The sequence below is a fragment of the Frondihabitans sp. VKM Ac-2883 genome (genome assembly GCF_015350875.1).
Taxonomy (GTDB): domain Bacteria; phylum Actinomycetota; class Actinomycetes; order Actinomycetales; family Microbacteriaceae; genus Frondihabitans.
Genome location: NZ_JADKSF010000001.1, coordinates 613,755 through 670,215 on the forward strand (window position 1 = coordinate 613,755; position 56,461 = coordinate 670,215).

The window sequence follows — 56,461 nt, forward strand, 5'->3', positions numbered from 1 at the left end:
GCATGGCGAGGACGGCGTTCGCCTGGAGCTCGTCGATGTCGAGCAGGTCGATGAGACCGGTGCGGGCCTCGTCGACAGTCGGCGAACGGCGGATCAGGGCGATGACCTCGTCGAGGGCATCGAGCGCCTTGATGTAGCCGCGGAGGATGTGCGCGTCGGCCTCGGCCTTGCGGAGTCGGAACGAGGTACGACGCACGATGACCTCGACCTGGTGGTCGACCCATGCCGAGATGAAGCCGTCGAGCGGAAGCGTGCGGGGCACGCCGTCGACGATGGCGAGCATGTTCGCGCCGAAGTTCTCTTGGAGGGAGGTGTGCTTGTAGAGGTTGTTCAGCACGACCTTCGCGACGGCGTCGCGCTTCAGCACGATCACCAGACGCTGACCGGTGCGACCGGAGGTCTCGTCGCGGATGTCGGCGATGCCGGCGACACGACCCTCGCGAACAAGGTCGGCGATCTTGATCGCGAGGTTGTCGGGGTTGACCTGGTACGGCAGCTCGGTGACGACGAGGCAGGTGCGACCCTGGATCTCTTCGACGCTGACGACCGCGCGCATGGTGATCGAACCGCGACCCGTGCGGTAGGCGTCGTGGATGCCGCGAACCCCGAGGATCTGCGCTCCGGTGGGGAAGTCGGGGCCCTTGATGCGCTGCATGAGCGCCTCGAGGAGCTCTTCGCGCGTGGCCTCGGGGTTGTCGAGGTACCACTGCGCTCCCGCGGCGACCTCGCGGAGGTTGTGCGGGGGGATGTTCGTCGCCATGCCGACGGCGATGCCGACCGAGCCGTTGACGAGGAGGTTCGGGAACCGCGCCGGGAGAATGGCGGGCTCTTGCGTGCGACCGTCGTAGTTGTCTTGGAAGTCGACGGTGTCTTCGTCGATGTCGCGGACCATCTCGAGCGCGAGCGGGGCCATGCGCGTCTCGGTGTATCGCGGAGCCGCGGCGCCGTCGTTTCCCGGCGAGCCGAAGTTGCCCTGGCCGTGGGCGAGCGGGTAGCGCAGGCTCCACGGCTGGACGAGACGCACCAGAGCGTCATAGATCGCCGAGTCACCGTGCGGGTGGAAGTTGCCCATCACGTCGCCGACGACGCGGGCGCACTTCGAGAAGGCGCGATCGGGGCGGTAGCCGCCGTCGAACATCGCGTAGATCACGCGGCGGTGAACCGGCTTGAGGCCGTCGCGCACCTCGGGGAGCGCTCGCCCCACGATCACGCTCATCGCGTAGTCGAGGTAGGAGCGCTGCATCTCGAGCTGGAGGTCGACCGCTTCGATGCTGTCGCGCTTCAGCTGCGCCGCGAACTGTGCCGGCTCGACACCCTCGGGGATGCCGCCGGTGGTGTCGTCTGTCTCGTCTGCCATCAGGTGTTTTCTTTCGGTAGCCGGCCCATCGGATCCTTCGATCGGCCTGAGCGCCCCGCTCGGGGTCGCGCGTCAGTCAGAGACGCGACCCCACTCGGGGAGCGAATCAGATATCGAGGAAGCGAACGTCTTTCGCGTTCTGCTGGATGAAGTTGCGTCGGAGCTCGACGTCTTCGCCCATGAGGGTGTTGAAGATGGTGTCGGCCGCGACGGCGTCGTCGAGAGTGACCTGGCGGAGGGTCCGGGTGTCGGGATCCATGGTGGTCTCCCACAGCTCTTTGTAGTCCATCTCGCCGAGGCCCTTGTAGCGCTGGATTCCGTTATCTTTCGGAATCCGCTTGCCCTCGGCCTTGCCGGCGACCAGAAGAGCATCGCGCTCGAGGTCGCTGTAGACGTACTCGTGCGGCGCGTTCGACCACTTGATCTTGAACAGGGGCGGCATGGCCAGGTAGACGTAGCCCAGGTCGATGAGCGGACGCATGTAGCGGAAGAGCAGCGTCAGCAGCAGCGTCGTGATGTGCTGACCGTCGACGTCGGCATCGGCCATCAGCACGATCTTGTGGTACCGGGCCTTCTCGGGATCGAAGTCATCGCCGATGTCGGCGCCGAACGCCTTGATCATCGCCTGGACCTCGTTGTTGCCGAGGGCCCGGTCGAGGCGCGCCTTCTCGACGTTCAGGATCTTGCCGCGGAGGGGCAGGATCGCCTGCGTCTCGGGGTTGCGGCCCTGAACGGCAGAGCCGCCAGCCGAGTCACCCTCGACGATGAAGATCTCGCTCAGTGCCGGGTCTTTCGACTGGCAGTCTTTGAGCTTGCCGGGCATGCCGTTCGACTCGAGCACGCCCTTGCGGCGGGTCGAATCGCGGGCCTTGCGAGCGGCCATCCGGGCCTGCTGCGCCTGGATGCCCTTCTTGATGATCTCTTTGGCCTGCACCGGGTTCTTGTCGAACCAGTCGTTCAGCTGGTCGTACGCGACCTTCTGCGTGAACGACTTCGCCTCGGTGTTGCCGAGCTTCGTCTTGGTCTGACCCTCGAACTGCGGCTCGCCGAGCTTGATCGAGATGACGGCGGTGAGGCCCTCGCGCACGTCGTCACCGGTGAGACGCGCCTCTTTGTCTTTCTCTTTGTCTTTGTCGTTCGTCTTGATGAGGCCCTTGGCGATGCCGTACGAGTTGACCACCGTCGTCAGCGCGGCGCGGAAGCCCTCTTCGTGCGTGCCGCCCTCGTGCGTGTTGATGGTGTTCGCGTAGGTGTGGACGCTCTCTTGGTACGAGTAGTTCCACTGCATCGCCACTTCGAGGGCGATCTTCTTCTCGGTGTCTTCGGATTCGAACGAGATGATGTCGGGGTGGACGACGTCGACCTTCTTCGACGCGTTGAGGTACTCGACGTAGTCTTCGAGCCCCTTCTCGTACATGAAGTCGTCGCTCTTGGCCTTGGTGCCGTCGGGGGCGTCGTCGGCGACTGGGCGCTCGTCGACGAGCGTGATTCGCAGGCCCTTGTTCAGGAAGGCCATCTGCTGGAAGCGCGCACGCAGGGTCTCGTAGTCGAACTCGACGATCTCGAAAATCTCGGCGTTCGGCCAGAAGGTGATCGTGGTGCCGGTATCGGAGGCGTCTTCACCCTGGGCGAGCGGGGCGACCGGAACACCGTTGGTGAAGCTCTGACGCCAGACCGACCCCTGACGGTGCACCTCGACGTCGAGCTCGGTCGACAGCGCGTTGACGACCGACGAGCCGACACCGTGAAGGCCACCGGAGACCGCGTAGCCGCCGCCACCGAACTTGCCACCGGCGTGCAGCACGGTGAGGACGACCTCGACGGTCGACTTCTTCTCGACGGGGTGGATGTCGACGGGAATGCCGCGGCCGTTGTCGACGACGCGGATGCCGCCGTCTTCTCGCATGGTGACGTGGATGGTGTCACAGTAGCCGGCGAGTGCCTCATCGACTGCGTTGTCGACGATCTCGTAGACCAGGTGGTGGAGGCCGCGGGGGCCCGTGGAGCCGATGTACATGCCGGGGCGCTTGCGAACGGCCTCGAGGCCCTCGAGTACCTGGATGTCGCTTGCTTCGTAAGAGTGGTCGGTACCGTCAGGCGAATTCGGTGACATGCTTTGTGGGGCTCCTGCCGTTTTTCTCGTGACGCCTCCGTCACCTGCGCGAAACAGGCCTCCGGACGACCTTCCGAGTCTACCGCAGGAGGCCCTCCTCCGGGGCGAAATCGGCCCTCAGAGCGATTTTCACGAGTGGGTTGACCGATTGAGCCCTGTCAACCGTAAGTATCGCGAGGACCGCGCCCTGGAACAGATCTGGGACCGCGTTTCCAGGTGGGGGCGTTCGGGCCAAGAAAACGCATCGATTGGATGCCCGCCTCGGGGTAGGTGCCCATGATCGACGTGGTGATCTGAGCGCGCATCAGACGCAGCTGCGTCGCCCACGCCGTCGAGTCGCACTGGACGGTCAGCGTGCCATCTTCGATACCGACCGGAACGGAGTGGTCGGCGAGCTCGACCCCCACCATGTCGGGCCAGGCCGTCATCAGGTCGGACTGCGCCAGGGTGCTGTTCCAGCCGAGCTCGGTGGTCACGCCCAGGATCACGTCGGCAATCCCCTTGGGATCGCGCCCCGACGAGAACGGCTGGCTCGGCGCACCCGCCCGCGCGATACGTCGACGGGCATCTCGCGACCGGGTCGACGGATCGCCGAAGACCTTGCGAAACCGCAGGTAGACGCGTTGCGCCTCGTTGTCGTCTTTCGGCCCGGTGGGCCGCGGGCTCACTGCGACACCTCGGGAACGACTTCAGGATCCGACCCGGTCACCTGGTCGACGATGGTGCCCTTCGAGATCCGCACGGTGTGTGCAGCGAGACGCTCGGGCACGTCCTCCTCGACCGCCGCCGTGATCAGCACCTGCTCGTAGTCGGCGACTGCATCGGCCAGACGTTCGCGCCTCGACCGATCGAGCTCGGCGAACACGTCGTCGAGCACGATCACCGGATCGCCCGTCGACGAGTCGCGGCGGAGGACGGCGGCGGATGCGAGCTTGAGCGCAAGCGCGAACGACCACGATTCGCCGTGACTGGCGTAGCCGCGGGCGGGAAGGCCGTTGAGCGCCAAGAAGAGATCGTCTCGGTGCGGACCGACGAGCGTCACCCCTCGATCGAGCTCCGATCGCCGGACACGGGCGAGCGCCTCCTGGAAGACCGGCTGGATCTCCGCGGCCGGAACGGCCGCGTCGGGCTGCTCCACCGGGTCGTCATCGTCGCGAACCGTGCCGCGAATGCTCAGGACGGAACCGAGGTCGGCCGCGTGGTCGTCGCCGGCGACGGCACGGTAGGCCGCGCGCACCTCCGGCCGCAGCAGCTCGACGAGGTGTTCTCGGGACGCGATGATCTCGGATCCTAGAGTCACCAGCCGTTCGTCCCAGATGTCGAGGGTCGAGAGCTTGTCGCCCTTGAGCCCGGAGGCCCGGGCCGACTTGAGCAGGGTATTGCGCTGGCGGAGCACCCGGTCGTAGTCGGAGAGGACTCCCGCGAGGCGAGGATTGCGCGCGACGAGAAGCTCGTCGAGGAACCGCCGCCGGCCGCCGGGATCGCCGCGCACCAGCGCGAGATCTTCGGGGGCGAACAGGATGCTCGAGAAATAGCGGGGCAGCTCGCGAGGCTTGATCGCCCCGCGGTTGATCTGGGCCCGGTTCGGTGACGACCGGTTGATCTGCACCTCGGCAAGAAGCTCACGGTCGCCGCTCTCGATGCGGGCACGCACGATGGCCGAGTCGCGGCCGGCCCGAATGAGTGCCGCATCGCTCGACACCCGATGGGAACCGAGGGTGGCCAGATAGCCGAGACTCTCGACCAGGTTGGTCTTGCCCTGGCCGTTGCGGCCGACAAAGAGATTGGGCCCACGCGCGAGGGTCACTTCAGCCGACTCGTAATTGCGGAAGTCGGTCAAACTGAGGTGGAGTACTCGCACGCGGGCCCATCCGGCGCAGCTGCGCCTGCTCGAAATCGAGCGGTGGCTAGTCGGCCTTCTTGACCGCGTGGCCGCCGAACTGGTTGCGGAGGGCTGCGACGGCCTTCATCGTCGGCGATCCGTCGCCCTGGCGGGAGACGAAGCGGGCGAAGATCGAGGCGGAAATGGTCGGCATCGGAACGGCGAGCTCGATGGCATCGGCCAGGGTCCAGCGGCCCTCGCCCGAGTCTTCGACGTAGCCCGAGATCTCGTCGAACTTCGGGTCGGCCTCGAGGCCGACGACCAGGAGCTCGAGGAGCCAGGAGCGCACGACGGTGCCGCGCTGCCAGGCCTTGAAGGTGCCGGGAACGTCTTTGACGAGGTCTTTCTTCGCCTCGAGCAGCTCGAAGCCCTCGCCGTACGCCTGCATGATGGCGTACTCGATGCCGTTGTGCACCATCTTCGTGTAGTGACCGGCACCGACGGGGCCGGCGTGCACGAAGCCTTCGGCCTTGGGGCCTTCGGGGCGGAGCGCGTCGAAGATCGGCATAGCCAGCTCGATGTTTTCGTCGGAACCGCCGACCATGAGGCCGTAGCCGTTCTTCAGTCCCCAGACGCCACCGGAGACACCGGCGTCGACGTACTTGATGCCCTTTTCGCCGAGCAGCTTCTCGTTGTCGAAGTCGCTGGTCCACTTCGAGTTGCCGCCGTCGATGACCATGTCGCCCTCGGAGAGGACTTCGGAGAGCTCTTTGACGACGCCTGCGGTGATGGCGCCCGACGGGACCATGGCCCAGACGATGCGGGGAGCGGGGAGTGCGGCGGCGAGCTCTTTGAGGCTGGCGACGTCGGAGACATCGGGGTTGTGGTCGTACCCGGTCACCTCGATGTCGTGCTCGCGCAGGCGGGTGCGCATGTTGTTGCCCATTTTGCCGAGACCGATGAGGCCGATGTGCATGAGAATCCTTCGTTGAGGTGACGCGCGGCCGGTGTTCGGGAGCGCGGCGGTGGAGTGCGCGGCTAGCGCAGCAGGAGATTGGGCTGGAGGAGGTACTTGTAGCTGTCCGCACCGGGCTGATCTTTCGAGGATTGGCTCGTGATCAGTACGGGCCCCGGTTTGTTGGGGTTCTCGGTCTTAGTGAACGAGATGCGGACGAACTCCGAGTGAACGGCTCCCAGTCCGTCCAGGAGAAACTGCGGTTTCAACGAAACCACGGTGTCTTCTCCGGTCAGGAGCGCGTCGATCGACTCTGACGCCTGCGCTTGCTCGCTACCGATCGCCTCGAGGGTGAGGCCATCAATCGTGAACGTGAATCTCAAAGCTGCTTCGCGCTCGAGGACGAGCGACACACGACGGGTCGCCTCCACGAGGTCGGCGGTGTTCATCACCGCGTAGTTCTCGACCGTCTCGGGGAACAGTCGCTTGACCGGGGGGAAGTTGCCCTTGATCAGGAGCGAGGTGACGATCTTGTTGTCGGCCTGGAAGGCAATCAGCTCACGGTCGTCGGAACCCGTGATCGCCACGGAGAGCGTGGACGCATTGCCGAAGGTCTTGCCGACCTCCTGCAGGGTGCGAGCCGGTACGAGTGCGGTGAGAGTCTGGGTCGAGGCGGCAGTGCCGGGATCCCAGTCGATGCCGCGGACGGCGACGCGGTAGCGGTCGGTGGCGACAAGCGACAGGGCGTTTTCGGTGACTTCGAGCTGCACGCCCGTGATGACCGGTGTCACGTCGTCGCGGCTCGCCGCGACGGCGACCTGCGCGATGGCAAGTGAGAAAGCATCGCCGGGAACGACGCCCGACTGCTCACCGGGTGCCGGCAACGTCGGGTATTCCTCGACGGGCATGCTCAGCAACGAGAAGTTGGCCGAGCCGCAGGAGACGCTGATGCGCGTGTCTTCGGTGGTGAACGTGACCGGTGCGTTCGGAAGGCGGTTGGCGATGTCGGCGAGGAGCCGGCCGGAGACGAGGATCGTGCCGGGTTCGTCGACCTCGGCCGCGATGCTCGTCTGAGACGAGACCTCGTAGTCGAACGACGAGAGCGTGAGGCCACCCTCGTGAGCCTCGATGAGCACACCACTGAGGATCGGCAGGGTGGTTCGCTGAGGCAGCAGCTTCACAGCGAACGAGACGGCGTCGCTGAAGACGTCGCGGTTGACCTGGAACTTCACGCGGTGACCCCTATTCGAAAACTGCAGTCGATACCCGACAGAGCATGGGCCCTGCGAGTGCAGGGCTCCGCCCGTGCAAACCGTGCCCGTGCAGAGCGCTGCCCGGCGGTTAATACTGGCACAGCAATTCTCCAGGTGGTTTCGGTGTCTCCCAGGCTGCTCCGGGGTGCCGACTCATCCACAAGGTTGCTTTCTCCCTCATTCATTTCTAAGTAGGAGTAACAGTCTTAACCGTTGTGCACAGTGTGGATAACTTGTTAATAACCGCCTGGCCACTGGGAACTACATCCGTGTGAGTTGTTGATGGATTGTGGGATCGAGGCCCCCGACCTGTGAGCGCGACCGACTGACAAATTCGTGTCATTCACACCCGAGGCGTCGGAGTGAACAATCCGTCCCCCGATTCTCCCCAAGTTTCCACAAGTTATCCACACTGGGGGAAACGCCCGAAACCATAGGGGCGCGTCAGTGGCGCGTGGAGGGGGCGTGGGGCCTCCAGGAGGAGGCGCTCAGGCAGGGGTTAACACTCGAGCGCGAGGCCGGGACGTCGGATCCTGGGGCTTCGACTCGAGCGTTTCAGTTCGGGGGCTTCGCCGAATTTGAAGGAGAAACTTCGGCCCGGCGACGGATTCATCGGGATCGGGCGGGGTCGAGGAACGGTTTTTCCTTCGAATTCGGGGCGGGGCGGGGCCGGGGCAGGGCTAGAGCGGGGCCGGGCTGGGCCAGGCGGCGCCGGGGCTAGGACGGGCTACTTGTAGCGGTGGTCCTGCTTGATGCGGCTGGTGAGCTCGGTGACCTGGTTGTAGATCGACCGGCGCTCCTTCATTAGCTCGGAGATCTTCTTGTTCGCGTACATGACCGTGGTGTGGTCGCGATTGCCGAACAGCTGCCCGATCTTGGGCAGAGAGAGGTTGGTGAGCTCACGGCAGAGGTACATGGCGATCTGTCGTGCGGTGGCGATCGCCTGAGAGCGCGACGACCCGTAGAGGTCGTCTACCGAGAGCTTGAAGTAGTCGGCCGTGTGATTGATGATGTCGACCGGCGCGATGACGTTGTCTTCGTCGAGGGTGATCAGGTCTTTGAGCACCGTCTGAACGAGAGCCATGTCGACGGCCGTGCGGTTGAGGCTGGCGAACGCGGTGACACGGATGAGGGTGCCCTCGAGCTCGCGGATGTTGCTCGACACCTTCGAGGCCATGTACTCGAGAATCTCGTCGCGCACCTGCAGCTTCTCGCTCTGCGCCTTCTTACGGAGGATCGCGATTCGAGTCTCGAGGTCGGGCGCCTGCACGTCGGTGATGAGACCCCACTCGAAGCGCGATCGCATTCGGTCTTCAAAGCCGGTGAGGTGCTTCGGTGGCAGGTCGGAGGTGATCACGAGCTGCTTGTCGTGGTCGTGCAGGGTGTTGAAGGTGTGGAAGAACGCTTCTTGCGTGGAGTCTTTGCCCTGCAAGAACTGGATGTCGTCGATCAGCAGGATGTCGATCTCGCGGTAGCGCTGTTGAAACTGGCTCGACCGGTTATTCGCGATCGAGTTGATGAAGTCGTTGGTGAACTCCTCGCTCGAGACGTACCGGACGCGGATGCCGGGGTACATGCTCTCGGCGTAGTGCCCGATGGCGTGGAGGAGGTGGGTCTTGCCGAGGCCGGATTCGCCGTAGATGAAGAGCGGGTTGTACGCCTTGGCCGGTGCCTCGCTGACCGCGACCGCGGCGGCATGGGCGAAACGGTTCGAGGCGCCAATCACGAAGTTGTCGAAGCTGTACTTCGGGTTCAGCCGCGAATCGGTGCGTTTGCCAGGGGAGGCCTTCTGGACCGGCGCCGGCACGAAGGGCGCTTCGACGTACTGGGCCGGCTCGGCGATCTCGTGCGGCTGGCTGAGCGTGTCGGGCGTGATGTCGGGGTTGACTGTGATGGCGAAGCTGGCGACCGGAGAGTCGTCGAGGGTCGCGATCGCGTCGAGGAGGGGCTCGCGAATCCGCTGCTCGAGCATTCCGCGCGTGAGTTCGTTTGGCACCTCGAGGTACAGGGTGTCGCCGAGCACGCCCTTCGGCTCGACCAGACTCATGAACCCGTGCAGCTGCGGTGTGATCCGGTCGTCGGTGGTCAGGCGCGCGAGAACCGTTCTCCAGAGGCCCTGAACCGGGTCGATGGTGCTGGTCACTGTGTTCTCGCTTCGTGTCTGGGGGTGACGGGGGCGTGGTCGCGCGGGTGGAGTTCTCCACAGGGTTTTCCACCGGTGGCAAAAAGACCCGAGGATCCGCGCCCACCGACTGCCACCCCTGATGTTCCGCGGCGGAATACGCATTTACAGAGCCCCCGCCGCTGCGGCTCCCCCACCTTAGTTCGACACGGCGGGCCGAACACAACCCAGGTTTTCCACACTGTGGATAATGAGTGTTTTGCTCGTCGTTTGACCACAGGGCCCCGCTCGCGTAGTTTTAACCAGTTGATTTCAGTCACTTTGGGCTGACAAGACTTCTCGGACTGCGGCACGTGTCTCCGGCGCGTTCAGCTCGGTCCCTTTCCTTCTGGAGACAAAACCATGAGCAAGCGCACCTTCCAGCCGAACAACCGTCGTCGTGCCAAGAAGCACGGCTTCCGTGCCCGCATGCGTACGCGTGCCGGTCGCGCCATCCTCGCCGCGCGTCGTGGCAAGGGCCGCACCGAGCTCAGCGCGTAGATCGACACGGTCAAATCGACCGGTCTAAGCCGGACGAGACCTCATGTTGGCTAAAGCCAATCGGATCGTCCGCGCTGACGACTACCGCAACACCGTGCGCCGTGGCCGCAAGTCGGCTACGGCGCACTGTGTCGTGTACCTGAGGGTGGCTTCCGCGGATCCTTCTCTTTCGGCGGCGTCGGCGCCTGGTCGCTTCGGCTTCATCGTCGCGAAGAACGTCGGCAACGCCGTGGTGCGCAACACCGTGCGGCGACGTCTTAAAGGAGTCGCCCACACGCTGCTCGGTGACGACGATTTCCCCCTCGAGCGAACGGACATCGTGATCCGCGCACTGCCAGGGTCGGATGCAGTTCAGTGGTCTACCCTGCTCGAAGAGATCACCGGAGCGGTGAACAAGGGTGTGAGAGCGTGAAGATCGTCCGATTCGTGGCACTTCTCCCGCGCAACGTGTGCGTGGCGCTTCTTCGTGCCTACCGCGCGGTCATCTCGCCGCTTTACGGCGATGTCTGCCGCTACTACCCCTCGTGCTCGACCTACACGCTCCAGGCGATCCAGAGTCACGGAGCCCTCAAGGGGATCGCCCTGGGTTCCTGGCGAATCGCGCGATGTAATCCGTGGGCGGCAGGCGGGATCGACGATGTTCCCGACCGTCACATGGCTCATGGGCACGAAATCGTCGTCTTGACCAGCGGTTTCGTTGTAGCTGCTGACAAAGAGTCGTCCTCTGGTGCGACCAGCCCGCTCCCCCTTAGTCCCCGGCTGCGCTTCGGCAGCGAAAGGCTGCACTTGCGCAGCGAACGGCTGCACCTCAGCAGCGACAGAAAGGCCTGACCCGCATGCTCGACTTCATAGGCACGATCCTCTGGCCGATCCGCTGGGTCGTCGAGGCGATCCTCGTCGGATGGCACTACGTGCTCACCTCCGTCGGCCTCGACGCCGACGCCGGCGTGACCTGGGTGCTGTCGATCGTGCTGCTCACGATCGTCGTACGCGTCTGCCTCATCCCCATCTTCGTGCGGCAGATCAAGAATCAGCGCCGAATGATGGAGGTAGCGCCCCAGCTCAAGAAGATCCAAGACAAGTACAAGGGCAAGAAAGACCAGTTCTCCCGCGAAGCCATGTCTCGCGAGACGATGGCTCTGTACAAGGAGACGGGCACCAACCCCCTCTCGTCATGCCTTCCGCTGCTGATTCAGATGCCCGTGTTCTTCAGCCTCTACACGGTGCTCCACAATGCTCAACTCGACAAGGTCGGCATCGGCCTCCTCAACCGCGATCTCAGCAACGCGTTCGCGACGTCCACCCTGTTCGGTGCTCCCCTCAAAGAGACCTTCACCAACTCCGACGTCATCTCGGTCAAGATCATCGCCGGCGCGATGATCGTGCTCATGACGGCCTCGCAGTTCTTCACGCAGCTGCAGCTCACGACGAAGAACATGTCGCCCGAGACCAAGGCGAGCCCCATGTACAAGCAGCAGAAGATGCTCCTGTACGTGCTCCCGCTGGTCTTCCTCTTCTCCGGTCTCTCGTTCCCGCTCGGCGTCATGTTCTACTGGCTGACCTCCAACTTCTGGACGATGGGCCAGCAGTACGTCGTCATCCGCAACAGCCCGACGCCTGGCTCCGACGCCGCTCTTGCGCGTGAGGCCCGGCTTGCCAAGAGGCAGCAGGACCGCGAGGCGCGGGGCAAGGGAAACCCCCTCAAGTCGCTCACCGAGATAACGGTGACTGAGATCGAGACCCCCAAGCGAGTGACCACCCAGCGCAGCCAGCCCGTAGGCAAGGCGCGCTCCAAGAAGCAGAACGGCCAAGCACGATGACTTCCGCTCCCCTCCCCGCTGACAAGTCCGCCGAAGACCGCCTCGCCGCGGCATCTCAGACCACCGACGAGGCGATTGCTTCGAATGGGGCGCTCGAAGCCTCGACTGTTGTGTCGGACTCCGCACGATCGACCGACGACGAGTCGGGTGCTTCCGAGGGCCAGAGTGACGTGCGCGACGACGATGGTGTCGACGCGGGTGACGATGCAGGGCCTGACGAGGGCGACATCGCTGCCGACTACATCGAAGAGCTGCTCGACATCCTTGATCTCGATGGCGACATCGACATCGAGACGCGGGGCGGACGCTCCTACATCTCTGTCGACTCATCGGGTGAGAACGACCTCCGCGTTCTGTCCAAGCCGGACACGGTCACAGCCCTTCAGGAGTTGACCCGTATTGCCGTCCAGGCGAAGACCGGCGAGTTCTCCCGCTTGATCCTCGACGTCGGCGGCTCTCGCGCGACACGTGAACAGGAGCTCGCCGCCCTTGTGGAGCGAGCTGCTGAACGCCTCGAAGAGGGAGCCACGTCGGCGTCCCTGCCTCCCATGTCGTCGTACGAGCGCAAGCTCGTCCACGACATCGTGGCCGCGCGTGGTTTCACCTCGGAGTCCGAGGGCGAAGGCCGCGACCGGCACACTGTCGTGACCCGCCCGTGATCGTAGCTTCCACGTTGGTGAGTGTCACCTCCGCTCGTATGTTCCACGTGAAACGATGACCGCCGTCCTTCCCGATCTTGAGCCCGAGCCGGCATTCGCGGCTGATCTCTTCGGCGACCGCATTGACGTCGTTCGGCAATTCACTGCAGATCTCGCTCAGTATGGCGAGGAGCTAGGGCTCATCGGGCCCCTGGAGCTCCCTCGGCTGTGGACTCGCCACGTGATCAACAGTGGACTCTTGGCGCCCCTTCTCGTCGCCGGGCGAGTGGGAGATATTGGCTCCGGGGCAGGCCTGCCGGGTCTCGTTTTGGCCGCGGCGCGACCTGAGTCGACCTTGATACTTATCGAACCGATGGAGCGCCGCACGGATTGGCTGCGCGCTGAAGCGGATCGCCTCGGGCTCACGAATGTTGAAGTTGTTCGTGCTCGCGCCGAAGAGGCGGAGATCTCTCCGTGGCTCGATCAGGCAACTGCCCGTGCCGTCAGTGCCCTTTCGAAGCTCATCCCGCTCACTGTTCCGCTAGTCAAGACGGGCGGTCAGTTGCTCTTCCTCAAGGGGGCTCGAGTGGCTGACGAAGTGACAGCAGCGCGCAAAGTAATCGCCAAGAACCACCTCAGTGACGTCGAGGTACTGGAGCTTGGGGTCGGTGTACTCGACGAAACCACGAGAGTCTTTCGGGCTACAGTTGACTGACTTGCGGTAACGAGCTGGCCGTTTTCACGCCACTCTCAATGACCGTTTCACGTGAAACACAGCGATTCGGAGACGCATCCGGTGACTACTGCCTCCACCCCTTCTGAGCCCCAAGGGCCGGTCGCTTTTGACGCCACCACTCCCCTGGCTCGTGAGTTGGCCGACTTGTCGCGACGCCGTGAGGCCCTTCGGGCGGATCACCTCCCCCGGCCTGAGCGTACGCGTGTGGTGACGATCTCGAATCAAAAGGGTGGCGTCGGTAAGACGACATCAACCGTGAACTTGGCTGCGGGTCTCGCGCGAGGAGGAGCTCGAGTCCTTGTGATCGACCTTGATCCGCAGGGCAACGCTTCCACTGCGCTGGGCGTAGAGCATCGCGCTGAGACCGCGAGCGTCTACGACGTCGTGGTCGGTGAATCCGCCATCGCCGATGTGATTCAAAAGAGCCCCGAGTTCGATCTTCTTTTCTGTGTGCCCTCCACGATTCACCTCGCCGGAGCGGAGATCGAACTTGTTTCACTCGTGGCCCGTGAGCAGCGACTTCGCACGGCTCTGGATGCCTTTCTGACGGCCACCGAGGAGGCCGGGGAACGTTTCGACTACGTGTTCATCGACTGCCCGCCGTCCCTTGGTCTCTTGACGATCAACGCCTTTGTTGCCGCTCAAGAAGTTCTGATCCCCATCCAGTGCGAGTACTACGCCCTCGAGGGCTTGAGCCAACTGCTCCGCAACATCCAGCTCATCGAGAAGCACCTGAACCCGGCGCTCACAGTCTCGAGCATCCTGCTGACCATGTACGACGGTCGGACTAATCTGTCGCAGCAGGTCGCTGCCGATGTGCGCGAGCACTTCCCGAAGGAGGTGTTGAAGACCATGATTCCGAGGTCTGTACGCATCTCTGAGGCACCGGGATACGGCCAGACAGTGATCAGCTACGACACCAACTCCCCCGGCTCGCTCTCGTATCTCGAAGCCGCCGCTGAAATCGCACACCGAGGAGCACCCGCCTGATGGCAACAAAGAGAACTGGGCTCGGCCGCGGAATCGGCGCCCTCATTCCCGTTACCGACGAGACTCAGGGTCGCCCCGTCGATGTGTTCTTTCCGACGCGCGAGCAGACGGCGGAAGAGCTGGTGGCTGTTCCCGGGGCCCGTCTTGCCAACCTCAACCCGCTCGACATCGTGCCGAACGCGCAGCAGCCCCGGACTGAGTTTCGCGACGAAGAACTGCGCGAACTCGTGGCGTCGATCCGCGAAGTCGGCGTTCTCCAGCCAATCGTGGTTCGAGCCATCAAGGATCCGACACAGGGTTCTGCCCCCTATGAGCTCGTTATGGGTGAGCGGCGCCTGCGGGCCACCAAGGAGCTCGGCCTTGCGACGATTCCGGCGATCGTCAAAGACACGGCCGACGACGCGATGCTCCGTGATGCACTTCTGGAGAACCTGCACCGTGCACAGCTGAACCCCCTGGAAGAAGCTTCCGCGTACCAGCAACTTCTGGCTGACTTCGGGATCACCCAGGAGGAACTGGCTGGCCGCATCGGCCGAAGTCGACCGCAGATCACCAACACCATTCGCTTGCTTCGACTCCCCTCCCCCGTGCAGCGCCGGGTGGCGTCGGGTGTTCTCTCGGCCGGTCACGCTCGCGCAATCCTCTCAGTCGGTGATGCTGCCGGCATGGAGCGGCTGGCCGACAAGATCGTCAACGAAGATCTCTCCGTTCGAGCGGCAGAGGCGGCCGCAGCCGGAATCTCGACGAAGCCGAAGAAGGCAAGTTCGACGTCGGGGGCAACGCAGGGTCATCTGAATGAGGTCGCCGATCGACTCGGCGACCGACTCGACACAAGAGTGAAGGTGACTCTCGGTGCTCGAAAGGGTTCGATCACGATCGACTTCGCTTCGGTGGGAGATCTTAACCGGATTCTGAGTGAAATCGGGCAAGACCCCTTTGGTGTGGTTTAGTCAAGGTGTCGTTGATCAGGGGATTTACCGGCATCGTAGCCCTGCGTCGATCTGAGGGTCGATGACTCAGACCGAGACCGTGCTTTTCGGCTCCTGCCGGCACGACGAGCTCGTCGAAAGCGGCTTTCTGCCCGTGGGCGAGTCATGGGGTGCGCGACTCGAGGTGAGCCCGTCGGTCTTGTCGCTTTGCAGACAGATTGTGTTTGGAGCCGAGGCCAGCGGCTTCGAGTGTGGAGAGCTCGGGCGGTCTGATCTCAGGGATGTAGTTCATCTCGAGTCACTCGTTGCGGGCGACTACCCGAGTACTCCCGCAACAGTTCACGAGGTACCGAGTCTGCGAGAACTGGAGGCGCTGAGCGATCGGGGTGTGCGATCCTTCGGACTTCGCCACGAGGGATCCTTGGTGGCCGTCACACTGGTCGGCTTGGCTGCAGATCGAGCGGAGACCGAATTCACGTCGGTGCACCCCGAGTACCGGCGGCAAGGTCTATCCAAGGCCGTGAAGGCGTCGTCGATCTTGGCCTTGGCGCTCGAGGGTGTGGCGCTCTTTGGAACCGGGGGCGCAGCGGTGAACGAGGCCAGCATCCGGATGAACGAGTCCTTGGGCTACTGCATCACGGAGCCTTGGGTGAGCCTCGAGCGCTAGGCGCGGCAGTGTTTCACGTGAAACAACTGCAGGGCAGTGAGGCAGGCGGGCGGCGGTGCCAGCGTCAAACATCGACACCGGCCCGGACCCTCGGTAGCGGCAGAGACCCGCTAGATCGGCAGAGACCCGCTCGATCGGCGCAGACCCGCAACGTCGGCGCAGACCCGCAAAGGCGGCATAAACGCCGAGCCTAGGGCAGGTGTTTAGGCCGATCGTGTGGGTTTGAGCCGAGTGAGCGGGTTCAGGCCAGACGCGCGCGTTCAGATCGGAGGCGCGAACCCAACGTCGACACAGAAGGCTGGGCCGCTACCGGCACCAGCACCAGGACCAGCACCAGCCACAACGCCGAGCCTCAGGCGCTGTGGTCGGCGATCGCCTTCTGCGCGAGCTCGGCGTAGACCCACCCGAGGTCGTAGCCGGCCGCCTCGAGGGCCTGCGGCACCAGCGACGTCTCGGTGAGCCCGGGCAGCACGTTGACCTCGAGGAACCACGGCGTGCCGGCCGCGTCGACGATGATGTCGACGCGTGACAGGTGGCGAAGCCCGAGGGCCTCGTGTGCGGCCACCGCAGCAGCTGCGGCAGCCTCGGCAACCGGCGACGACAGGCGGGCGGGCGTGAAGAAGCGGGTCTCTCCCGCGTTGTACCGCGCCTCAAAGCCGTAGAACCCCGACGTCGGCACGATCTCGACGGCCGGCAGGGCTACGGGGCCATCGCCCGTGTCGATCACTCCGATGGCGATCTCGGTGCCGACGATCTTCTGCTCGACGATGACGTCTTCGCAGTACGTGTAGGCATCGACCATGGCGCGGGGTAGACCAGCGGCGGTGTCGACGACCGTGACGCCCTGCGCGGATCCGCCGCGGGCTGGCTTCACGACGACGGGAACAGGGTGTTCCTCGGCGATCGCCTCGAGCACACCGGCGGCGCCGAGCTCGCGGAACGAGTCGTGCGACAGGGTGATACTACGGGGCGTGTGAATGCCGGCGCGGGCGACGAGGGCCTTGGCTGTCGGCTTGTCCCAGGCCAGGCGAGCTGCGGTCGCGCGAGACCCGACGAACGGGATGTCGACCGCATCAAGCAGGCCGCGCAGTGCACCGTCTTCACCACTCGCCCCGTGGAGGACCGGCCACACCACGTCAGGGCGGGTCGTCCGGAGGTGCTCGAGCAACGAGGCATCGGGGTCACGCAGCTCGACCTTCACCCCGTGCGACACCAGGCTGTCGGCAACACGCCGACCGGAGCGGAGCGAGACGTCGCGTTCGTGGCTGATTCCGCCCGCCAGGACGGTCACGGTGCGGAGTGAGGCGGGGACGAGGGGCGTGGTCATGAGAGTGGCGCCTTCATTTCGGTGCGTGGGGCTGGATCCTGCTTTTTTGCTGGTCAGAGGGTGTTCGGCGGCGGGTTGCCGACGCTCTGACGCGTAGGAGTCTGCGTGGTCATCGACGCACCCGAGAAAGTGCGCAGCAAGTCGAGCTCGCCGTTGATGACGGTGGCGAGTCGAGAGACTCCGAGGCGGATCGACTCGGGCGTCGGGTAGCAGAACGAGAGACGGATGTTGTTGCGACCCTGACCATCGGAGAAGAACGCCGTGCCGGGCGTGTACGCGACCAGCTCTTTCACCGCGCGCGGCAGCATGGCCTTCGCGTCGAGCTCATGGGGCAGGGTGACCCAGACGAAGAAGCCGCCGTCGGGCTTGGTCCACGAGAGGCTGGGCAGGTACTCCCCCAGCGCCGAGAGCATCGCGTCGCGCCGCTCGGCGTAGATGCCGCGGAAGGTGTCGATCTGGCCCTTCCAGTCGGTCTGGTCGAGATACTCGGTGATGACGAACTGACCGAACGACGACGGCGAGAGCGTGGCCGACTCGTTGGCGAGAATCAGCTTCTCGCGGATGGCGTGGGGGGCGAGCGCCCAGCCGACCCGAAAACCCGGCGCGAGCGTCTTCGAGAACGAGCCGAGGTAAATGACTCCCTCGTCGTCGACCGAGCGTATCGCCTGGGGCGCCGGCTGGTCGAAGTAGAGCAGACCGTACGGGTTGTCTTCGAGCACGAGGATGCCGTGCGACCGGCAGATGTCGAGGATCTCGAGGCGACGAGCCCAGGTCAGAGTGACGCCCGCGGGGTTGTGGAAGTTGGGGATCGTGTACAGGAACTTGATCGGCTTGCCCGCGGCTTCGAGGGCGGTGATCGTCTGGCGAAGAGCCTCAGGATCCAGCCCCTCGTCGTCCATCTCGACGTGTACGACGTCCGCTTGATAGGCGCGGAACACGCCCAGCGCACCGACGTAGCTCGGAGACTCGGCCAGCACCACGTCACCGGGGTTGATGAACAGGCGCGTGACGAGGTCGAGGGCCTGCTGCGAGCCGGTGGTGACGACGACGTTGTCGGCACTCCCCCGGATGCCCTCCATGGCCATGATCTCCATGATGTGCTCGCGGATCGCCGGGGTGCCCTGGCCGGAGCCGTACTGCAGGGCCATTGCGCCGTTGTCGCGCATGACCTTCTCGATCGAACCCATCACCATCTCTTTGGGCAGAGCTGAGACGAAGGGCATTCCGCCGGCCAGGGAGACGACCTCAGGGCGGGAGGCGACGGCGAACAGGGCCCGGACCTCAGAGGCGCTGAGGCCTGCGGTGCGGTCGGCGTAGCTGTCGTACCACGGATCGAGGTTGGTGCCCTGGTTGGTCATGCGATGCCCTGTCTGTGTGAGGGGTTTCGGTCAAGGTTAGTGAGTTAACAAAAGAAAGCCCGCCCAGCGTGGTTGCTGGGCGGGCTTTCTAACGGTTGTCTACGCCAAGAAGTCCGCCAGGTCGGCCTCGAGGGCCGGCTTGGGCTTGGCGCCGATGACGGTCTTGACGACCTCGCCACCGCGGTACACCTTCATCGCGGGGATGGAGGTGATCTGGTACTTCATCGCGGTCTGCGGGTTGTCGTCGACGTTGAGCTTGACGATCTTGATCTTGTCGGAGTGCTCCGACGCGATCTGGTCGAGGATCGGCGAGACGGCGCGGCACGGGCCACACCACTCGGCCCAGAAGTCGACGAGGATCGTCTCGTCGGAGTTGAGGACTTCGGCCTCGAAGTTGGCGTCGGTGACTGCTGTTGCGGTGCTCATAGTGTTCCCCTTTCGTGGAGAGTCAAAGATGGTGAAGCGAGAGGGTCAGGCGGCCTGAATTAGGCGCTGACGGTGACGGGCTCGGCGGGCTGCTCACCCAGGGCCTGGGCCACGAGCTGCTGGTCGAGACCGGCGAGGTAGTGCTCGACGTCGAGGGCGGCGACGGTACCCGAGCCGGCGGCGGTGATCGCCTGACGGTAGGTGATGTCGATCACGTCGCCCGCGGCGAAGACGCCGGGGAGGTTGGTCTTCGACGAGCGACCCTGGACCGCGATCGTGCCATCTTCGGTGAGGTCGAGCTGACCGTGCACGAGGTGCGTGCGCGGGTCGTTACCGATCGCGATGAAGAGGCCCTCGAGGTCGAGGTGCGACTCGGTGCCGTCGACGGTGTCGGTCAGCGTGACGCCAGCCGCCTTCTCGTCGCCCGTGATCGCCGTGACCGTCTTGTTCCAGAGTAACTCGATCTTCTCGTTGGCGAACGCGCGATCTTGCATGATCTTGGAGGCACGGAGGGTGTCGCCGCGGTGGATGACGTAGACCTTGGTCGCGAAGCGCGTGAGGAACGTCGCCTCCTCCATAGCCGAGTCGCCGCCGCCGACGACCGCGATCTCTTTCTGCTTGAAGAAGAAGCCGTCGCAGGTGGCGCACCACGAGACACCGCGGCCCGACAGACGCTCTTCGTCGGAGAGACCGAGCTTGCGGTAGGCCGACCCGGTCGCGTAGATGACGGTGAGCGCCTCTTCGACGGCTCCCGAGCCCAGCGTGACCTTCTTGACGTCACCGGACAGGTCGACGCTGACGACGTCGTCGAGCAGAACCTCGGCGCCGAACTTCTCCGCCTGCTCCTGCATCTTGAACATGAGCTCGGGGCCCTGCAGACCGTCGGGGAAACCGGGGAAGTTCTCGATCTCGGTGGTCTTCATGAGCTCACCACCCGCCTCGACGGAGCTGGCGACCACGAGGGGCGCGAGACCGGCTCGACCGGCGTAGATCGCAGCGGTGTAACCGGCTGGGCCGGAACCGATGATGATGACCTGGCGCATTCGGAACCTTTCGATTGGGTGGCAGATCGAATTCGTCGATCGCCTGTGCGGTAAAACCCATCCTAACTTCCGGTTATTCCGCGCGTCCGCGTGCTCACAGGCGGCATCAAGACAGAACGAAGGCGGGCAGGATCCGGGGTACGTCGTGGGTGATCGGGGCCTCGATTCCCGTCAGCGCCGGACGAGCCTCTGCACCCGCCGGAACACGGGCTTCGTCATGGCCGATAGCTCGGGGATCCGCGCTCCCGTGAGCAACAGGAAGTAGACGAGCGCCATGATGACTCCGGCGACGAGCATCGTCACCAGCGCGCGGAATGCCGTTGATTGACCGAACCCATTGGCGTCGTAACCCCCCATACCGGATACGACAGCAAAGCCGATCGCCCCGGCCACGAGCGAGAACAGCAGGTACTGGACGTGCCGGCGCAGCACCCAGCGGCCGTCCATCCCGCCGAGCTTGCGGCTGACTAGACGGAGCGCCACGATCGTCTGCGCGCTGCCCGCGATGGAGGTGGCGACGGCGATCGCGACGGCGATCCGGTCGGCCGGCACGGTGATCGAGCAGACCAAGACGATCGCGACGAAGACGCCCGACTGGATCAGCTGTAGAAAGAAGACGGTGCGCTGATCGTGGAACGCGAAGAAGACGCGCTGCACCAGGAACAGCATGCTGAACAGGATGAGCCCCGGCATGAACGCCAGGATCACGTGGGCCATCGACTCAACGTTCGCGAATTTCTCTTCGTAGAAGCGGGCGAAGGGATAGGCGACGACCGAGATCGCGATGGTGGCGAACACGATGAACAGACCGATGGAGCGCATCGAATCGGAGAGGTTGTTTCGGACGGCCCGACGGTCGCCGCGATCGGCGTGCTTCGTCATGCTCGTGAAGTAGGCCGTGGCGATCGACACGGTGACGATGCCGTGCGGCAGGAAGAAGATCAGCCACGATGCCGCGAGGGTCGCGTTGGACGCGCCGACGTCGGTGCCGAGCGACGCGACGCGACTCTGGATGATGCCGGCGAGCTGGGTGACCAGGATCAACGCGAACATCCAGCCGGCTGCCCGTCCGGTGTCGCGGAGGCCCACCCCGCGCCAGTGGAAGTCGGGCGAGAAGGTCAGACCGGCCTTCTTCCAGAAGAAGAGGAGGAACCCCGCCTGAGCCGCGACGCCGAGGGTGGCCGTGCCGGCCAGCACGACCGTCTTGGCAACCGTCCAGTCGTCGACGAGGGTGTTGCGCGATCCGAACAGCACGATGAAGACGACGAGCCCGAGGATCGCGACGACGTTGTTGACCACGGGAGCCCAGGTGAAGGGGCCGAAGACCTGACGGGCGTTGAGGATCTCGCTGAGCAGCGAGAAGACCGCGTAGAAGAGGATCTGCGGCAGACACCAGTAGGCGAAGGCCGTGGCCAGGACGATGCCGCGCTCGGTGAAGCCCGCTCCCCCGTCGGCCCCTCTCGACGAGGCGTAGAGGTTCACTAAGAAGGGCGCGGCCAGGGTGGCTGTTAGCGCGACGGCGACGAAGGCGGCGAGACCGAGCGTGACGATCTTGTTGATGTACGTCTGACCGCCGTCGGCGCCCTTGCTGGCACGCACGATCTGCGGGATCAGCACCGCGCTCAGCAGGCCGCCCGCGACCAGCGCGTAGATGGTGTTCGGCAGCTGGTTCGAGAGCGCGAAGGCGTCGGCGACGCTGCTGCCGGTCTGACCGATCGCAAAGGCGAGCACGGCGGTCTTGGCGAAGCCGAGCACGCGAGAAATGATCGTGCCCGACGCGAGCAGCGCGCTCGCGCTGCCGAGGCTGCGCGGAGCGGGCGTGCGGACGACGGGGATGACGCCGGTCGAGGGGTCAGGATCCGACGCGGACGCGCTGGTGGGATCGATGGCGGTCACTCGTCGGTCACTTTCGCCGTGGGATCCTTCGTGTCTGATTGTGCGGGCGCCTCGGCGGCGCCGGCGGTCGCGCCGCGCCCGCGGCGACGCCGGCGGATGTTGCGGTAGATGCCGCCGCCGAACAGGGCGATGACGGCGGCTGCAAAGACGAGGGTGATCAGGGTCTCCCAGCCGGCGCGCACGTTGATCTCGACCTGCGAGGGCGTGGAGATGGTGGTTCCGTCGCTGCTCGACAGCGTGAGCGTGAGAGTGACCTTGCCGTTCGCGACCGACTGCACCGGCACGGTCACGCTCGTGCGCGACTTGGCCTGGATGGTTACGGCGACGTCGTTCTTCTCGACGTTGAGGTAGCCGTTCGAGGGGACGACGCGAAGCTTCACGACCGCTGCCGAGTCGGTGTCGTTCTGCAATGAGATCGGGAGCGACGACCGGTCGCCGAGCACGTTGATGGGGCTGCCGTCGACGACCGAGATCTGGCGGGTGATCGCGTCGGCCCGGGTGACGGCCTTGGTGATCTCGGTCTTCAGGCCGCTGATGTTGCCACTCCACGCGTTCGACGACAGCGCGAGCATGCGCAGGCGCTCTTTCGCGGTCACGACGGCGGGCTCTTTCAGAGCGGAGGCGAATTCGGCGACGTCTCTGTTGGCCTCGATGAGAGGACGGAGGGCGTCGACCCGGGCCTTGGCGGCCGACTTCGACTGGAGCGACGCGCTGGAGGACGTCACGCTCAGGGCTCGGGTCAGCGTGTTCGGCTTCGTCCAGGTCAGCTTCGACAGCGCGCGGAGCGTCGACTCGAGGCGGGAGCCGGTCGTGGCCCAGTCGCGACCGACCGTCGCGAAGAGCGAGCGGGCGTCGCTCGGGCGCTCGTGCGTGAGGGTGGCGAGCTCGGCCGACAGCTCGGCGATGTCACCGCGCCACTCCGGGGTCGTCTCGGCCGAGACGGCGTCTCGCAGGAGTCCCGAGAGGGTGGAGTCGGAGACGAGCGCCCCGCGCCCGCCGATCGTCGTCGCCGCGTTCTCGGTCGCAGTGCCACGCGACTTGACGTTCGTGCTGGAGAGGATCGTCGTCGAGTAGCCGCTGGAGGAGAAGACGGGGAGGTCGTCGGATGCGACAGTGCCCTCGATCGGCCACGCGACGCCGTCTTGGGTGTAGTCGAAGGCGAGGAGTGAGTCGGTAGTGGGCACCTCGGAGGTCGGCGGGATCGTGGTCGCGGTGGGGTCGGGAGTCGCGGTGCTGCCGGTGCCGGTGGAGTCGGGGGCGGTTGTGCCGGATCCTGAGGTCGCTGTGGCGGAGGGAGTGTCGGACGCCGGGCTCGCCGACTGCTCGGAGGTATAGGAGTCGGGCTCGCTCTTCTGCTGCGCAGCGATCTCGGCGTCGAAGTCGATGGGAGTGGCGAGGGTGGTGGCTCCGGCCTGGCGCGTGCCCGAGATGTCGGAGTCGGCGTAGGCGAGGGCGAACGTCTGGTTGGGAGAGGTCTCGAGCCGATGCAGCCACTCGACGGCCGACGGCGGAGCGACGTTGCCGAGGATTCGGATGGAGGCGAGGATCATCGGGTCGATGCCGAGGGCCACCGTGCGGCCGCGAACGGCATCGAGCTCTTGCGTCAGGATGCCGTTGCGCGAGGTGTACGACGCCAGGGCCTCGGCGGAGATGAGCCCGCTGGTCGACTCGGGCACCGTGATCGGCACGGCGATCGCCAGGCCCGTCGGCTCGAAGCTGTCGTTCGGGTAGTAGACGACGCTGGAGTGCGCCTCGGTGATGTCGATGCCGTCGGCGCTGTACCGCGCACCGAAGGCCTTCGCGCCCCAGTCGGATCCGGCGAACGAGAGCGTTGACTCGGGGATCGTGACAGGAATCGAGGCGCTGGTGCTGCCGGCCGCGAGAGCGGGAACGGTGACGGTCGTCATGAACGAGCCGAGGGCATCGGTCACGTCAGAGGGCGAGCGGTCGAACCACGACTCGATCTGATCGCGGCTGGCAAAGGTCGCCCGGTCGAGATAGAGACGAACTGCCCCCTCGCCCAGATCGTCGTCGGTGCCGTTGGTCACGGTGATCGTTGCCTTGAGGTCATCGCCCTCTTCGATCACGCCGCTGGCCGCGGGCGCGACCGACACCGTGACGTCGTCGCCGGTTGCCGCGTCGGCAGGGCTCGACGACATGCCCGGCAGACCGGCCACGAGGGCGACGGCGGCCAGGAATGTGACGGCGGCGGCGGCAATTTTTCTCATAGATAAGGAGTGCGCCCTGCGAGCGGTGGATCTCGTGCGGGCAGGCACGAGTCTAGAGAAAGACTCCAAGGAACCCTGGGCGCCGTGCCTATGGCAAGCTTGGTCGTCATGGATTCCGTCGCGGAAGCACTCGAACGACTCGGCCAGCTCGCCGAGACGAGCCGTGTCGACCGCCTCGCTCGGGCCTTCCACAAGGCCGGTCACGAGTTGGCCCTAGTCGGCGGACCGGTGCGCGACGCCTTTCTCGGCCGCCGGGTCAACGACCTCGACTTCACCACCTCCGCGACCCCCGACGAGATCCTCGCGATCGTCGTGCCGATCGCCGAGGCCCACTGGGATGTCGGTCGCGCTTTCGGCACCATCGCCGCCCGCATCGAGGGCGAGACCGTCGAGATCACGACCTACCGCAGCGACGTCTACGACGGCGAGACGCGCAAGCCCGAGGTCGAGTTCGGCGACACCCTCGAGGGTGACCTGATCCGCCGCGACTTCACCGTCAACTCGATGGCGCTGCGCCTGCCCGAGCGGGTGCTGGTCGACCCCTCCGGCGGCGTCGAGCACCTCCTCGCACGAACCCTCGAGACCCCGGGCACCGCCGTCGACTCGTTCCGCGACGATCCCCTGCGCATGATGCGCGCGGCCCGCTTCACCTCGCAGCTCGGGTTCACCGTCTCCCCCGCCGTGCTCGCGGCGATGACCGACCGTGCCTCGACCCTGTCGATCGTGTCGATCGAGCGGGTCAACGACGAGCTGTCGAAGCTCCTCAAGACGAAGGATCCCGTGCCCGGCGTCCGACTGCTCGTCGAATCGGGCATAGCCGACCTCGTTCTCCCCGAACTCCCCGCGATGATCCTCGAGCGCGATGAGCACCACCACCACAAAGACGTCTTCGAGCACAGCCTGACGGTGCTGACCCAGGCGATCGGCTACGAGGCCGAGCGCCACCCGGGCGACGCCCCCGACCTCACCCTCCGGCTCGCGGCCCTGCTGCACGACTGTGGCAAGCCGGCCACCCGCCGCCTCGAGCCGGGCGGAGTCGTCACCTTCCACCACCACGACGTCGTCGGGGCGAAGCTCGCCAAAAAGCGCCTGAAGGCGCTCCGCTTCGACAACGACACGATCGCGGCCGTCTACCGGCTGATCGAGCTGCACCTCCGCTTCTTCGGCTACACCGAGGGCGCCTGGACCGACTCGGCCGTGCGCCGCTACGTGCGTGACGCCGGCGACCAGCTCGAACGTCTGCACATGCTGACCCGCGCCGACGTCACCACGCGCAACCGCCGCAAGGCCGACCGCCTCGGCTTCGCCTACGACGACCTCGAGACGCGCATCGCCGAGCTGCGGGAGCAGGAGGAGCTCGACTCCCTCCGCCCCGACCTCGACGGCGTGCAGATCCAAGAGATCCTCGGCATCAAGCCGTCGCGCGAGGTCGGCGAGGCGTACCGCTATCTCCTCGAGCTGCGCACGGAGGAGGGTCCGCTCGGCGCCGAAGAGGCCACGAGGCGGTTGCTCACCTGGTGGTCAGAGCGCTGACCCGGTAGGCTGTCAAGGTTGCTTACGGTGGCCGCGGATCCTTCGCGCCTTGCCTGAGCAGCTATGCAACTACCCTCCTGCCACAGAAATACTGTGGCCGTTAAGTCCGAAGGAGGTGGGTTAGACATGCATCAGTACGAATTGATGGTGATCCTTGACCCCGAGATCGACGAGCGCACTGTCGCTCCGAGCTTGGACAAGTTCCTCAACGTCATCCGCAACGACGGTGGATCGATCGACAACATCGACATCTGGGGCCGTCGTCGCCTGGCCTACGAGATCGCGAAGAAGACCGAGGGCATCTACGCCGTCGTCAACCTGACCGCGAACCCCAACGCCACCAAAGAGCTCGACCGTCAGCTCGGTCTCTCCGAGGCCGTTCTGCGCACCAAGGTCCTCCGCGCTGAAGAAGGCATCGAGATGGTCGCCAAGGCCAAGAAGCTCGCCGACGAGAAGGCCGCCCGCAAGGCTGCCGCTCCCGCCAAGGCGCCCGCCGCAGCTACGGCTGCCGAGTAGTCATGGCCGGCGAAACCGTCATCACCGTCGTGGGCAACCTGACTTCCGACCCCGAGCTGCGCTACACGCAGAACGGTCTCGCAGTCGCGAACTTCACGATCGCGTCGACCCCTCGCACGTTCGACCGCGCGTCGAACGAGTGGAAGGACGGCGAGGCGCTCTTCTTGCGTGCCAGTGTGTGGCGCGAGTTCGCCGAGCACGTCGCCTCCTCGCTGACGAAGGGCTCCCGCGTCATGGCGCAGGGTCGCCTGAAGCAGCGCTCGTACGAGACCAAAGAGGGCGAAAAGCGCACCTCGATGGAGCTCGAGATCGACGAGATCGGCCCCTCGCTCCGCTACGCCACCGCTCAGGTGACTCGTGCCTCGTCGTCTCGCGACGGCGCCGGCGGCGGGTCGTTCGGCGGAGGTCGTCCGCAGGGCCAGGGTGCAGTCGGCGGAGGCCAGCAGGCCCCGGCCGGCGAGCCGTGGGGTCAGCCCGCGGGTGCCGGTGCGTCACAGGGCGGCAACACGTCGTCCGGTGATGTCTGGAACACCCCCGGCGGTGGCGGCACCTACAACGACGAGACGCCTTTCTAGGCCCTCGATCCTCTTCACTTCTTAAGACTGAAAGCAGAACACAATGGCTGGAAAGAGCAGCGGCGACCGCCGCAAGCCCCTCCGCGGAAAGGGCGGCAAGAACGCCGCTCCCGCGAAGGCGATCCGCGTCGGCGTCATCGACTACAAAGATGTCGCGACCCTTCGCAAGTTCATCTCCGAGCGCGGAAAAATCCGTGCCCGTCGCATCACCGGCGTCTCCGTCCAGGAGCAGCGCCTCATCGCCCGTGCCGTGAAGAACGCCCGTGAAATGGCGCTCCTCCCCTACGCCGGCTCCGGCCGCTGATCCGCTAGGGAGTAGCGAATGTCCAAGGTAATCCTCATCCACGAGGTCTCCGGCCTCGGTTCGGCCGGCGATGTCGTCGACGTCAAGAACGGTTACGCCCGCAACTACCTCGTGCCCCAGGGCTTCGGCGTCGTGTGGACCCGTGGCGGCGAGAAGCAGGTCGAGCAGATCAAGTCGGCCCGCGCCTCGCGCGAGCTCAAGACGATCGAGGAGGCGAAAGACATGAAGGCCCGCCTCGAGGCCGTCAAGATCACGCTTCCTGTCAAAACCGGTACCGGCGGGCGCCTCTTCGGCTCCGTCAAGCCGGCTGACGTCGCCAACGCCGTCTCGGCGCAGGGCGTCGGCACGATCGACAAGCGCAAGGTCGAGATCCCCAACGCCATCAAGCTGACCGGTGAGCACGAAGCCACCATCCGTCTGCGTGAAGACGTTGTCGCCACGATCGCCCTTCTGGTCGTCGCAGCGAAGTAGCACCTCCTCTGCGCCTCGCAGAGACCCAGTAGCGGCAGACACTCCGGTGTCTGCCGCTACTGGCGTTTAAGGGCCCTGCCACCCGGTCTGATCGACGGGTACAGACGTGCTGGAGCTACCCCCGCAGGGGACAGGCTGTCAAGTGTTTTGTGCACAGGGGCGTCTTGTTTCCGCAACCTTCAACCCCGCATTCACACAACTTTGCGCACAGCCTCTGTGGAAACAAAAACCCCTGGTCAGGATCCTAAATGGTCACCAATATTCTTTTCTCTCCACAGGTCTGTCCACAGTTCTCCCCAGGTTGCCCCGGCGTTTCTCCCACATTTTCCACAGAGTTATCCACAGGGGCATTTGGTCTCGCGGGGGCCAAGTCTCTATGGTGTGACAGCGCCCCTCAGCGGGCCAGCGATCATCGCCCGACACGATGGCTCAGGGGTGTTTTCTGCCTGTGATCTCGGGCAGTTCTGCCGTGCCCGGCGGCGTGGTCGTCGTGCTCTTCGGCTGTGGTGTCGGAGGGTGGCGGTAGAACGGATTTTGTTACTCAACGTTTGCAGGAGGCCCCCGTGTCGATAGCCCATCTTGGTCTCGCGCCCAACGCTTCCGGCGACGGTCGAGGCGACAAGCCGGGTTACGACGGCGGCAACGGGGGCGGCTACGACCGCCGCACTCCCCCGCACGACCTCCTCGCCGAGCAGAGCACCATCGGCGGCATGCTGCTGTCGAAAGACGCCACCGCCGACGTGATCGAGACCGTGCGCTCGGCCGACTTCTACCTGCCGAAGCACGAGGTCATCTTCAACGCGCTGCTCGGGCTGTACTCGCACGGCGAGCCGACCGACGTAATCGCGGTCACCGACGAGCTCACCAAGGCCGGCGAGCTCAGCCGCGCCGGCGGGGCCGAATACCTGCACACGCTCACCGGCCTTGTGCCGACTGCGGCGAACGCCGGGTACTACGCGTCGATCGTCGCCGAGAAGGCCGTGCTGCGCCGCCTCGTGGAGGCCGGCACGCGCATCGTGCAGATGGGCTACGCCAGCGAGGGTGAGGTCATCGACCTCGTCAACAACGCGCAGGCCGAGGTCTACAACGTCGCCGGCGGCGTGCAGACCGAAGACTATGTGCCGCTCACCGACGCCGTCACGGTCGCCATCGACGAGATCGAGGCCGCCAAGGGCCGCGACGGGCAGATGACGGGCGTGCCGACCGGCTTCGCCCAGCTCGACGCGCTCACCAACGGCCTGCACCCCGGCCAGCTGATCATCGTCGCTGCGCGCCCCGCCCTCGGTAAGTCGACGCTCGCCCTCGACCTGTGCCGTGCCGCGTCGATCAAGTACGACCAGCCCTCCGTCTTCTTCTCGCTCGAGATGGGGCGCTCTGAGATCGCCATGCGCCTGCTCTCGGCCGAGTCGAGCGTGCCCCTACAGAACATGCGCAAGGGCACCGTCGACGCCCGCGACTGGACGACCATCGCCCAGACCCGCGGCCGCATCAACGACGCCCCCTTCTACATCGACGACTCCCCCAACATGACGCTCGTCGAGATCCGCGCCAAGTGCCGTCGCCTCAAGCAGCAGGTCGGCCTCAAGCTGGTCGTGATCGACTACCTCCAGCTGATGACGTCCGGCAAGAAGGTCGAGAGCCGCCAGCAAGAGGTCTCGGAGTTCTCGCGTGCCCTCAAGCTGATGGCGAAAGAGCTGCAGGTGCCCGTCATCGCCCTCTCGCAGCTCAACCGTGGCCCCGAGCAGCGCGCCGACAAGAAGCCCGCGATCAGCGACCTCCGCGAGTCGGGCTCGCTCGAGCAAGACGCCGACATGGTCATCCTGCTCCACCGCGAGTCGGCCTACGAGAAAGACAACCCGCGCCAGGGCGAGGCCGACTTCATCGTCGCCAAGCACCGCAACGGCCCGACCGACACCATCACCGTGGCCTTCCACGGCATGTTCTCGCGGTTTGTGGATATGCCTAGCGCTTAGTTTGTGAACTGTGGGGCGCCGGCAGAACGTGTCTGTAAGCCGCAGAACTTGTCTCTTGAGGCTTGAGGCGACAAGATGTGCGGCCAATGATGTCGAGAATCACTATTCGCTTCCAATAGCGGGTCTGATTTTGCATCGTTTTCCAATAGGAGTTGATCCCATCTACGTCGTCCGTCCGCAGGCGACCGTGGCCTCGATCATCGACGGCTCGACCGTCGCGCGGCATCGCCGCTCGACATGCGGCTGCCCAAGTTTTTGATCGGCTGTCGGACGCAGAGCCTTGCGCCTTAGTTTTCGGCGAACGCGGTCATAGATGAGTATTTATCGTGACCCGACCAGGGAGCGTGACTTCGACCTAGTAGGCCCAGTTCCCTGGATGAAGCCTTCAACGGCGAGTTGTTCGACGTAGTTTTCCCAGGCCGTGTGAAGCAGCACAACTGCTGATCGCAGGAGAGGGCCCGCTTCGTTGTCGGTCGTCTCCGAGCTGTCATTGGCATTCGGGTAGAACGCGAGCAGCCTTCGAACGTCCTCCATGAGCGAAGCAAGCGTCGTTGAGTATGCCCGTGAGTCGCCCATCCTGAGACCTTATTTGGCGCCGAGGCTAACAGGCGTAAACCGGACCATCCGGCGCGCCAGGCTCCCGCAAAACACACCGCCGCCTCGCGGTTGAGCGAAGCCCACCTGCGTTGCGTCTGATCGGCCGGAGACATGTTGCCTCGGCGGCTAGGGACCACGATCGAGATCTTTTTGGCCTATTTCCCGGGTAGGTGGGGAGCCAAGAGGAGGAGACCAGTGGCAGCGAAAAGTGCAACGACTGCGATCGCGGCGCTGATGAGCGACAGCCGGAGGCAGACGTAGGCGGTAATGAGTTCCTTCGTCTCCCACGCTCTCAGGGCGCCTGCCTTGAGTGCTTTGACGCGGACTGGCCATCCGAAAGACGCCCTCATGGCTGCTATGAGTGAAACGACGACTGAGACGGCTAGCACCGCCAGGACGATCAAAGTCCAGGTTCGTGCTACATCGACCAGCACGTCTAACCGCTTCGAACCGCCCGTGGCTGTGAGGACCGCGAGGACGACGCTGGAGATGGCAGTACCGTTGCGCCACTTCTCCGCAACTGCTCTCATGCGCGGCAACTGCTCTCGCTTAAGCACTTCCAGCCGTTCTTTCTCCTCCACAAGTTCCATGCTCGCGCGACGCGTCATGGGCGCTCTCTCCTTGGCCATTCAGATCACTTCGACTTCCTGAAGCCACGACCGCCCACATCCGCGGACGCCGACGGGATGGCCTTTGTGGTCATAGTCGCATGCACAAGTCATCAGAACGTCGGTAAAAAGGTCATCTTTCTTGCCCTGTCCCTGGACAGCTCCGAGTTCGGCCACGATGATGTCGATCTCGTGGTCTTGCAGAGATTGGCCATTGCAGAAGGGGCAGGGGCCGGTCGAGCTGAGGATCTGGAGCGGTTTCTTCCCGGAAAGCTTTCCCGAGTGCTCGACCTGCTTCGGCGGGGCGGGGGTGTCCTTCTTGTACGGAATTTTGATGTGCTTCAGCTGGCTCACCGTCATCGTCCCCGAACTCGCCCGCGGTTCCGGAGCGTCAACTCGTCCAGTCTGGCGACTGCTGCGGCATGCAGGTCCAGATCGACTCGATCCTCGTCCACGATCTCAATGGCGACGGCCACGGACTGGGACTCATACTTGTCCTGTTGGGCCTTCGTCCACGGACTGCGAACATGCGTCAGAACGAGATAATAGTTCTCGTCGTCGGGCTCCCAACCGCCGGCGGGATTCGTGAACTCGCGCACGGTGACTGTTGACGATTTCATTGAGGTGAGCGTGGGCGTCAACGTCGGCCGGTCGTGGCCTGTCGGCTTCGGCTCGCGTCGCAGGGTCTTGTTCGCGGTGATCTCAGCTTCGGTGGGCTGAGCCGACCAAATGGTTTCTACTTCTTCAAGGGTCTTGTTGCGGACGAATTCCATGTCGACATGTCCGGCGATGTAGTCGCGACGGCTTCGCTCAACCGGCGGGTCAAAGGCCAACGACACTCGGAAGGTGCGGTGGCTTGACCCAGCCCCGAATTCCCTCGGAATTGGTAGTTCGAGAATGCTGACAGCACCGGTCGGGATCACGGTGTCCAAAACGAAAATAGCCCGGTTTCCCTCGCTTTCCAGCACAGCATCAACGTCCGGCTGCCCGTACGCGCTGACGATCGCAGAACTTGCGGCCCCCTTCAGAACCGGCGTCGGCTTTGCGGACAGACACAACAGCGCCCGAAGAAGGTTCGCAGAGGCGGTGGGGTAGCGGGAGGCGATGCGAGCCAGTTCATGGGCGACCCAAGGCGCGGCAAGGCTTGTTCCCGTACTGATCCCGAACGGCCGGCTCAATCCAGGCGCGGTCAGCACGACGATGCCGGTACCGGACTCATCGGGCAACACGTTGCCAGTCGAGGTATCGTGCACGAAGTTACCTCCCGGACCGACGAGTTCCGGTTTGAATCTCGTTGCGCCACTGCCTCCAGGCACAGGACCGGTACGGGTAAAGGGGGAGGCGTGCATCGCGGCCGCAATGGCTTGTCCGGAGGGCGTGCGGGAAACGTCCACGCCGCCGTCGTGCGCGACGCTGCCGACAGTCAGGGCGAGAGCGGCAGTGCCTGGTTCGGACACTCGTGCATCGGCGGACTTGAGGTAGGCCGGGTAGTGCTTTGCCCATTCGAGAGGTGTGACATCGTCCAGGTTGCCGGCTGCCGTGACGACCGCGAGTCCTAGTTCCCTCGCGCACTCATCGACCGTTGCCGAGACATCGGACGGCAAGGCTCCGCTATCCGCCACATCGCGTCCCAGGGCAAGAACCACGACCGTCACGCCCTTGCTTCGCAGCCACGTCATCGCGTCGCGGAGGTCGCGTTTGAGATCGCCCGCGGCGACGGCTTTACCGGACGTCGACCCCTCTAGGACGCGAGCGGCGTAGATCGGGTGGGGAGTCGGGGCGATCTCCTGCCGGAGAATCGGTCCGAGATCACCATATGCAGCGATCCCGGCTACCTGAGTTCCATGCGAGGTGCGGGCGTTGAAGGAGTGGTTTGCGGGGAACGCCGCGGACTCGATCACGACCCCTTCGAGCCACGGGTTCGACGTCACTACAAGGTCGTCGATGACCCCAATGGGCGCACCTCCGACGACGGGGGCTGCGTTAGGTTCAGGCCCGTCGTCAAGATCGGCGGCTCGCGTTCGGACCGCCAGCGGGTTCCGGACACGTTCCACTAGCGGGTGGTCCAGGAGGAGAGCCAGCGTAGGCCCGTCAACGAATGCGCGGACGGCGAGCGTATCGGGCCGCTCGTCCACGGAGAGCACTCGGACCCGGTCGTCTCGGGAGCTGGTTTCGCCAATTAGCGCCGTGATCTCGGCGAGCCTCGCTTCCGATTCACGCTTCACCCCGGTCTCGGCGATGGAAGTCGGCCAGAGGACCGCCTCGACGATGGCCGTTTCGCCATCCTCTGGAACCAGGAGGTCCGACGCGGTCCGATCCGACCTGGAGTACGGCTCTATCCCGTCGATGTTCACGAGGGCCGCGAGGAGATTCTTGGTCTCGGTTTGGTAGTTGTCAGGGTCGGCGGAAAAGGCAACGCTGAGATCCCGTAAACGAGTGCGAGCCGCGTCGTTGGATAGGACGTAGAAATCCCTGTCCCCGTTCGTCCCTACGGGGATCATGTCAATTTTTCGGAAGGGGCCAGCTGAGAAGGCGGCCTTGCCCGTGAATTTCAGGACGATACGCCCGAGGTCAGTCGCATCGAGCGGTGCCGGCTCGCTGCTCTCCTCTTCGGGCGGCAAACCCTGAAACAGGCCGGGATATTCGCTTTCGAGCCCAGCCAGGATGCCCCGCAGGTTAGTCGCCCGCGCGACGTAGTTGATGACGGGAGCCTCCGTCGGGCCGCCGATTCGGCGCTTAGTCGCGAGGGAAACCGGTGGGTTGAGCCCGATGTGATCTGCCATACCCGAAGCCTAGGAGGCCGCGTTCAGAAACAAAACAGGTTGGTTCACCCATTTCTGGGGCCTACTGCCAGCGGCGGGAGATGGTCTCGAGGCTCGCAGCATCGAGATCCTGTAGCTCGATCTCTGCGCTGCCTCGCAGGAGCGCGCGCCGTCGGGCCGCATTCGCCATGAAATCGCCGGCAGCATGCGGGAGGCCTGCAAGCTCCGTTGCGTAGGAGGAAGCCAGGTGTCGAGAACGTTTCGGGAGCGAACGTTCAATGACTCGTTGCATCTCTGTCACGGTAGGCAACGGCAGTTCGGCAACAATATCGAACCTTCGCCACAGGGCGGCGTCGAGGATGTTCGGGTGATTTGTCGCAGCAACGATCAGGCTGCTGCCGGAGTAGTTGTCGATCTGCTGCAGGACCGCATTCACGACGCGTCGAAGCTCTCCATGATCGCTCGGGTCATCTCGAAGCTTTCCAATGCTGTCGAACTCATCGAGGAACAAGACGAACGCCCCTGAGGACGCGTACTCGAATAAGCGCGCCAGGTTGGCGGCGGTCTCGCCCAAGTAGCTCGAAATGAGGCCCTCGACTCGCACCGTGACCAACGGCCGCCCCAGTTCCGAAGCCAGAACTGCCGCGAGGGATGTCTTTCCATTGCCGGGGGGCCCGTAGAGCAGAACGCGATTGCGGCGCGTGATGCCTGCTTCATCGAGCCGCGGCCATTGGCGGACTTCGTCAAGCAATTCGGTCACGATGCGGACGGTTCCGGGACCAAGGATCAAGTCGGATAGTCGCCGGTCCTCGCGCGAGATGCGAGCGAGAGGAAGAGCGCTATCTCGGTCGACGGGGGGCTCGGGCAGAACGGGGCCGTCTGTCACGAAGCTCGCGCCATTGCTAGCGAGTAAATGCTGAAGCTCTTTGGCCAGGACCGTGTGCCGCTTCATTTCCTCTTCACGGATGATCTCCTGCGCGGCTCGCCGGAATTTTAGATCGTCACGCTCGCCATAAGCGGCGATCAAATCGCGAAGGTGTCGGCCAGCCATAGTTGGAGTCTAGCACTAGGGAAGTATTTGCGTTACTTCTTTGGTACCTTAGCGACGTGCCAAATCGTGGAAAACGGGAAGATAGCCCCAATCTTGAGCGCTCTGAGGCGCTAGCGCGTCTTATTCAGAATCGACGCAAGAATGTGCAAAAGATTTCACAACTGGAGTTGGCGCGTCGAGCGGGTGTGAGCGTTGGGACGGTCCGGCAGATTGAGAAGAACGTCGTAAAGGAGCCAGGACTGTTCACCATCATCGACATTGCGGTTGCGCTGCGACTTGACCTCAGCGAGATGATGACGACGAAGACGGGTCCCCTGCGTGCCCGGACAATCCGGAAGAAAGACGACCAGGGCACTTCGAAGGGGTAGTGCGTGGTGGCGTGAGAACTCGTGGCATTCCCCCGTCAGCCGCTGCGGCCCTTTCTGGTACGGACGGAATGCCGGGTTGGTAGCGCCATGTCGACCATTCGTGCCGGTTGGGCGAAATCCGGGTGCTCTTGATGTTTTTCCGCCACTACAGGGTCAGCTAGGGAACTGCAGGTGGGCAACGAGGTGGAGCTGATCCGCGCGTCCTTCTGACAACCGCGTTTGGGGGTGCGGCTCGGAAGCCTCTTACCTTTACGTTTGCAAAGTGAAGACGCCCACCGTTTTTTATGGTCCTCTCTTTCGTCCTGGCTCTTGTCCCCCTTGACCTCGGAGCTTTCCTCGAAAGGCACGGCAGTGTTGATGAGGCCACCGGGCCATACGCCATTTCGGCCTCTCTGGTTGTGGCCGGCGTCGCGATCGCAACCGCGTGGCCGACCCGGTCGACCGTGGACAGGGTGGCTGTCTTCGGATCCATGATCCTTGTGTGTTTGACGTCACTCATAGCGGCGTACTTCGGCCTGACTGGGTGGGGATGGGGCATCGTCGTTTTAGTCGGCGGCGTAGCCCTGACGCTGGCGACACTGTGGTCGCGTAAATCGGCCCAAGCCGAATACGACGATCGGGTGGAAGCCCTCGAGGCAAAGCGTGACGAGCAAGGACGCACTATTCGAAAGCAGGCTGACGAGATAGAGATCCTCAAGGCCGGCGCTCGAACGTCCCCGACGCCCTCGGCTCTCGGCGCGCTCCCGAGCGACGGCGCGAAGTGAACTGAATAGGCAGCGTAGTTCGACCAGTTACCGTTCCGCGACGACGGCCGTGGGCGACGAGGGTCGCTTCGAGAGGGCTCGGTAGGCCTCAGTACACGAGTTACTGGATGCAACGAAAGGGCGTTTAGCCCTCAGGTTCACCGTCGGATCGCTCCCTGCGACGTACTCGGCCGACGTAGCAGGGGCCGGCTGCCAGCCGCAGGCAGCTCGTCTAGATGAAAATTCCGCTGGGGCGCCGCGCAAGTTCGAGGATGCGTTCCGTCTTCGAGGAAAGCCCGGTGGTCTCGACATCGATGACGGCATAGGCGGGAGTCTGGAGGCGCGGCTGCCGGGGTGGAGTCGTTGCTCGCTGCGTTGGTGTCTCGCGGTGCCGTCCGAAGAGAAAATCGAATACCCCCATGGCGCTGCTCCTTTCCGTGCTTCCTAGGTGAACCTAGGGCCCCGGAGTACCTTGCGAACAGCCCTCGAGCCAAAGGCCCCGCGCGCCAGAAGCACGCGGAATTACGCCTCCCGGTAGCGTGCGGTGTCCGCGCCGGCGTCAGGCAGAAGAAACCCTGTGTGCTCGAAATTATCGAGGTACTCGCGGATGGCATCGCGTACGGTGATGCGCAAGCTTTGGGCCGTGGCCGGTCGGGCGTGCTCCGGGTGGTCGTCGAACAAGGCCGGTACATGCACCGCGATGTCTTCCGCCGACTTAGCGTTTTCTTCCGCCAAGCGTGCGTGCCCGTAGATTTGGGCCATCTCATCGACGCGGGCGCCCCGCTCGCTGATGTCTGGGGGGAGCCCCCATACGGGAATACTCAGGGTGGCTGCGTCCTCAAACTCCCATCTTCCGGAGTCGACCTGGTGACGAGCGAACTCAGCGCTTCGTTGCCAGTCGATGTCCCGAAGTTGATAGAACCGGGTCCTGTCGTTCCAGTTCTCCACCGTCGGAGCGTCTCGATCTAGCAGCTCGTCGTGGATCACGGTGAACGCCTGTTCCTTAAGGCGCTCGAGTTCGGGTGCCACTGTGTCAAGGAGTTCCGGGGGCAACATCGATGTGCCGATCTCGCTCAGCAAGTCATTCCACTGGTCAGGGTGGTTTTTGGTCTGCACGAACAGCGCTTCGCGCGTGGGCTCATCCATCTGGTAGAAGACTTGGAGCGCAATGGATCGTGCCCGGGTTTGCGAGATCCTGTCGGTCAGGGTTGGGTCAGGTGACCAGAGGGCGAGTCGGAGGAATTCGAGTACGGCAACCCAGGCAATCGCACCGTCGCCAAGCGACGACGAGATCATCGCCAGCACGGCCGACTCGTCCTGCTCGAGCAATGCGGTGAGTTTTTTGGACTGCAGGAGTTCTTGACCGCTGATCTGCAAGGTTCGGAGTTCGCCGATAATTCTCATGTCAGGGAGCTGTCCAGGCGGGAGATCGGCCCAAATGAACCTGTCAAAGTAACCCTGCGAGCCGATCCCTCGACGACGTTCACTCTCGCTCTGGGACGTCGCACCCAGTACAAAGCGGCCAGCGTCCTTTTCTACAAAGGGGAAAAGGGCTAGGAGAAGGTTCTCGAGAGATTCGGCGAGCGGTCCTTGATAGCCCAGGTTCTTGATCTCGGAGGCGACGTCGAGTTTTGGGCTATCCCGGCCACGAGCTGTATTTAGAAAGCCTCCAACCAGTTCGCTTTTGTGGTCGACGACATAAGTCCAGACCGTGGGCGCGACGACCCGAATCCACACGCAGAGCACCCAGTCGGAGTAATCAATCTCTTCTCTGAGTTGCACGGGGAGGCGCTTGACCGCGTCGACAAAGCGGTTGCCTACTCGGGCCGTCGAAAGGTGCCTCGCCAGCGAATAGCTCAAGAGCGCTTCGAGTCGGTCTCGGTTGGGTTTGAGGTAGGTGAATCTCTGCTCCTGCGGATAACGGAGGAGAGGCTCAATCACGCGAGCTTGCACCTGGTCCGATGTCAGGGGAGGCACCTCGAGGCGCTGCTCGATCATTTTTTCCAGGTAGGCGCGTGCCCGTACGGGGTCGTCGGCGCCGAGGGTTGTATCGGCTAGGAGCTTTAGGACCGTGTCTTCGTCGAACGAGAGAACGTAGTGAAGGTTTGGGACGTTGCCTAGGAGGCGGACGAGTTTGAACAGCATGAGAAGTTCGTCGCTCGTGAGTCGGTCGACGTCATCCACGAGGACACACACGGGGCCCGACTTGCGCAGCGCGGCGGTAAGGAGTTGCTGGATGGATTGCGCTGATTGATCAGGGCGAAGAGCGCCTGCCGCAGTGTCGACGGCCGCCGTTAGATCGACAGGCCCCAATTTCGACGATGGTCCGATGACTTTGAGCATCGTTGCCAGATGCGCTCGGACTCGTCTGTTTCGCAGCTGGCGCAGGAGCAGTTGGGCGAAACCGGTGAAGAGCGCGTCCTGATCCGAATACAACCAGGGGTTGAAGCGGACCGTTCGAAGCGGCGAGCTACCTTGAGCGGGGAACTCGAGGTCTGTCGCAGCTTTGTCGAGCACCCACGTTTTTCCAGAGCCCCAAGGACCCACCAGCGCAACAACGCTACTCGTGTCCGAATTACCAAATGCTCTCTCTCGAATCGCGCTCACCAGTGCGGGGGCAATGTTCTCTCTCCCGAGAGTGTCTTTCGCTCCGAAAAGCTCGGTGCCGACCAGGATCTCTTTGCCGCCGTCGCGGAGGCCAGGAAACTGGCGCAGAACTTTTTCCCGGACAGCAGATTTGCGCGCCGGGACGCGTAATCGTACGTCCGCCCGAATTGCTGCTTGGAGGAGATTGGGTGCCAGTTCCGCGCGAAGTCGGGAGCCTGCGCCGCTTCGACGTCTAGCCGAGACGTGGTGTCCAAAGATCCAAGCCTTTTTGCGGCTCGATCTACCGACAAGGGCGGCCTTCCTGTCGGAACTCATGTAAACGGTCCAGCGCGGGCGCGCCCAAATCGCGAGCCATGACAGCGCCAGGGTGAGAGCCAGAAGCATCATGCCTTCGGCGAAGGAGATAGCAGCTGACAAAGCCAGCTTCGACTCCGCGGGGATCGATAGAGGGTCTCGCCACGCGTGCGCAAGCACTGGGTGACGGAGTTGCAGCAGCCCGAAGAAGGCAGTACCCGGGATCAGGCACCATAGGTACGAGCGCGCGGTGCAGACAAACGCAACCCACCTCCACCAAATCACTCGACCCAGATCACGACGCCGAGGCTTCGGAAGTCCAAGGTCCATGGCAGTGGGAAGTTCTACCTTCACTTGTTCTAGCCTTTCGCCGTCAAAAACGCGTCATCGCTTTTGTTCCGTTCGTCGAGGTGCACAGGATGAGCCCCCCGATACCGCAGGTACTCGGCACATTTTTGGGGTCCCTCCGCGACTCCCGGATGACGGGCAGACACGCGCCCATCTCGGGCGCACTCGCGAGAGAGCCAGCGCGATCGTTATCCCGACGAAAACCCACACCGCGTGGGGGGTCGTGACAGAGGTCTCGTTTCGTGTCGGCACCTCGTCGAGGCTGACACTAGGCCGCACGAAGAGCCACCAGGTGAGAGCCAAGGCCAGGGCCACGACTGGGGTGGCCAGATGCCACAGAAACTGCTTCATACGCCCACCGTAGGTTGACCGGGCCATCGACCGCTGCCAACGGCCTCTAAGCAGTCCTTTCGACACGGATCACGAGACCAAAGGCGGCCCCCCAACTTTGGTCGGATACGCGGTCCGGCGCCTTGGGGTGGCCCCGGGCTAGACGAATCGAGCTCCCGCTGCCGGAGGTAATCCGGCGCCACTCTTTGGATAGAAACCGTCGTACGGTGAAGGTTGGTTATCGTGCATGCCCAACCGACCTCGAGTCCTGCGAGCCGGTTCCTATCGACGCGACCCAAGTCTGGGGGAATGGGAGTTACTGTCAGTCGCTCTTGTGAGTCGATGAGACGTCTCGCTTATCTCTAGTTTTCTGAGACGCGTGAACCAGTCCCCATGTCCGATTGAGGCACCGTCACCGGAATCTATTCCGGACCACCTATCCGAGACGGCATGAACCCCGCAACAACGCGGCGGCCACGGTGGGACCAGTGGGTCCGGTAGCCGATCGGGCCATGAGCTATAGCGCCGCTTTTGGCCCGGTCGCTTGACCGCTTCGTGAGGCCAGAGTTGTTGCAATTCCTGCTGCAATGATGACGCCAAAGCACGCCAGTGCCGCCGGTGTGACGGGAACCGTTGTTGCGTCGTAGTGGCTTGAGATTACGAAGATCCCGAGGCGGCCGGCGATGAGCCCAGCCACGATTCCAAGGGCGACGACGAGTGTTTGGATGGTCAGAATCGACCTCGACCAGCGGCGATTTAGGCCTATGGCTACAAGGCGGGTGTTGTAGCCGCGAAGGCGTTTGCCTTGATCATCGATCACTAAGTAAAGGACGAGGAACGCCCCAAGGAGAAGGCCCACGAAGAAGACGTAGGTGGCGGCGGGAAGGACAGGCGCGGGTGGAGCTACGAAGTAGTGCACGAAGTCACTGTCGTATCCGCCTGCCACGGCGGCGGCTACCGCCTTTTGGATGGTCGCCGAGCTGACATCCGTGTAGATGAACTTGGAAGGGCTACTGATGGGCAGGCCGAGCTGTTGCGCCGTCTTGGTTGTAACCGCACCGGAGAACTGAGTGCTGACTGCTCGACTCACCCCCACGTCGAGAGTGTTGAGCTTGGGTGTTGTCTTTGACCGAAGCCCGCCGTTGGCGTAAACCGAGAAGCTCTGCTGCGCGGCCGAGCCACTGAAGTCGAGGACGCCGCCTGTAGCGAGGACTGTCTCGGCTGTCGAGGGGAGGCCGCGGGGGATGATCTTGGTGATGTCACTGGCAGTGTCCAGGAAGGCGACGTGGCAGACCACGCCACTAACGCTCGATCTTTCGGGCTTTTCGTGACTTCGATGTCCGAGGCAGCCAAGGAGTACGCCAAGAGTGCCCTGCGTCTCGGTGCAATGAGTTCACCCTTGAGAGTTGCCCCAGGCCCCGGCTCTGTCCGGGCAACTTTCATCGCGCCAATGCCGCACGCCCGCGACGATTCGGTCCATACCCCCCTCTCAGCGAAGGCTGCTGCCGACGATCCAATCTGGACCGAAAGCGACGTCTTCTCTGATTCCTTATGGGCCATCGCCACGGTTTTCAGTAACTCTGACCCAGACGGCCCTGAGGGGTTCTTGGATGGTGTCATTCAGACAATTCCGCTCCGAGCACGCACTCAACTGCGAAAGGTCGCCGAGCAAGTCGTTTCGCGAGATTGGCAGCTGTCAGGCGAATTTCGGAAGAAAGGCCTTGGCACTCATGGCGTCTCTCTCAATGCTCGGTCGGCGCGTTTTCTAGCTGAGCAGCTTTCGGTGCGTGACGTGCAAAGGCGCCAATGGACGACCACGGGGGTCATTAGTGGCCATCGGTGGGACCGCGGAATTATGTTTTTCTCCGCAGATGACCGTGCTCGCACCTTTGCGGCAAGCTTCGAGTCGTCCGATCTGGAGAAGACGGTCGCCAATTTGGCGACCGTGGAGGACAGGCGTGTTGAGGTCAGGTTTGAGGTGTACACGGCTATTGGTAAGGGGGCTGAGGAGGGCACGAGGAGTTACGTTCTCGCCGCAGTCCGGCCCATCGCGGAAGACACCCCATTGGACCTGACCGCTGAATAGGGATGAGTCGACCGGTGGCCGATAGCCGATCCATGGCCAGACGTCATGAGTTTCCTCTCGCCCGTCGGATCATCACGTAGGTTCGCCTCATGGGTGAGCTACGCGACGAGTATCTACTGAACCTTGAGGCCTTGAAGCTGACTTCTCAGCGTGTGCAGCTTGCATACAAAGGGGACCAAATTCAAGCCGCGGCGATCGAGGCCCACTTCGGACTTCACGCGGTCTATGACCTGCACGAGGCGTATTTCAAGCATCACGATATTCGCGGGCTGGAGCTACAAGACGATCATCTGGAGTTAACCGGAGGTGAATCTGTTGGCGCTCTGGCGCTTGCGCGTGGGGCTCGGACACACAAATTGGTGACAGTAGCTCGCACGGGTGGTTTCGGTGACCTGCCCTACGGAATGGGGCCCTTCGGTGCTGGTTGGATTTGGAAGGAAACCGCTTGGCAATCGGATCGTTTTGCTCGCCGTGCTGCCTGGTATGAGCAACGAGTTAAGTGGCGCTACCTCCATAACCCACTTGACGATGCATGGGCGTGGTTTGTAGCTAACGTTCCAGCTGTCGAGTAACCGCCAGGAGCGCTGCTGACACTTCGGGTGCCCGGAAAGGAATGGAGTCAGATGATGGGACGGTCTTCTCGTGGTTAGGGGCGTAGGCCATCTCCCGACTCCATCATCATTGGAGCGTGGTCGAGATCTCTTCTGTGCAACAACTCACTCTTGACGCGCCTGCCGTCGCGGTGCGCTTGGGGACGTCACCCAGGACGGTAAATATGTGGGCAAGTTCAGGGCGCTTGCCGGCGTATCGCGTGGGTAAATCCTGGATCTTTCTTACCACCGAGTTGGAGGTGTGGTTGGCAAGCACAGCAAACAGCCACGACGTACTTCCTGGCACCACGATCAACGGCATTTCTGATCCACTCGGAGATCTTCCGGAGCTGTTGAAGCCTGCTGAGGTAGCCGATTTTCTTGAAATCGCGCCCCAGACTCTGAGCCGATATTTCGACCGGAACGAGATCCCGTACTTCGATTCAGGGCCAGCCAAACGAATCTCGAAGTCGTTCCCGCGCGCCTTCCTTCAAATGGCAAAAATGGCCCGGTGACGCGGGCTGAGTAAGCCCGTAGTACGTCTCGATCGGTTAAGTGACAGCCCGGACGGTCGGAGGCAGTTTCGCTATAAGGCCAAGAGCAGGGCGGAGTGTGACCCAGGAAGCGTCGGCTTTCATCTATCGGACACCCAAGAACCGACACCTCGGTCGTGGCCAGCGGCGGCGTGGAACCACTCGGAGCATCGCCAGAGAGTCTGCCAGAGCGATTGTCCGGCTAGAAGATCGTCGTAGGCGCCGCGATGGTCCTGGTTTTCCTTGAACCGTCTATCGGCCGGTGGCAGGTCTTCGGATGGCCGCCAGATGAGGCCTTTGCTGAGCTTGATCACGGCATCTTTGTGGCCGAAAGCGGAAGTGTCATCGTGCTCAGCAGTGAACGGCAGCTGGTGAGTGTGCCTGTTCCGCACCCACAGGAAACCGCGGATATAGCGGCCGTGCTCGTCGGCGTCTCGCGCTGCTTTGTAGGCCTGCATGGACGCGGGTAGCTGGCGGAGCCCTTTCACCAACTGCTCGTCCAGGGCGGCAACCCACCAGGTACCTTCAGCGATCGCTGAGAAGGCTTGGCGTATCTGACTTTCATCTAGGCCCTGCAAGCGCACCAAGGCCCCGTCAATGGCTTCGAGGGCAACGGACGTTGCCGTGTCACCACTGAGACGGCGCGTGATTAGTGACCAGTCGATTGACTCATCCCCGGCATCGTGCGTAGTCATAGTCGTAGTCTTTCCGTGATCTTTCTGCCACGGCTTTAGGCCGGCGTGGAGCCAATACGCGACAAAAGGCAGCAGAACGTCGCTGCCGACCCCGGCTTTCCGTTGGAGGCGCCAGCGGGTGAACATGCCTGAAGCCCGGATCGTTTTAGCGGCTGTCGCGCTGATGAAACCCTCGAGAAAAACTTGGCGGCGCGCTCTTCGTCGCTTCAAGCTGCACCCCCGCTTCCCTTAGGAGGAATCTAGGTCGACGCGGTAATGCTGTATGCCCCCATTTTTAGGCCCTGAATTTTGGCCTTCGTCCATCACGGATGGTCAGAGATGAAGCTGGCTAAGGGGACGCACTTCGAACTCTCTCGGCTTGCGGGTCGATACACACCAAATCCGGTTGGGCATGCCCGTCGTAGGCGCGTAGAAGAGAAGGCCGAACCGGGCGGCCTTTCTATCAAGGCTTCAGCAGATGATGCTTAGGCGGCCTGTGTGGCAGAGCACGACGATCTGATCGCCTGTTTCAACAACGTGCCAGCCCTCCTCCTGGGCAATACTGACAATTTCATCCAAAACGCCAAGGCGATAGACATCGCCTATGTTCCGACGGACGATTCCCCCATCAGCTGATCTTGCTCGAAACATTTGGTCTACGAAGGCGCTCATAACGTGAAGACTAGTCATGTATTTGTCTTGGGGCTCGAGGGCGCTGCTACTTAGTGAGCGCATTCGTGACAAGTTGTCTCCATGCGCGCGATGTGTCATCTGCGGGCCGTGCGAGCTCCAATAGAAAAACTTGCTGAGAGAGTCGAATGGTGAACCACTGATGACTATTGGTCTGATCGTTGCGATAGCTGCTGCTATCGGGTCGGGAGCGCTCGGCGCCCTTATTGCCTGGCGTGCTCAAATCGGGGTGGTCAAGCAGAATCGCCGCTACGAGGCGGCGGGGCACCTCTGGGAATTTCAAAGAACCGTAAACGGCCTTGCGAAGAGCAGCTACAGGTCCGCCGGCTACGGCGAAGACATGATTGTCGTAGGACCAGCGTCGGCAGCAGACCTTCACGAGGCACAGAAGGCGGCCTACCCGTTTGCAAGTTACCTGCCGGCTGACAAGCGGGATCTCATAAGAAATCCTCAGCTAGGTTGGGGTGGAGACTTTGGCGACGATCTTGGGTCGGCAGAAGAGGTAGCGAAATCGGCAAGCCAACTCGCGGACGAGCTTGAGCTCGCCTTAGAGGGAGTCTTTAAACGAGATAGCCACTAGCTGGCTTGCGTCGCGACACGGGGGCATTCGCTGGCCGCGTAAACACGGACATATGTCGAGTCTGTGATGCATTAGTGATGCACGTCGGCCACGGGGGTCCTTCCAAGATCTTGTGCTGCCCGGCTGGAGAATTGAGCGTGCCGCCCGCGACGACATTGCCGCTATGGCTAGGTCGGCGGGAGTCTCAGCGTCGGTCTTCGTGGAGCTCATGGCTGCGCATACCAAGTCACAGCTGACCATTCAGGGCATTCCTTTGTGGATGCCTGAGAAGGATCGCGACGGGGAGTTGCTTATCGACCCGGCTTAACGAGAGAGGCCCCCCGCGACTAGCGGAGGGCCTCAAGCTCTTGCTCGAACCTGGCATTAGTTTGGCGACAGATCAGGATTCGAGCCTCGGACTCAGAACCGGCTTCTTAGAGCTGGGGCTTTGTCATGCCCACTGGAGAACCGGTGAGGAATAAGGCAAGTACAACTGCTGCATCGATGCTCACGCAGCCCGAAATGGTGGGCGCGTCGAAATCTCTTTTTTCAGATAATTTGCGGATAGGGCGTGCGGGATACGCTCGCGCCCGAACGGGGTACAAGTCGCCTGCTGACCGGGGGGCTTCGTTCGTCATTCCCGTGCCCGACTCGGAGTACCGCGGTCTGCGTTCGTGGACATCTCGCGAGGCGTGGCTGACGGCTGTGCAGAGCGTGCTTCATACCCCGGAGGGAGAAGCCCTGCGCTGTCGAATTTCGATCCGCCGCAAGACGTTCCTGCGCTTCTGCGAGGTTGAAGCCGACAGCGCTCACCGTCGTCACGGCCGGCACGTGGCCACGTCGCACGAGACGCTGGCACAGCGGCTCGGTATGAGCAAGATCACCGCTCGCAGGGCACGTCAGCTGATGGGTCTACTCGACTGCTCGGTGACACTCCGCACCGGCCGTAACCTCACGGTGGCAGAGGGCCTGGCAGCGACTGAGAGCCACGGTGGCAGGACGTTGGTGGAATACACGGTCACTCCCGAGGTCGGAGGGCTAGCTGCCCGTCCTCCGCCTAAAAGACTTCGAAACCATCGTCGACAATGGCCGCGTGCCAGTTTGGGTCGTACCGGTCGAGAACGTCGTTGCCCGACACATGGCTCCCCGCTTGGTCCCAAGCTAGCTCGAGGCGGTCCTAGGCAAAGAGGTCCAGATATGTGATCCGCGAAGCAGCAACCACTCGCGTGCTAGACCAGGACGCCACCGCCATTCATGGGATCGTTCTCCACGTAAGGGAGGCAGGAGTCGCCGGCGCCCTGAGCGATCGCAGGGTTCGCGCCTTGGACGGTTCGGTCGCGTCAGCGCCTCTTCTCCGCAATACTTGACAAATGATCAAAGTTGGCGACAGTGTCACCTCTCGAAACGGCGACTTCAGCGGACGAGTCCTCGGGACTCATGGGGCGGGAGCGGCCTTTAGCTACCAGTCCCTTCCTGAAGACCTGAACATCGCAGTCTTTGCGGTGCTGGATAAGAGCAGTGGCGAGATCCGTCACTTCACCCGTGAGGGCCTGGTCCTCACCGAATAACGACGTCTGGTCGGGCCCCTCTTCGAAGAGGACAACCTCGTCTTGGCTGGCGTGGGAAAGGTCGATGGCGTCCACCAACAGCCGGAGAGAAGCGTCGACCTGGGGCCCGGCGGCGATGGTCTTGGCGGACGCCAAGCAAATCGGACGCGGCCAAGCCCAAAGCCTTGGCCCTGTTTACGTTTGAGAGCCTCTCGGCCTACGAGGCGTACAGGACGAACTTCGGCATCGACCCGGACTTCATCGCCGCCGACAAGCTGCGGACAGACACCGGCTGCGTTCTCCGGTGGGACCGAACCCTCATGCGGCCTCTTCCGCCGAGGTAGCGTCGACCCACCGGTTACCTCGCATGCTGATCACGACAGCGGCGCCAGGGCACACAGGCGCCCTAGCGCTCCGCGAGCCTGCCACTAGCCCTGCGGCGGCGAGTACAGCTGCAGGTCGTTTCCTTCGGTGTCTTTGAAGGGCAGGATGCGCCCCCACGGGTGCTCACTGATCTCACCTTGGATGTCGGCGCCGTGGTCGTTCAGGCGAGCGAGCTCGTCTTCGATCGAGCCGTCGGGCTGGAACGAGATGACGGCGCCACCCGACGACGACACTGAGGCGTCTTCGCGGCCGTTGAGCCCGATCATGAGTCCGCCCGCGTCGAGCTCCGACCAGTCGGTGTCTTCGTTCTTCACTTCGAGTCCAAGAGTGTCGCGGTAGAACGCAACCGCTCGTTTCATATCCGTCACAGGAACCCAGACGGTTGCTACTCCATGTGCCATGTGTTCATCCCGCTTCTCTTCGGTCAGCACGTCTGACCCTCACTTAGCTCTACGCCCCTTGTGCGAGAAGTGCCGCGAGTACCGACGTGAGATGTCTGCCTGGACGGCGCGTCGGATCCTTTGCATCTTTCGACGCAAGGTTCAGCCGTGCGTTCTTTTGCCGGTCGTTCGGAGGAGGGGCCGTTCATAGCGTTGGGGTGTGGTCGTTCCGGGCCACCCGACCAACGGAGGCATTATGGCGACGATCATCGAGAACCGCCCCAAGACCGGCACGGAAGCCCGTGTACGAGGAGGGATCGGCGGCGTCATCGCCCGGCGCCCCCTGGTCAGCTTCTTCGCCCTTGCGCTGGGCTTGAGCTGGCTGGCGTGGGTGCCGTACATCCTCTCGCCGCACGGGCTCGGGGTGTGGAACATCCATTTTCCGGAGTTCCTCGGGTCGGCTCAGTTCTCGGGGGTGCTTCCGGGGGCTCTCCTCGGGCCGTTGGGCAGCGCCTTCCTGGTGACAGCGGTCGCCGACGGGCGTCCGGGCCTTCGACGGTGGGTGGGCCGGCTCTGGCGGTGGCGGGTCGGCTGGTACTGGTACGCGCTGGCTCTCGTGGGAGTGCCCGCCCTGATCGTGCTCTCGGGGCTGCCGTTCTCCGGCGGCAACGTGCAGGCGCCGTCAGCTCTCGCGCTGGGCGCGCTGGTGCCGGGGCTGATCGTGCAGATCTTCTCGACCGGGTTGTCAGAAGAACCGGGCTGGCGCGACTTCGCCCTGCCGCGCCTGCAGTCGCGCTTCGGCGCCCTCGGTGCCGCGGCCGTGCTCGGACCGCTCTGGGCCCTCTGGCACATGCCCCTCTACCTCAGCGACTGGGGCGGGTGGCCGACCGCGCCCTGGACCGACCCTCTCGTGTTCATCGCGTTCACGATCACGTTCAACGTGATCATGATCTGGGTGTTCAACCGCACCGGTCAGAGTCTGCCGCTGGTGCTGCTGCTGCACGTCGGCGTGAACAACACCATTTCGACGCTCTGGGCAGACATGTATCCCGGGATCACCGCCTCGACGATGCTGATCGGCCTCGCCATCCTGTCGACGATCGGCGCGACCCTGCTGTTGGCGATCACGCGAGGGCGCCTGGGGTACGACCCCGCCCGCGACGACGAACCGACGGCCGCCGGGGCCCGACTCGTAGGATCGACCGATGACCTCCGATGACGCACGCCGGCGACGAACGACCGTCGCCGTTGCGAGCGGCACGGCCCTCGTCGCCATCGGCCTCCTCATCGGTTTGCCCGCGCTCGACACCGTTGACGAAGTCGGGCCGGTCGGGTCGTACCCCGCACCCCTCGGCGGGGAGTGGATCGGTTTCGCCCTCGTGCTGCTCGCCCAGGCGGCGGTGCTCCTCGCCTCGGGGCGCTCTTCCCGAGCGACGCCGGTGGCGGTCGCCTTTCTCGCAGTCGCAGGATCCGCCGTCTCGCCGGGGGACTTCCACACCCTGGCGGAACTCGCCGTCATCGTCTCCGTCGCGCTCGCCGTCGTCCGGGTGCGGCTCGGCGTGCTCTGGCCCGCGCTCGCCGCGACGGCAGGTCTTGTTGTCGTTGCGGAGGTGACCAGTGGGATCCTTCGGGCGGATACGCCGTTCGCGGCAGCTCTGGGGCAGGGACTTCTGCAGGCGGCCGGAACCGTTGGACTGCCACTGCTCGTGGCCCTCGTGATCCGCTCGCGTCGTGACGAGCGATCAGCCCGCACCGCAGAAGCGTCGGCGATCGGTCGAGAGCAGGAAGCAAGGATCGACGCGGCGGTGTCGCGGGAACGGACCGCCATGGCGCGCGAGCTGCACGACATCGCCGCGCACCACCTCTCGGGGATCGCGCTGATGGCCGCTGTGATCGACCGTCAGATCGACTCCGATCCGGAGCGGGCCCACGAGGGCGTCCGGCAGGTTCGGGAGGAGAGCACGGCCGTTCTCGACGACCTCCGCCGACTGGTCGGACTGCTGCGCGACGACGCCCCGGCCGAACGGGCCGTCGAGACCGTCGCGGGGATCCTCGACCTTGTGGAGCGGACTGCGCTGCGCTCTGACGTCCGCCTCGCGATCCGCACCGCGGGCGATCAGACGCACCTCGCCGACGGTGTCGGACCCCTTGCGCAACTCGCCGCCTACCGAACCGCCCAGGAGGCGCTCGCGAATGCTGCCCTGCATGCCGCGGGTGCTCCGGTTACGGTGACCATCGACGATCTCGAGCCGTCCAGTGTGACGATTCGGATCGAGAACGGACCGGCTGCTGCGCCGGCCGCCTCGACCTCGTCTTTTGGAGGGAGTGGGGTGCGTGGAATGCGGGAGCGGGCCGATCTCGTCGGAGCTCGATTGCAGGCGGGGCCTACCGACGACGGTGGATGGCGGGTGGAGCTGACGCTGACTCGTGAGGCGCCTCTTGCCGCTGACGATGAGGGTGCCGGGGTGTCGGCGTGATCCGGGTGCTTGTCGCGGATGATCAGCCCCTGGTCCGCGCCGGAATTACCGCGCTTCTAGGCGCTGAGGCGGACATCGAAGTGGTGGCCGTTGCCGCCGACGGGGGAGAGGTGTTGGAGCTCGCTCGGCGCACCGCACCGGACGTCGCATGTCTCGACATCCGTATGCCGGTACGGAACGGCATCGAGGTCGCCCGTGAACTGTGCGGCCCGGACGCCGACCCGGTCGTGCCGGTGCTGATCCTCACGACCTTCGGTCTCGACGACTACCTGTTCGGGGCACTGGAGGCCGGGGCATCCGGGTTCTTGCTGAAGGACGCCGATCCCGACGTGATCATCAAGGCGGTGCGCCAGGTCGCCGCCGGGAACGGCACCGTCGATCAGGCGCTCACACGCCGAGTACTGCGGGAGTTCGTCTCGAGGCGGAGCCTGCAGCCTGTCACCGGTGATCGGGCCGACGACCTCCTGACCGTTCGTGAGCGCGAGGTCTTGATGCTTCTCGCCCAGGGGATGTCGAACGAGGAGATCGCGGCCGAACTCGTCGTCGAGGTGTCCACGGTCAAGTCGCACCTGGCCCGCATGCTGCCGAAACTCGGCGTTCGGTCCCGTCTCCAGGCGGTCGTGTGGGCGTACCAGAACCGGATTGTGGCGGTGCCGGGGGCGGAGTAGAGGGTGGCGGGTGCGGTTGGGCCGTGGTTGTCCAGCTAGGCAGTGGCGGGCGCCCAGCCGAGCTCCGGGCCGAGGTGCTCGGCGAGATCGGTGAGAATCTGCGCGTAGTCGTCGGGCTCGAGCGCGAAAGGCAACGCGAACGCGACCTCGTCGACGGCCTGATAGGCCGGGTCGGCGTGCAGCGTGTCGGCGATCTCGGCGGAGGTGCCGACGATGTCCGTCGCGAACAGCAGCTTGCCCGGGCCCTGGGGCACACCGACGCGACCCGCTCGCGATTCGGCGTACGCGGCGTAACGGGCCCGTTGCTCCGGCGTCGCCGAGTCGGTCGGCACCACGACGAGGCCTTGTGAGACGCGGGCGGATGCGGAGTGCCGATGGGCGTCTCGGTAGGCGTCGATCTGAGCGCGCTGGTTGACGGCGAAGTCGGTGCCCAGCTCGGCGCGAGTCACGCTCGACGCCAGCAGGTGGAAGCCATTCTCACCGGCCCACACCGCCGACCGCGTGCTGCCGACGCCGCACCAGAGACGATCGACGAGGCCGGGGGAGTGGGGCTGCACGATGTCGCTGAACTCTTCGATGCCCCGTCGTTCCGGTGAGGGGTTGACGACATCACCCCGCACCAGGTCGCGCAGTCGAAGGAGGCGGTCGTAGCCGAGGTCTTCGTGGTCGGCGGTGTCGGGGTAGATCGCGTCGCGATAGAGGTCGAAGTTCATCGGGGTTCCCGCCGAGAAGCCGGGGTTCAGTCGGCCGCCCAGCAGCACGTCGACGGTGCCCAGGTCTTCGGCGAGGCGGAACGGGTTCTCTGCTCCGATCGGTGTGACGGCGGTACCGAGCTCGATGCGGCTCGTCCGCTGCGACGCGGCGGCCATGATCGCGACCGGCGACGAGATGCCCGGCTGCAGATGCCGATGGCGGAGCCACGCACTGTCGAAGCCGAGCTGCTCGCCGCGCTCGATCACCCGCAGGGTGTCTTCGTGGCCGGCAGCCGGAGACGCGGGGTCGAACGACCCGATCGTGAGGAAGCCGAGACGTTGGAGAGGGGAACCGTGGACGGGCATGCCCCCAGTCTCGCAGGGACGCCGGGATGCGCGAGTTGGGTGCCCCATCCCTCTCGTTCGCAGCGCGCACACGCGCACGGCACGGCGCGCAGTGGGTTAGTCTCGCCCTGCTCCCGGCTGCACCACCGCCACGTGCACCGACCAGGCTGGGCCGGGGGTCGACGGAAGGAACCGCAATGAGCATGGAGTCCGCGGCCTGGAGCTCGCTCTACAAGATCTCGTCCGCCCGAGACGGAAAGCACGGTATCTCGCGTGCCTCTGTGCGTCGGATCCTGACGTTCTCGGTGCCCTACCGGGCCAAGCTGATCGTCTTCATCCTGCTGTCGGTCGTGGGAGCGTTCCTCGCGGTAGCGACGCCGGTGCTCGCCGGCAGGGTCGTCGACGTCATCGTCGCCAACGGCGCGATCGCCACGATCGTCTGGCTCGCGATCGGCATCGCCGGGGTGGCCCTGGCCGATGCCGGTGTGTCGCTCGTGACGCGCTGGTACTCGGCGCGCATCGGCGAGGGTGTGATCCTGGATCTCCGCACGGCGGTCTTCAACCACGTGCAGAAGATGCCGATCGCGTTCTTCACCCGCACCCGGACGGGCGCCCTCGTGAGCCGCCTGAACAACGACGTGATCGGGGCGCAGCAGGCCTTCAGCGGCACGCTGTCGGGCGTGGTCACGAACGTCGTGGCGCTGATCCTCACCCTCATCGTCATGCTCAGCACGTCCTGGATCGTGACCGTCCTCGCCGTGGTCATGCTGCCGATCTTCCTGATTCCCGCGCGCCGGATGGGCAGTCGCCTCGCCGCGCTGCGCCGTGAGGCCGCCGACCACAACGCCGCCATGAGCACGCAGATGACCGAACGTTTCTCGGCCCCCGGTGCCACCCTCGTCAAGCTGTTCGGCCGGCCCGACGACGAGGCCGAGGAGTTCCGCGTGCGCGCCGCCCGCGTGCGCGACATCGGGGTGCGGGCCGCGATGCTGCAGTTCGTCTTCGTGACCGCCCTGACGCTCGTCTCCGCTCTCGCCCTCGCGCTCGTGTACGGGCTCGGCGGTTTCCTGGCGCTCCGCGGCCAGCTCAACACCGGCGACGTGGTCACCCTGGCGCTCCTCCTCACCCGCCTCTACGTTCCGTTGACCGGCCTCGCGAGCGCCCGAGTCGAGATCATGAGCGCGGTGGTCAGCTTCGAGCGCGTCTTCGAGGTGCTGGATCTCGAACCGCTCATCCAGGAGAAGCCCGATGCCGCCGCCGTTCCCGACGGGCCGGTGGCCGTCGAGTTCGACGACGTCCGCTTCGCCTACCCGTCGGCGGACAAGGTGTCGCTCGCCTCCCTCGAGGAGGTCTCCACGCTCGACACCCGCGGCGGCGATGAGGTGCTCCACGGCATCTCCTTCCGGATCGAACCGGGGCAGACAGTCGCCCTCGTCGGGACGTCCGGTGCCGGCAAGTCGACGATCGCGCAGCTTCTCTCGCGCCTGTACGACGTCGACAGCGGCGCCGTGCGCCTGTCGGGAACGGATGTCCGAGACGTCAGCTTCGCGTCCATGCGGCAAACCCTGGGCATGGTGACGCAGGACGGCCACCTGGTCCACGAGACGATCCTCTCCAACCTCCGTCTGGCGAGGCCGGAGGCGACCGACGACGAGGTGTGGGACGCCGTCCGACGAGCACGGCTCGAACCGCTCATCCGGTCGCTGCCCGACCAGCTCGACACCATGGTGGGGGAGCGCGGCTACCGGCTCTCCGGGGGTGAGCGTCAGCGGATGACGATCGCGAGACTCCTGCTCGCCCAGCCGCGCGTCGTCATCCTCGACGAGGCGACGGCGGCCCTGGATTCGACGTCGGAGGCCGCTGTGCAGGCGGCGCTCAGCGAGGCGCTCGAGGGACGGACCGCCATGGTGATCGCACACCGCCTCTCCACGATCCGGAGCGCGGACACGATCCTGGTGATCGAGGACGGATCGATCGTGGAGCGTGGCACGCACGAGGAACTGCTGGCCATGGGTGGGCGGTACGAAGAACTCCACCGGACCCAGTTCGCGGTGCAGAAGAACGTCGCGGCAGACGAGGAAGCGTTGAGCCCCAGCTAGTCGCGTCGCGACACCGGCGCTCGCCGGATCAGCCCCCTTTGTCGGCCTTTGCGGCGTCGCGGGGCGCACGATGGAGCAGTGTTCATCTCCACCCGATCCGCCGGCCTCGACGCGCTCGAAGAGTTCGTCCCCCGCGCGGGCTCCGACTACGCCCGCAACCGCAATCACGACCTCGGGGTGTCGAGGGACAACGTCTCAGGGCTGTCGCCCTACGTGCGCCATCGCCTGGTGACCGAGCAAGAAGTCGTCGCCGCCGTCCTCGAACGACACAGTCTCCGCAGCGCCGACAAGTTCGTGCAGGAGGTGTTCTGGCGCACCTATTGGAAGGGCTGGCTGGAACAGAACCCCGAGGTGTGGCGTCGCTATCGCCGCGACGTGGGGGAGTTCGCGACCGGGGACCTCCCGGAGGCCTACCGCGACGCCGTGGCCGGGCGGACCGGCATCGACGCGATGGACGCCTGGGTGCACGAGCTCATCGACACCGGCTACCTGCACAACCACACGCGGATGTGGTTCGCAAGCATCTGGATCTTCACCCTCGGCCTGCCCTGGCAGCTCGGCGCCGACTTCTTCTACCGGCATCTGCTCGACGGAGACGCGGCGTCGAACACGCTGTCGTGGCGGTGGGTCGCCGGCCTACAAACCAAGGGCAAGACTTACCTCGCATCGGCCTCCAACATCGCGCAGTACACGGAGGGCCATTTCTCGCCTACCGGGCTCGCCAGCGAGGCCCGAGCGCTCGCCGAAGACCCCCTCCCGCCCCGGGCGGCCATCGAGCCGAACGACGTCGTGGGGCAGCTCGGCGATCGTGTCGGCCTGCTGCTGCACGAGGAGGACCTCGAGGCCGGCAGCCTGCTCGCGGAGCAGCCCGGGCTCGCTGACCGGCTGGTGGCGACCGCCGCAGTCGCTGACTCGGGAGAGCGGTCTCCGTTCGCGGCGTCGGAGGCCGTGGCGGCGTTCACGGCGACGGCCCTCGACGATGCCGCGGCCCGCACTCTCGATGCCGGCGCACGCCCGGCCCGGATCCTCGCCGACACACTCCCCTCGACCGTCCTGCGCTGGGCGGAGTCCGAACAGCTCGACACCGTGGTCGTCCCCTTCGCACCGGTCGGCCCCGTCCACGAGAGGCTCGAGAAGCTCCGCCCGATCCTCGCCTCGGAAGGGGTCGCCCTCGTCAGCGTCCGCCGTCGGTGGGACAGCCTGGCGTGGCCGCACGCGTCGCGCGGGTTCTTCCCGTTCCGAGAGCAGATTCCGACGCTCGTACGCCAGCTGGGTGTTGCGCCCTCGCTGTGACCAGAAAGACGGCAGGATCCGCCGGCTAGGCCCGAACGCTTGAGGACGAGTCAGACGAGACACGCCGTCCAGGGCCGAGATGTATCGTCAAGATCCGCCTTGCGTCCTGAAGGGACACCCTGTTATGCGCTCGTCGTCTTCGCCCGGTTTCGATCTGCGGGGTGCCGTCGAGGGCCTCCGGCAGACCTTCGCTTCCCCCTCCACAGCGGACTTGAGCTCTGACGTCCGAGAAGGCGGCGACATCCGGGCGGCTGTTCTCCGCGAACTCAGCGATGAGTCGATGCACGGCTACCAGATCATCCGCGCCATCGAAGCCCGATCCGGCGGTGCGTGGAAACCGACCCCTGGTGCGGTCTACCCGACTCTGCAGGTGCTCGACGATGAAGGCCTGGTCTCGGCCGAGCAGGTCGGTGAACGCAAGGTCTATTCGCTGACCGACACGGGGCGCGTCGCCGCTGCTGCCGCTGCCTCCGCTGCTGCCGACTCTGCCTCTGCTGCTGCCGACTCTGCCAACGGCGGCTCTGCCCACGCCGGCTCCGCCGCCTCGGGGTCAGCTAAGGCACCGCAGCAACCGTGGGGTCAGGGTGTTCACGGAGCTCTCGCTCTCACCAAGTCCGCCGCGAAACTGGCCCAGGTGATGACGCTCGTCGCCCAGACCGGCACGCCCCGGCAGACCGAGCGGGCCGTCGCCGTCGTGGATGAGGCGCGCCGCAAGCTCTACGCGATCCTCGCCGAGGAGTAGGGCATGCCGCAGGCCAGTGGCACGCCCGCCGCGCCGCAGACCAGCCGAGCCTCCCGGAAGCGCTACCGCAAGATCGTGCGGTTCGCCTGGATCTTCCTCGCGCAGGCCTGGTGGTACGAGCTTTTCCTCCCACGCATCGGTCTTCGGCGGTTCGCCGCCCGCGGTCGAACCGCGAGGCTGCAGTTCCTTGCCCAGCGCTTTCGCGTGCTGGCGGTCGACCTCGGCGGCCTGATGATCAAGGTCGGGCAGTTCCTCTCGGCGCGACTCGACATCCTCCCGCCGGAGGTGACGAACGAACTGCAGGGATTGCAAGACGAGGTGGCTGCGGAGCCATTCGACAAGATCCGCGAACAGACGGTCGCCGAGCTGGGCATGCCGCTGGAATCCGCCTACGCCTTCTTCGATCCGACTCCCATAGCCGCGGCATCCCTTGGTCAGGCGCACCGGGCGCGGCTCTCGCCTGCGCTCGCCGCCGACCTGGGATTCGAAGACGTCATCGTCAAGATCCAGCGACCCGGCATCGACGAGATCGTCGCTGTCGACCTGGCCGCGTTGCGCCGCATCGGCGGCTGGCTCTCGCACGTGAGCCTCGTGTCGAAGCGCGCCGACGCCCCCGCACTTGTCGAGGAGTTCGCCGTGACGAGTCTGGAAGAGATCAACTACCTGCACGAGGCAGCGAACGCCGAGCGCTTCACCGCCGACTTCGCCGGAGACCCCGTGGTCGAGGCGCCGGTGGTGGTGTGGGAGCGTAGCTCGCTCAGGGCGCTAACTCTCTCGGACGTGTCGGCGATCAAGATCACCGATGTCGAGGCCCTCAAAAGGGCGGGAATCGATCCGTCGGCAGTCGCCGACGAGTTGGCACGCGTCACCTTCCAGCAGATCTTCGTCGCCGGGTTCTTCCACGCCGACCCTCACCCGGGCAACATCTTCGTCACCCCGGTCGCCGCGGGATCCAGCAACGCAGGATCCGACACGGCAGGATCCGACACGGCAGGATCCGAGACGGCAAGATCCGACACCGGTGCCGGCGTGAAGTGGCACCTGACCTACGTCGACTTCGGCATGATGGGCGAGATCTCCGACCCACTTCGCGCCGGCCTGCGGAACTTCATCCTCGCCGCCGTCGGACGCGACAGCCGAGCCCTGGTCGCGTCGCTGGGCGAACTCGGTGTGCTGTTGTCGACGGCCGACACCGACGAACTCGAACGTGCCATGTCGGCGCTGTTCGATCGCTTCGGCGGCTTGGGTATCGCAGAGCTCCAGACCATCGACCCGCGCGAGCTGGAGGCGTTCGGGCGGCAGTTCGGGGAGACGATCCGCGTCCTCCCCTTCCAGCTGCCGGAGAGCTTCCTGCTCCTGATCCGCACCATCTCACTCGTCTCGGGAGTGACGAGCGCCCTCG

General features: G+C 64.4%; 54 protein-coding genes (2 of these 54 only partly in view). 30 read left to right on the top strand and 24 right to left on the bottom strand.

Annotation, left to right across the window (positions count from 1 at the left end; translation table 11 throughout):
- The 7 genes from gyrA to dnaA form a co-directional block, all read right to left on the bottom strand.
- Window positions 1–1,357 carry the 5' portion of a DNA gyrase subunit A gene (gene gyrA, locus ITJ49_RS03140; protein WP_194601195.1) on the bottom strand. It extends 1,331 nt beyond the left edge of the window, so 1,357 of the gene's 2,688 nt are visible here — the first part of the coding sequence; it begins with the start codon at window positions 1,355–1,357; the stop codon falls past the left edge of the window.
- Between the two features lie 106 nt (window positions 1,358–1,463).
- Window positions 1,464–3,470, bottom strand: coding sequence for a DNA topoisomerase (ATP-hydrolyzing) subunit B (gyrB, locus tag ITJ49_RS03145; protein WP_194601196.1), 2,007 nt, complete (start codon window positions 3,468–3,470; stop codon window positions 1,464–1,466).
- A gap of 158 nt (window positions 3,471–3,628) precedes the next feature.
- Complete coding sequence (locus ITJ49_RS03150) at window positions 3,629–4,138, bottom strand: DUF721 domain-containing protein (RefSeq protein WP_055964282.1); 510 nt, start codon at window positions 4,136–4,138, stop codon at window positions 3,629–3,631.
- The gene (gene recF / locus ITJ49_RS03155; protein ID WP_194601199.1) at window positions 4,135–5,331 is read right to left on the bottom strand and encodes a DNA replication/repair protein RecF; all 1,197 of its coding nucleotides are present in this window, start codon (window positions 5,329–5,331) and stop codon (window positions 4,135–4,137) included. Before recF ends, ITJ49_RS03150 begins: the two co-directional genes overlap by 4 nt.
- Window positions 5,332–5,377: 46 nt before the next feature.
- A complete protein-coding gene (gene gnd / locus ITJ49_RS03160) occupies window positions 5,378–6,268 on the bottom strand; it encodes a phosphogluconate dehydrogenase (NAD(+)-dependent, decarboxylating) (RefSeq protein ID WP_055964276.1) in 891 nt (296 codons plus the stop codon).
- 62 nt (window positions 6,269–6,330) lie between these two features.
- On the bottom strand, window positions 6,331–7,479 hold the full coding sequence (dnaN, locus tag ITJ49_RS03165) for a DNA polymerase III subunit beta (protein WP_055964273.1): 1,149 nt from the start codon (window positions 7,477–7,479) through the stop codon (window positions 6,331–6,333).
- 748 nt (window positions 7,480–8,227) lie between these two features.
- Window positions 8,228–9,643 carry a chromosomal replication initiator protein DnaA gene (gene dnaA / locus ITJ49_RS03170; RefSeq protein ID WP_370544346.1) on the bottom strand — a complete coding sequence of 472 codons (1,416 nt, stop codon included), beginning with the start codon at window positions 9,641–9,643 and terminating at the stop codon, window positions 8,228–8,230.
- Window positions 9,644–10,024: 381 nt separating this feature from the next.
- Between dnaA and rpmH the strand changes: the two genes are divergently transcribed.
- From rpmH to ITJ49_RS03215, 9 genes are all read left to right on the top strand, one after another.
- On the top strand, window positions 10,025–10,162 hold the full coding sequence (gene rpmH / locus ITJ49_RS03175) for a 50S ribosomal protein L34 (RefSeq protein ID WP_043595303.1): 138 nt from the start codon (window positions 10,025–10,027) through the stop codon (window positions 10,160–10,162).
- Window positions 10,163–10,205: 43 nt separating this feature from the next.
- Window positions 10,206–10,574 (top strand): ribonuclease P protein component, encoded by a 369-nt coding sequence (locus tag ITJ49_RS03180; protein ID WP_194601205.1) that lies wholly within the window; start codon window positions 10,206–10,208, stop codon window positions 10,572–10,574.
- The gene (yidD, locus tag ITJ49_RS03185) at window positions 10,571–10,993 is read left to right on the top strand and encodes a membrane protein insertion efficiency factor YidD (protein ID WP_194601207.1); all 423 of its coding nucleotides are present in this window, start codon (window positions 10,571–10,573) and stop codon (window positions 10,991–10,993) included. Before ITJ49_RS03180 ends, yidD begins: the two co-directional genes overlap by 4 nt.
- 5 nt (window positions 10,994–10,998) lie before the next feature.
- Window positions 10,999–11,982 (top strand): membrane protein insertase YidC, encoded by a 984-nt coding sequence (gene yidC / locus ITJ49_RS03190; protein WP_194601210.1) that lies wholly within the window; start codon window positions 10,999–11,001, stop codon window positions 11,980–11,982.
- A complete protein-coding gene (locus ITJ49_RS03195; protein ID WP_194601213.1) occupies window positions 11,979–12,641 on the top strand; it encodes a R3H domain-containing nucleic acid-binding protein in 663 nt (220 codons plus the stop codon). The genes yidC and ITJ49_RS03195 overlap by 4 nt, the downstream gene beginning before the upstream one ends.
- 55 nt (window positions 12,642–12,696) lie before the next feature.
- Window positions 12,697–13,335, top strand: a complete 639-nt coding sequence (rsmG, locus tag ITJ49_RS03200) for a 16S rRNA (guanine(527)-N(7))-methyltransferase RsmG (RefSeq protein ID WP_194601216.1) — start codon at window positions 12,697–12,699, stop codon at window positions 13,333–13,335.
- 81 nt (window positions 13,336–13,416) lie between these two features.
- The gene (locus tag ITJ49_RS03205; RefSeq protein ID WP_370544347.1) at window positions 13,417–14,346 is read left to right on the top strand and encodes a ParA family protein; all 930 of its coding nucleotides are present in this window, start codon (window positions 13,417–13,419) and stop codon (window positions 14,344–14,346) included.
- Complete coding sequence (locus tag ITJ49_RS03210) at window positions 14,346–15,296, top strand: ParB/RepB/Spo0J family partition protein (protein WP_194601222.1); 951 nt, start codon at window positions 14,346–14,348, stop codon at window positions 15,294–15,296. The genes ITJ49_RS03205 and ITJ49_RS03210 overlap by 1 nt, the downstream gene beginning before the upstream one ends.
- A 61-nt stretch (window positions 15,297–15,357) precedes the next feature.
- A complete protein-coding gene (locus ITJ49_RS03215; protein WP_194601225.1) occupies window positions 15,358–15,942 on the top strand; it encodes a GNAT family N-acetyltransferase in 585 nt (194 codons plus the stop codon).
- A 352-nt stretch (window positions 15,943–16,294) separates the two neighbouring features.
- Here ITJ49_RS03215 and ITJ49_RS03220 read toward each other — a convergent pair whose 3' ends face one another.
- The 6 genes from ITJ49_RS03220 to ITJ49_RS03245 form a co-directional block, all read right to left on the bottom strand.
- Window positions 16,295–17,269: a D-alanine--D-alanine ligase gene (locus ITJ49_RS03220; protein WP_194601226.1), complete on the bottom strand. Its 975-nt coding sequence runs from the start codon at window positions 17,267–17,269 to the stop codon at window positions 16,295–16,297.
- A 53-nt stretch (window positions 17,270–17,322) separates the two neighbouring features.
- Complete coding sequence (locus ITJ49_RS03225; protein ID WP_194601228.1) at window positions 17,323–18,627, bottom strand: PLP-dependent aminotransferase family protein; 1,305 nt, start codon at window positions 18,625–18,627, stop codon at window positions 17,323–17,325.
- 99 nt (window positions 18,628–18,726) lie between these two features.
- Entirely contained in the window at window positions 18,727–19,053 is a 327-nt protein-coding gene (trxA, locus tag ITJ49_RS03230; RefSeq protein ID WP_055964244.1) for a thioredoxin, read from the bottom strand.
- A gap of 59 nt (window positions 19,054–19,112) precedes the next feature.
- Window positions 19,113–20,096, bottom strand: coding sequence for a thioredoxin-disulfide reductase (trxB, locus tag ITJ49_RS03235; RefSeq protein WP_194601230.1), 984 nt, complete (start codon window positions 20,094–20,096; stop codon window positions 19,113–19,115).
- Between the two features lie 171 nt (window positions 20,097–20,267).
- Window positions 20,268–21,992: a lipid II flippase MurJ gene (gene murJ / locus ITJ49_RS03240; protein ID WP_194601232.1), complete on the bottom strand. Its 1,725-nt coding sequence runs from the start codon at window positions 21,990–21,992 to the stop codon at window positions 20,268–20,270.
- Window positions 21,989–24,220 carry a DUF6049 family protein gene (locus ITJ49_RS03245; protein ID WP_194601234.1) on the bottom strand — a complete coding sequence of 744 codons (2,232 nt, stop codon included), beginning with the start codon at window positions 24,218–24,220 and terminating at the stop codon, window positions 21,989–21,991. Before ITJ49_RS03245 ends, murJ begins: the two co-directional genes overlap by 4 nt.
- Before the next feature lie 108 nt (window positions 24,221–24,328).
- On the opposite strand from ITJ49_RS03245, the gene ITJ49_RS03250 reads away from it, so the two are divergent.
- The 6 genes from ITJ49_RS03250 (at window position 24,329) to dnaB (ending at window position 29,592) form a co-directional block, all read left to right on the top strand.
- Window positions 24,329–25,753 carry a CCA tRNA nucleotidyltransferase gene (locus ITJ49_RS03250; RefSeq protein WP_194601236.1) on the top strand — a complete coding sequence of 475 codons (1,425 nt, stop codon included), beginning with the start codon at window positions 24,329–24,331 and terminating at the stop codon, window positions 25,751–25,753.
- Window positions 25,754–25,879: 126 nt separating this feature from the next.
- Window positions 25,880–26,269 (top strand): 30S ribosomal protein S6, encoded by a 390-nt coding sequence (gene rpsF, locus ITJ49_RS03255; protein ID WP_194601238.1) that lies wholly within the window; start codon window positions 25,880–25,882, stop codon window positions 26,267–26,269.
- A 2-nt stretch (window positions 26,270–26,271) separates the two neighbouring features.
- Window positions 26,272–26,844 (top strand): single-stranded DNA-binding protein, encoded by a 573-nt coding sequence (locus ITJ49_RS03260; protein WP_123940088.1) that lies wholly within the window; start codon window positions 26,272–26,274, stop codon window positions 26,842–26,844.
- 43 nt (window positions 26,845–26,887) lie between these two features.
- The gene (gene rpsR, locus ITJ49_RS03265) at window positions 26,888–27,148 is read left to right on the top strand and encodes a 30S ribosomal protein S18 (protein WP_055964231.1); all 261 of its coding nucleotides are present in this window, start codon (window positions 26,888–26,890) and stop codon (window positions 27,146–27,148) included.
- An 18-nt stretch (window positions 27,149–27,166) separates the two neighbouring features.
- Window positions 27,167–27,619 carry a 50S ribosomal protein L9 gene (gene rplI / locus ITJ49_RS03270; protein ID WP_055964228.1) on the top strand — a complete coding sequence of 151 codons (453 nt, stop codon included), beginning with the start codon at window positions 27,167–27,169 and terminating at the stop codon, window positions 27,617–27,619.
- Between the two features lie 563 nt (window positions 27,620–28,182).
- Window positions 28,183–29,592 carry a replicative DNA helicase gene (gene dnaB, locus ITJ49_RS03275; RefSeq protein WP_055964225.1) on the top strand — a complete coding sequence of 470 codons (1,410 nt, stop codon included), beginning with the start codon at window positions 28,183–28,185 and terminating at the stop codon, window positions 29,590–29,592.
- A 321-nt stretch (window positions 29,593–29,913) separates the two neighbouring features.
- Here dnaB and ITJ49_RS18045 read toward each other — a convergent pair whose 3' ends face one another.
- From ITJ49_RS18045 to ITJ49_RS03300, 5 genes are all read right to left on the bottom strand, one after another.
- Entirely contained in the window at window positions 29,914–30,168 is a 255-nt protein-coding gene (locus tag ITJ49_RS18045; protein WP_194601240.1) for a HEPN domain-containing protein, read from the bottom strand.
- Between the two features lie 176 nt (window positions 30,169–30,344).
- Window positions 30,345–30,797 carry a hypothetical protein gene (locus ITJ49_RS03285; RefSeq protein WP_194601243.1) on the bottom strand — a complete coding sequence of 151 codons (453 nt, stop codon included), beginning with the start codon at window positions 30,795–30,797 and terminating at the stop codon, window positions 30,345–30,347.
- Between the two features lie 21 nt (window positions 30,798–30,818).
- Entirely contained in the window at window positions 30,819–31,151 is a 333-nt protein-coding gene (locus tag ITJ49_RS03290) for a hypothetical protein (protein ID WP_194601246.1), read from the bottom strand.
- A 2-nt stretch (window positions 31,152–31,153) separates the two neighbouring features.
- Window positions 31,154–33,580, bottom strand: coding sequence for a S8 family peptidase (locus ITJ49_RS03295; RefSeq protein ID WP_194601249.1), 2,427 nt, complete (start codon window positions 33,578–33,580; stop codon window positions 31,154–31,156).
- 61 nt (window positions 33,581–33,641) lie between these two features.
- Entirely contained in the window at window positions 33,642–34,610 is a 969-nt protein-coding gene (locus ITJ49_RS03300) for an ATP-binding protein (RefSeq protein WP_194601251.1), read from the bottom strand.
- Window positions 34,611–34,753: 143 nt separating this feature from the next.
- On the opposite strand from ITJ49_RS03300, the gene ITJ49_RS18050 reads away from it, so the two are divergent.
- Both ITJ49_RS18050 and ITJ49_RS03310 read left to right on the top strand, forming a co-directional pair.
- Window positions 34,754–34,978, top strand: a complete 225-nt coding sequence (locus tag ITJ49_RS18050; RefSeq protein ID WP_370544352.1) for a helix-turn-helix domain-containing protein — start codon at window positions 34,754–34,756, stop codon at window positions 34,976–34,978.
- A 284-nt stretch (window positions 34,979–35,262) separates the two neighbouring features.
- Entirely contained in the window at window positions 35,263–35,742 is a 480-nt protein-coding gene (locus ITJ49_RS03310) for a hypothetical protein (protein ID WP_194601255.1), read from the top strand.
- Between the two features lie 211 nt (window positions 35,743–35,953).
- On the opposite strand, the gene ITJ49_RS03315 is transcribed toward ITJ49_RS03310, so the two are convergent.
- The 3 genes from ITJ49_RS03315 to ITJ49_RS03325 all read right to left on the bottom strand — a co-directional run bounded on the left by ITJ49_RS03315 (window position 35,954) and on the right by ITJ49_RS03325 (window position 40,597).
- Entirely contained in the window at window positions 35,954–36,142 is a 189-nt protein-coding gene (locus ITJ49_RS03315) for a hypothetical protein (protein ID WP_194601257.1), read from the bottom strand.
- Window positions 36,143–36,243: 101 nt separating this feature from the next.
- Window positions 36,244–38,745 carry a P-loop NTPase fold protein gene (locus tag ITJ49_RS03320; RefSeq protein ID WP_194601259.1) on the bottom strand — a complete coding sequence of 834 codons (2,502 nt, stop codon included), beginning with the start codon at window positions 38,743–38,745 and terminating at the stop codon, window positions 36,244–36,246.
- 1,072 nt (window positions 38,746–39,817) lie between these two features.
- Window positions 39,818–40,597 (bottom strand): hypothetical protein, encoded by a 780-nt coding sequence (locus tag ITJ49_RS03325; protein ID WP_194601261.1) that lies wholly within the window; start codon window positions 40,595–40,597, stop codon window positions 39,818–39,820.
- On the opposite strand from ITJ49_RS03325, the gene ITJ49_RS03330 reads away from it, so the two are divergent.
- The 3 genes from ITJ49_RS03330 to ITJ49_RS03340 all read left to right on the top strand — a co-directional run bounded on the left by ITJ49_RS03330 (window position 40,586) and on the right by ITJ49_RS03340 (window position 42,491).
- Window positions 40,586–41,386 carry a hypothetical protein gene (locus ITJ49_RS03330; protein ID WP_194601263.1) on the top strand — a complete coding sequence of 267 codons (801 nt, stop codon included), beginning with the start codon at window positions 40,586–40,588 and terminating at the stop codon, window positions 41,384–41,386. The genes ITJ49_RS03325 and ITJ49_RS03330 overlap by 12 nt on opposite strands.
- Window positions 41,387–41,475: 89 nt before the next feature.
- Window positions 41,476–41,958, top strand: coding sequence for a hypothetical protein (locus ITJ49_RS03335; protein WP_194601266.1), 483 nt, complete (start codon window positions 41,476–41,478; stop codon window positions 41,956–41,958).
- A 116-nt stretch (window positions 41,959–42,074) separates the two neighbouring features.
- Window positions 42,075–42,491, top strand: a complete 417-nt coding sequence (locus ITJ49_RS03340; RefSeq protein ID WP_194601268.1) for a helix-turn-helix domain-containing protein — start codon at window positions 42,075–42,077, stop codon at window positions 42,489–42,491.
- A gap of 119 nt (window positions 42,492–42,610) precedes the next feature.
- Here the strand turns inward: ITJ49_RS03340 and ITJ49_RS03345 are convergent, their stop codons facing one another.
- Window positions 42,611–43,204 carry a hypothetical protein gene (locus ITJ49_RS03345; RefSeq protein WP_194601271.1) on the bottom strand — a complete coding sequence of 198 codons (594 nt, stop codon included), beginning with the start codon at window positions 43,202–43,204 and terminating at the stop codon, window positions 42,611–42,613.
- Window positions 43,205–43,681: 477 nt separating this feature from the next.
- On the opposite strand from ITJ49_RS03345, the gene ITJ49_RS03350 reads away from it, so the two are divergent.
- The 3 genes from ITJ49_RS03350 to ITJ49_RS03360 all read left to right on the top strand — a co-directional run bounded on the left by ITJ49_RS03350 (window position 43,682) and on the right by ITJ49_RS03360 (window position 46,000).
- A complete protein-coding gene (locus tag ITJ49_RS03350) occupies window positions 43,682–43,819 on the top strand; it encodes a hypothetical protein (RefSeq protein WP_194601273.1) in 138 nt (45 codons plus the stop codon).
- Between the two features lie 196 nt (window positions 43,820–44,015).
- Entirely contained in the window at window positions 44,016–44,453 is a 438-nt protein-coding gene (locus ITJ49_RS03355; protein WP_194601275.1) for a hypothetical protein, read from the top strand.
- Window positions 44,454–45,802: 1,349 nt separating this feature from the next.
- Window positions 45,803–46,000: a hypothetical protein gene (locus ITJ49_RS03360; protein WP_194601277.1), complete on the top strand. Its 198-nt coding sequence runs from the start codon at window positions 45,803–45,805 to the stop codon at window positions 45,998–46,000.
- 407 nt (window positions 46,001–46,407) lie between these two features.
- On the opposite strand, the gene ITJ49_RS03370 is transcribed toward ITJ49_RS03360, so the two are convergent.
- Window positions 46,408–46,764, bottom strand: a complete 357-nt coding sequence (locus ITJ49_RS03370) for a VOC family protein (RefSeq protein WP_055964175.1) — start codon at window positions 46,762–46,764, stop codon at window positions 46,408–46,410.
- A 235-nt stretch (window positions 46,765–46,999) separates the two neighbouring features.
- Here ITJ49_RS03370 and ITJ49_RS03375 point away from each other — a divergent pair, with 235 nt between their 5' ends.
- The 3 genes from ITJ49_RS03375 to ITJ49_RS03385 are packed head-to-tail and all read left to right on the top strand — an operon-like array spanning window position 47,000 to window position 49,888.
- The gene (locus ITJ49_RS03375) at window positions 47,000–47,962 is read left to right on the top strand and encodes a type II CAAX prenyl endopeptidase Rce1 family protein (protein ID WP_194601279.1); all 963 of its coding nucleotides are present in this window, start codon (window positions 47,000–47,002) and stop codon (window positions 47,960–47,962) included.
- Complete coding sequence (locus ITJ49_RS18055) at window positions 47,949–49,220, top strand: histidine kinase (RefSeq protein WP_194601281.1); 1,272 nt, start codon at window positions 47,949–47,951, stop codon at window positions 49,218–49,220. The genes ITJ49_RS03375 and ITJ49_RS18055 overlap by 14 nt, the downstream gene beginning before the upstream one ends.
- Window positions 49,217–49,888: a response regulator transcription factor gene (locus tag ITJ49_RS03385; protein ID WP_194601284.1), complete on the top strand. Its 672-nt coding sequence runs from the start codon at window positions 49,217–49,219 to the stop codon at window positions 49,886–49,888. The genes ITJ49_RS18055 and ITJ49_RS03385 overlap by 4 nt, the downstream gene beginning before the upstream one ends.
- Before the next feature lie 35 nt (window positions 49,889–49,923).
- Here the strand turns inward: ITJ49_RS03385 and ITJ49_RS03390 are convergent, their stop codons facing one another.
- A complete protein-coding gene (locus ITJ49_RS03390; RefSeq protein ID WP_194601287.1) occupies window positions 49,924–50,946 on the bottom strand; it encodes an LLM class flavin-dependent oxidoreductase in 1,023 nt (340 codons plus the stop codon).
- Between the two features lie 176 nt (window positions 50,947–51,122).
- On the opposite strand from ITJ49_RS03390, the gene ITJ49_RS03395 reads away from it, so the two are divergent.
- From ITJ49_RS03395 to ITJ49_RS03410, 4 genes are all read left to right on the top strand, one after another.
- Window positions 51,123–53,024, top strand: a complete 1,902-nt coding sequence (locus ITJ49_RS03395; protein ID WP_194601289.1) for an ABC transporter ATP-binding protein — start codon at window positions 51,123–51,125, stop codon at window positions 53,022–53,024.
- Between the two features lie 78 nt (window positions 53,025–53,102).
- Window positions 53,103–54,317 (top strand): FAD-binding domain-containing protein, encoded by a 1,215-nt coding sequence (locus tag ITJ49_RS03400; RefSeq protein WP_194601293.1) that lies wholly within the window; start codon window positions 53,103–53,105, stop codon window positions 54,315–54,317.
- 211 nt (window positions 54,318–54,528) lie between these two features.
- Window positions 54,529–55,059 (top strand): PadR family transcriptional regulator, encoded by a 531-nt coding sequence (locus ITJ49_RS03405; protein ID WP_228513904.1) that lies wholly within the window; start codon window positions 54,529–54,531, stop codon window positions 55,057–55,059.
- A gap of 3 nt (window positions 55,060–55,062) precedes the next feature.
- Window positions 55,063–56,461: the 5' portion of an AarF/ABC1/UbiB kinase family protein gene (locus ITJ49_RS03410; RefSeq protein ID WP_194601299.1), read on the top strand. Its footprint extends 377 nt past the window's final position; only the first 1,399 of its 1,776 coding nucleotides appear in the window; it begins with the start codon at window positions 55,063–55,065; its stop codon lies off the right edge, out of view.

Excerpts from the sequence above, each read along its gene's own strand:
- ITJ49_RS03260 (WP_123940088.1), top strand. The coding sequence starts at position 26,272 with ATGGCCGGCGAAACCGTCATCACCGTCGTGGGCAACCTGACTTCCGAC.
- ITJ49_RS03360 (WP_194601277.1), top strand. The coding sequence starts at position 45,803 with ATGATCAAAGTTGGCGACAGTGTCACCTCTCGAAACGGCGACTTCAGC.
- ITJ49_RS03250 (WP_194601236.1), top strand. The coding sequence starts at position 24,329 with ATGGATTCCGTCGCGGAAGCACTCGAACGACTCGGCCAGCTCGCCGAG.
- ITJ49_RS03395 (WP_194601289.1), top strand. The coding sequence starts at position 51,123 with ATGAGCATGGAGTCCGCGGCCTGGAGCTCGCTCTACAAGATCTCGTCC.
- ITJ49_RS03210 (WP_194601222.1), top strand. The coding sequence starts at position 14,346 with ATGGCAACAAAGAGAACTGGGCTCGGCCGCGGAATCGGCGCCCTCATT.
- ITJ49_RS03300 (WP_194601251.1), bottom strand. The coding sequence starts at position 34,610 with ATGGCTGGCCGACACCTTCGCGATTTGATCGCCGCTTATGGCGAGCGT.
- yidC (WP_194601210.1), top strand. The coding sequence starts at position 10,999 with ATGCTCGACTTCATAGGCACGATCCTCTGGCCGATCCGCTGGGTCGTC.
- rpmH (WP_043595303.1), top strand. The coding sequence starts at position 10,025 with ATGAGCAAGCGCACCTTCCAGCCGAACAACCGTCGTCGTGCCAAGAAG.
- trxA (WP_055964244.1), bottom strand. The coding sequence starts at position 19,053 with ATGAGCACCGCAACAGCAGTCACCGACGCCAACTTCGAGGCCGAAGTC.
- ITJ49_RS03225 (WP_194601228.1), bottom strand. The coding sequence starts at position 18,627 with ATGACCAACCAGGGCACCAACCTCGATCCGTGGTACGACAGCTACGCC.
- ITJ49_RS03310 (WP_194601255.1), top strand. The coding sequence starts at position 35,263 with ATGGTCCTCTCTTTCGTCCTGGCTCTTGTCCCCCTTGACCTCGGAGCT.
- rpsF (WP_194601238.1), top strand. The coding sequence starts at position 25,880 with ATGCATCAGTACGAATTGATGGTGATCCTTGACCCCGAGATCGACGAG.
- ITJ49_RS03285 (WP_194601243.1), bottom strand. The coding sequence starts at position 30,797 with ATGACGCGTCGCGCGAGCATGGAACTTGTGGAGGAGAAAGAACGGCTG.
- ITJ49_RS03315 (WP_194601257.1), bottom strand. The coding sequence starts at position 36,142 with ATGGGGGTATTCGATTTTCTCTTCGGACGGCACCGCGAGACACCAACG.
- ITJ49_RS03195 (WP_194601213.1), top strand. The coding sequence starts at position 11,979 with ATGACTTCCGCTCCCCTCCCCGCTGACAAGTCCGCCGAAGACCGCCTC.
- rsmG (WP_194601216.1), top strand. The coding sequence starts at position 12,697 with ATGACCGCCGTCCTTCCCGATCTTGAGCCCGAGCCGGCATTCGCGGCT.
- ITJ49_RS18045 (WP_194601240.1), bottom strand. The coding sequence starts at position 30,168 with ATGGGCGACTCACGGGCATACTCAACGACGCTTGCTTCGCTCATGGAG.
- ITJ49_RS03345 (WP_194601271.1), bottom strand. The coding sequence starts at position 43,204 with ATGACTACGCACGATGCCGGGGATGAGTCAATCGACTGGTCACTAATC.
- ITJ49_RS03390 (WP_194601287.1), bottom strand. The coding sequence starts at position 50,946 with ATGCCCGTCCACGGTTCCCCTCTCCAACGTCTCGGCTTCCTCACGATC.
- ITJ49_RS03335 (WP_194601266.1), top strand. The coding sequence starts at position 41,476 with ATGGGTGAGCTACGCGACGAGTATCTACTGAACCTTGAGGCCTTGAAG.
- ITJ49_RS03220 (WP_194601226.1), bottom strand. The coding sequence starts at position 17,269 with ATGACCACGCCCCTCGTCCCCGCCTCACTCCGCACCGTGACCGTCCTG.
- trxB (WP_194601230.1), bottom strand. The coding sequence starts at position 20,096 with ATGCGCCAGGTCATCATCATCGGTTCCGGCCCAGCCGGTTACACCGCT.
- gnd (WP_055964276.1), bottom strand. The coding sequence starts at position 6,268 with ATGCACATCGGCCTCATCGGTCTCGGCAAAATGGGCAACAACATGCGC.
- ITJ49_RS03355 (WP_194601275.1), top strand. The coding sequence starts at position 44,016 with ATGACTATTGGTCTGATCGTTGCGATAGCTGCTGCTATCGGGTCGGGA.
- rpsR (WP_055964231.1), top strand. The coding sequence starts at position 26,888 with ATGGCTGGAAAGAGCAGCGGCGACCGCCGCAAGCCCCTCCGCGGAAAG.
- rplI (WP_055964228.1), top strand. The coding sequence starts at position 27,167 with ATGTCCAAGGTAATCCTCATCCACGAGGTCTCCGGCCTCGGTTCGGCC.
- ITJ49_RS03245 (WP_194601234.1), bottom strand. The coding sequence starts at position 24,220 with ATGAGAAAAATTGCCGCCGCCGCCGTCACATTCCTGGCCGCCGTCGCC.
- ITJ49_RS03295 (WP_194601249.1), bottom strand. The coding sequence starts at position 33,580 with ATGGCAGATCACATCGGGCTCAACCCACCGGTTTCCCTCGCGACTAAG.
- gyrB (WP_194601196.1), bottom strand. The coding sequence starts at position 3,470 with ATGTCACCGAATTCGCCTGACGGTACCGACCACTCTTACGAAGCAAGC.
- ITJ49_RS03370 (WP_055964175.1), bottom strand. The coding sequence starts at position 46,764 with ATGGCACATGGAGTAGCAACCGTCTGGGTTCCTGTGACGGATATGAAA.
- ITJ49_RS18055 (WP_194601281.1), top strand. The coding sequence starts at position 47,949 with ATGACCTCCGATGACGCACGCCGGCGACGAACGACCGTCGCCGTTGCG.
- ITJ49_RS03375 (WP_194601279.1), top strand. The coding sequence starts at position 47,000 with ATGGCGACGATCATCGAGAACCGCCCCAAGACCGGCACGGAAGCCCGT.
- ITJ49_RS03215 (WP_194601225.1), top strand. The coding sequence starts at position 15,358 with ATGACTCAGACCGAGACCGTGCTTTTCGGCTCCTGCCGGCACGACGAG.
- ITJ49_RS03180 (WP_194601205.1), top strand. The coding sequence starts at position 10,206 with ATGTTGGCTAAAGCCAATCGGATCGTCCGCGCTGACGACTACCGCAAC.